At 70.8% G+C, this 48,065-nt stretch carries 52 protein-coding genes and 2 pseudogenes (1 of these 54 only partly in view); 19 read left to right on the top strand and 35 right to left on the bottom strand.

What is annotated here, in order from left to right:
* Positions 1–531: pseudogene (locus ABZU25_RS19800) on the top strand (hypothetical protein); the annotation flags it as partial.
* A gap of 62 nt (positions 532–593) precedes the next feature.
* On the opposite strand, the gene ABZU25_RS19795 reads toward ABZU25_RS19800, so the two are convergent.
* Entirely contained in the window at positions 594–1,568 is a 975-nt protein-coding gene (locus tag ABZU25_RS19795) for a DUF559 domain-containing protein (RefSeq protein WP_355030806.1), read from the bottom strand.
* A gap of 81 nt (positions 1,569–1,649) precedes the next feature.
* Positions 1,650–1,924, bottom strand: a pseudogene (locus tag ABZU25_RS19790) (hypothetical protein); the annotation flags it as partial.
* Here ABZU25_RS19790 and ABZU25_RS19785 point away from each other — a divergent pair.
* The 3 genes from ABZU25_RS19785 to ABZU25_RS19775 all read left to right on the top strand — a co-directional run bounded on the left by ABZU25_RS19785 (position 1,890) and on the right by ABZU25_RS19775 (position 3,550).
* Positions 1,890–2,162 carry a Scr1 family TA system antitoxin-like transcriptional regulator gene (locus tag ABZU25_RS19785; RefSeq protein WP_355030805.1) on the top strand — a complete coding sequence of 91 codons (273 nt, stop codon included), beginning with the start codon at positions 1,890–1,892 and terminating at the stop codon, positions 2,160–2,162. The pseudogene ABZU25_RS19790 and the gene ABZU25_RS19785 sit on opposite strands and share 35 nt — an antisense overlap.
* Entirely contained in the window at positions 2,153–2,341 is a 189-nt protein-coding gene (locus tag ABZU25_RS19780; RefSeq protein WP_355030804.1) for a DUF397 domain-containing protein, read from the top strand. Before ABZU25_RS19785 ends, ABZU25_RS19780 begins: the two co-directional genes overlap by 10 nt.
* A gap of 129 nt (positions 2,342–2,470) precedes the next feature.
* Positions 2,471–3,550, top strand: a complete 1,080-nt coding sequence (locus tag ABZU25_RS19775) for an AI-2E family transporter (RefSeq protein WP_355030816.1) — start codon at positions 2,471–2,473, stop codon at positions 3,548–3,550.
* A 4-nt stretch (positions 3,551–3,554) separates the two neighbouring features.
* On the opposite strand, the gene ABZU25_RS19770 is transcribed toward ABZU25_RS19775, so the two are convergent.
* The 7 genes from ABZU25_RS19770 to ABZU25_RS19740 form a co-directional block, all read right to left on the bottom strand.
* On the bottom strand, positions 3,555–4,352 hold the full coding sequence (locus tag ABZU25_RS19770; protein ID WP_355030803.1) for an alpha/beta hydrolase: 798 nt from the start codon (positions 4,350–4,352) through the stop codon (positions 3,555–3,557).
* 122 nt (positions 4,353–4,474) lie between these two features.
* Entirely contained in the window at positions 4,475–4,804 is a 330-nt protein-coding gene (locus tag ABZU25_RS19765) for a hypothetical protein (protein ID WP_238670517.1), read from the bottom strand.
* Positions 4,805–4,842: 38 nt separating this feature from the next.
* Positions 4,843–5,904: a hypothetical protein gene (locus ABZU25_RS19760; protein ID WP_355030802.1), complete on the bottom strand. Its 1,062-nt coding sequence runs from the start codon at positions 5,902–5,904 to the stop codon at positions 4,843–4,845.
* A complete protein-coding gene (locus tag ABZU25_RS19755; RefSeq protein WP_355030801.1) occupies positions 5,901–6,395 on the bottom strand; it encodes a SigE family RNA polymerase sigma factor in 495 nt (164 codons plus the stop codon). The genes ABZU25_RS19760 and ABZU25_RS19755 overlap by 4 nt, the downstream gene beginning before the upstream one ends.
* 40 nt (positions 6,396–6,435) lie before the next feature.
* Entirely contained in the window at positions 6,436–8,226 is a 1,791-nt protein-coding gene (locus ABZU25_RS19750) for a 3-hydroxybutyryl-CoA dehydrogenase (RefSeq protein WP_355030800.1), read from the bottom strand.
* 126 nt (positions 8,227–8,352) lie between these two features.
* Positions 8,353–9,417, bottom strand: a complete 1,065-nt coding sequence (locus ABZU25_RS19745; RefSeq protein ID WP_355030799.1) for an alpha/beta hydrolase — start codon at positions 9,415–9,417, stop codon at positions 8,353–8,355.
* A 100-nt stretch (positions 9,418–9,517) separates the two neighbouring features.
* The gene (locus ABZU25_RS19740) at positions 9,518–9,934 is read right to left on the bottom strand and encodes an FHA domain-containing protein (protein ID WP_355030798.1); all 417 of its coding nucleotides are present in this window, start codon (positions 9,932–9,934) and stop codon (positions 9,518–9,520) included.
* Positions 9,935–10,189: 255 nt separating this feature from the next.
* Between ABZU25_RS19740 and ABZU25_RS19735 the strand changes: the two genes are divergently transcribed.
* Positions 10,190–11,686, top strand: a complete 1,497-nt coding sequence (locus ABZU25_RS19735; RefSeq protein ID WP_355030797.1) for an aldehyde dehydrogenase family protein — start codon at positions 10,190–10,192, stop codon at positions 11,684–11,686.
* Between the two features lie 80 nt (positions 11,687–11,766).
* Positions 11,767–12,426 carry a class I SAM-dependent methyltransferase gene (locus ABZU25_RS19730; protein WP_355030796.1) on the top strand — a complete coding sequence of 220 codons (660 nt, stop codon included), beginning with the start codon at positions 11,767–11,769 and terminating at the stop codon, positions 12,424–12,426.
* Between the two features lie 5 nt (positions 12,427–12,431).
* On the opposite strand, the gene nucS is transcribed toward ABZU25_RS19730, so the two are convergent.
* Complete coding sequence (nucS, locus tag ABZU25_RS19725; RefSeq protein WP_355030795.1) at positions 12,432–13,091, bottom strand: endonuclease NucS; 660 nt, start codon at positions 13,089–13,091, stop codon at positions 12,432–12,434.
* 71 nt (positions 13,092–13,162) lie between these two features.
* Between nucS and ABZU25_RS19720 the strand changes: the two genes are divergently transcribed.
* On the top strand, positions 13,163–13,780 hold the full coding sequence (locus ABZU25_RS19720; RefSeq protein WP_355030794.1) for a DUF4126 domain-containing protein: 618 nt from the start codon (positions 13,163–13,165) through the stop codon (positions 13,778–13,780).
* A 68-nt stretch (positions 13,781–13,848) separates the two neighbouring features.
* On the opposite strand, the gene ABZU25_RS19715 is transcribed toward ABZU25_RS19720, so the two are convergent.
* Positions 13,849–14,307, bottom strand: coding sequence for a hypothetical protein (locus ABZU25_RS19715; RefSeq protein WP_355030793.1), 459 nt, complete (start codon positions 14,305–14,307; stop codon positions 13,849–13,851).
* A gap of 240 nt (positions 14,308–14,547) precedes the next feature.
* Here ABZU25_RS19715 and ABZU25_RS19710 point away from each other — a divergent pair, with 240 nt between their 5' ends.
* The 3 genes from ABZU25_RS19710 (at position 14,548) to ABZU25_RS19700 (ending at position 16,825) form a co-directional block, all read left to right on the top strand.
* The gene (locus ABZU25_RS19710; RefSeq protein ID WP_355030792.1) at positions 14,548–15,768 is read left to right on the top strand and encodes a sensor histidine kinase; all 1,221 of its coding nucleotides are present in this window, start codon (positions 14,548–14,550) and stop codon (positions 15,766–15,768) included.
* The gene (locus tag ABZU25_RS19705; RefSeq protein ID WP_355030791.1) at positions 15,765–16,448 is read left to right on the top strand and encodes a response regulator transcription factor; all 684 of its coding nucleotides are present in this window, start codon (positions 15,765–15,767) and stop codon (positions 16,446–16,448) included. Before ABZU25_RS19710 ends, ABZU25_RS19705 begins: the two co-directional genes overlap by 4 nt.
* An 80-nt stretch (positions 16,449–16,528) precedes the next feature.
* Entirely contained in the window at positions 16,529–16,825 is a 297-nt protein-coding gene (locus ABZU25_RS19700) for a DUF1540 domain-containing protein (protein WP_355030790.1), read from the top strand.
* Positions 16,826–16,841: 16 nt separating this feature from the next.
* Here ABZU25_RS19700 and ABZU25_RS19695 read toward each other — a convergent pair whose 3' ends face one another.
* Complete coding sequence (locus ABZU25_RS19695; protein WP_355030789.1) at positions 16,842–18,848, bottom strand: protein meaA; 2,007 nt, start codon at positions 18,846–18,848, stop codon at positions 16,842–16,844.
* 151 nt (positions 18,849–18,999) lie between these two features.
* On the opposite strand from ABZU25_RS19695, the gene ABZU25_RS19690 reads away from it, so the two are divergent.
* Positions 19,000–19,851 (top strand): ABC transporter ATP-binding protein, encoded by an 852-nt coding sequence (locus tag ABZU25_RS19690; RefSeq protein WP_355030788.1) that lies wholly within the window; start codon positions 19,000–19,002, stop codon positions 19,849–19,851.
* Positions 19,848–20,693 (top strand): ABC transporter permease, encoded by an 846-nt coding sequence (locus ABZU25_RS19685; protein ID WP_355030787.1) that lies wholly within the window; start codon positions 19,848–19,850, stop codon positions 20,691–20,693. Before ABZU25_RS19690 ends, ABZU25_RS19685 begins: the two co-directional genes overlap by 4 nt.
* A 40-nt stretch (positions 20,694–20,733) precedes the next feature.
* On the opposite strand, the gene ABZU25_RS19680 is transcribed toward ABZU25_RS19685, so the two are convergent.
* Complete coding sequence (locus tag ABZU25_RS19680) at positions 20,734–21,582, bottom strand: 3-hydroxyacyl-CoA dehydrogenase family protein (protein ID WP_355030786.1); 849 nt, start codon at positions 21,580–21,582, stop codon at positions 20,734–20,736.
* Between the two features lie 181 nt (positions 21,583–21,763).
* Positions 21,764–22,033 carry a hypothetical protein gene (locus tag ABZU25_RS19675; protein WP_355030785.1) on the bottom strand — a complete coding sequence of 90 codons (270 nt, stop codon included), beginning with the start codon at positions 22,031–22,033 and terminating at the stop codon, positions 21,764–21,766.
* A gap of 49 nt (positions 22,034–22,082) precedes the next feature.
* Between ABZU25_RS19675 and ABZU25_RS19670 the strand changes: the two genes are divergently transcribed.
* Both ABZU25_RS19670 and ABZU25_RS19665 read left to right on the top strand, forming a co-directional pair.
* Positions 22,083–22,457, top strand: coding sequence for a hypothetical protein (locus ABZU25_RS19670; RefSeq protein WP_355030784.1), 375 nt, complete (start codon positions 22,083–22,085; stop codon positions 22,455–22,457).
* A 120-nt stretch (positions 22,458–22,577) separates the two neighbouring features.
* Positions 22,578–23,204 (top strand): hypothetical protein, encoded by a 627-nt coding sequence (locus tag ABZU25_RS19665; protein ID WP_355030783.1) that lies wholly within the window; start codon positions 22,578–22,580, stop codon positions 23,202–23,204.
* Here the strand turns inward: ABZU25_RS19665 and ABZU25_RS19660 are convergent.
* Positions 23,195–24,628 carry a serine/threonine-protein kinase gene (locus ABZU25_RS19660; protein ID WP_355030782.1) on the bottom strand — a complete coding sequence of 478 codons (1,434 nt, stop codon included), beginning with the start codon at positions 24,626–24,628 and terminating at the stop codon, positions 23,195–23,197. The genes ABZU25_RS19665 and ABZU25_RS19660 overlap by 10 nt on opposite strands.
* A gap of 44 nt (positions 24,629–24,672) precedes the next feature.
* Between ABZU25_RS19660 and ABZU25_RS19655 the strand changes: the two genes are divergently transcribed.
* Positions 24,673–25,221 (top strand): RNA polymerase sigma factor, encoded by a 549-nt coding sequence (locus tag ABZU25_RS19655; protein ID WP_355030781.1) that lies wholly within the window; start codon positions 24,673–24,675, stop codon positions 25,219–25,221.
* A 98-nt stretch (positions 25,222–25,319) separates the two neighbouring features.
* On the opposite strand, the gene murA is transcribed toward ABZU25_RS19655, so the two are convergent.
* Entirely contained in the window at positions 25,320–26,759 is a 1,440-nt protein-coding gene (gene murA / locus ABZU25_RS19650) for a UDP-N-acetylglucosamine 1-carboxyvinyltransferase (protein WP_355030780.1), read from the bottom strand.
* Between murA and ABZU25_RS19645 the strand changes: the two genes are divergently transcribed.
* A complete protein-coding gene (locus ABZU25_RS19645) occupies positions 26,758–27,330 on the top strand; it encodes a cob(I)yrinic acid a,c-diamide adenosyltransferase (RefSeq protein ID WP_355030779.1) in 573 nt (190 codons plus the stop codon). The two genes, murA and ABZU25_RS19645, sit on opposite strands and share 2 nt — an antisense overlap.
* A 147-nt stretch (positions 27,331–27,477) precedes the next feature.
* On the opposite strand, the gene ABZU25_RS19640 is transcribed toward ABZU25_RS19645, so the two are convergent.
* From ABZU25_RS19640 to glyA, 13 genes are all read right to left on the bottom strand, one after another.
* Entirely contained in the window at positions 27,478–27,933 is a 456-nt protein-coding gene (locus tag ABZU25_RS19640; RefSeq protein ID WP_355030778.1) for a DUF2550 domain-containing protein, read from the bottom strand.
* A 12-nt stretch (positions 27,934–27,945) separates the two neighbouring features.
* Positions 27,946–28,227 (bottom strand): F0F1 ATP synthase subunit epsilon, encoded by a 282-nt coding sequence (locus ABZU25_RS19635; protein WP_355030777.1) that lies wholly within the window; start codon positions 28,225–28,227, stop codon positions 27,946–27,948.
* A gap of 88 nt (positions 28,228–28,315) precedes the next feature.
* Positions 28,316–29,461, bottom strand: coding sequence for an LCP family protein (locus ABZU25_RS19630; protein ID WP_355030815.1), 1,146 nt, complete (start codon positions 29,459–29,461; stop codon positions 28,316–28,318).
* 223 nt (positions 29,462–29,684) lie between these two features.
* A complete protein-coding gene (gene atpD / locus ABZU25_RS19625) occupies positions 29,685–31,121 on the bottom strand; it encodes a F0F1 ATP synthase subunit beta (protein WP_355030776.1) in 1,437 nt (478 codons plus the stop codon).
* On the bottom strand, positions 31,121–32,050 hold the full coding sequence (locus ABZU25_RS19620) for a F0F1 ATP synthase subunit gamma (protein WP_355030775.1): 930 nt from the start codon (positions 32,048–32,050) through the stop codon (positions 31,121–31,123). Before ABZU25_RS19620 ends, atpD begins: the two co-directional genes overlap by 1 nt.
* Before the next feature lie 4 nt (positions 32,051–32,054).
* Positions 32,055–33,707, bottom strand: a complete 1,653-nt coding sequence (gene atpA / locus ABZU25_RS19615; RefSeq protein ID WP_355030774.1) for a F0F1 ATP synthase subunit alpha — start codon at positions 33,705–33,707, stop codon at positions 32,055–32,057.
* A 141-nt stretch (positions 33,708–33,848) separates the two neighbouring features.
* Positions 33,849–34,670, bottom strand: coding sequence for a F0F1 ATP synthase subunit delta (locus ABZU25_RS19610; RefSeq protein WP_355030773.1), 822 nt, complete (start codon positions 34,668–34,670; stop codon positions 33,849–33,851).
* The gene (locus ABZU25_RS19605) at positions 34,670–35,206 is read right to left on the bottom strand and encodes a F0F1 ATP synthase subunit B (protein ID WP_355030772.1); all 537 of its coding nucleotides are present in this window, start codon (positions 35,204–35,206) and stop codon (positions 34,670–34,672) included. The genes ABZU25_RS19610 and ABZU25_RS19605 overlap by 1 nt, the downstream gene beginning before the upstream one ends.
* Before the next feature lie 30 nt (positions 35,207–35,236).
* A complete protein-coding gene (locus ABZU25_RS19600; RefSeq protein WP_355030771.1) occupies positions 35,237–35,482 on the bottom strand; it encodes an ATP synthase F0 subunit C in 246 nt (81 codons plus the stop codon).
* 65 nt (positions 35,483–35,547) lie between these two features.
* The gene (atpB, locus tag ABZU25_RS19595; protein ID WP_355030770.1) at positions 35,548–36,345 is read right to left on the bottom strand and encodes a F0F1 ATP synthase subunit A; all 798 of its coding nucleotides are present in this window, start codon (positions 36,343–36,345) and stop codon (positions 35,548–35,550) included.
* A gap of 11 nt (positions 36,346–36,356) precedes the next feature.
* Positions 36,357–36,593 (bottom strand): hypothetical protein, encoded by a 237-nt coding sequence (locus tag ABZU25_RS19590; protein WP_355030769.1) that lies wholly within the window; start codon positions 36,591–36,593, stop codon positions 36,357–36,359.
* A 189-nt stretch (positions 36,594–36,782) separates the two neighbouring features.
* A complete protein-coding gene (locus ABZU25_RS19585; RefSeq protein WP_355030768.1) occupies positions 36,783–37,208 on the bottom strand; it encodes a hypothetical protein in 426 nt (141 codons plus the stop codon).
* A complete protein-coding gene (gene glyA, locus ABZU25_RS19580) occupies positions 37,201–38,490 on the bottom strand; it encodes a serine hydroxymethyltransferase (RefSeq protein WP_355030767.1) in 1,290 nt (429 codons plus the stop codon). The genes ABZU25_RS19585 and glyA overlap by 8 nt, the downstream gene beginning before the upstream one ends.
* Before the next feature lie 35 nt (positions 38,491–38,525).
* Here glyA and ABZU25_RS19575 point away from each other — a divergent pair, with 35 nt between their 5' ends.
* On the top strand, positions 38,526–39,989 hold the full coding sequence (locus ABZU25_RS19575) for an SDR family oxidoreductase (RefSeq protein WP_355030766.1): 1,464 nt from the start codon (positions 38,526–38,528) through the stop codon (positions 39,987–39,989).
* Positions 39,990–40,001: 12 nt separating this feature from the next.
* Here the strand turns inward: ABZU25_RS19575 and ABZU25_RS19570 are convergent, their stop codons facing one another.
* The 4 genes from ABZU25_RS19570 to prmC form a co-directional block, all read right to left on the bottom strand.
* A complete protein-coding gene (locus ABZU25_RS19570; protein ID WP_355030765.1) occupies positions 40,002–42,116 on the bottom strand; it encodes a transglycosylase domain-containing protein in 2,115 nt (704 codons plus the stop codon).
* A 106-nt stretch (positions 42,117–42,222) separates the two neighbouring features.
* Complete coding sequence (locus ABZU25_RS19565) at positions 42,223–42,834, bottom strand: phosphotyrosine protein phosphatase (RefSeq protein WP_355030764.1); 612 nt, start codon at positions 42,832–42,834, stop codon at positions 42,223–42,225.
* Complete coding sequence (locus tag ABZU25_RS19560; protein WP_272619657.1) at positions 42,835–43,482, bottom strand: L-threonylcarbamoyladenylate synthase; 648 nt, start codon at positions 43,480–43,482, stop codon at positions 42,835–42,837.
* Positions 43,482–44,429, bottom strand: a complete 948-nt coding sequence (gene prmC, locus ABZU25_RS19555; RefSeq protein WP_355030763.1) for a peptide chain release factor N(5)-glutamine methyltransferase — start codon at positions 44,427–44,429, stop codon at positions 43,482–43,484. The genes ABZU25_RS19560 and prmC overlap by 1 nt, the downstream gene beginning before the upstream one ends.
* Positions 44,430–44,502: 73 nt before the next feature.
* Between prmC and ABZU25_RS19550 the strand changes: the two genes are divergently transcribed.
* Entirely contained in the window at positions 44,503–46,050 is a 1,548-nt protein-coding gene (locus tag ABZU25_RS19550; RefSeq protein WP_355030762.1) for a GGDEF domain-containing protein, read from the top strand.
* Positions 46,051–46,101: 51 nt separating this feature from the next.
* On the opposite strand, the gene prfA is transcribed toward ABZU25_RS19550, so the two are convergent.
* A complete protein-coding gene (gene prfA / locus ABZU25_RS19545; protein ID WP_355030761.1) occupies positions 46,102–47,190 on the bottom strand; it encodes a peptide chain release factor 1 in 1,089 nt (362 codons plus the stop codon).
* A gap of 132 nt (positions 47,191–47,322) precedes the next feature.
* Positions 47,323–47,547 (bottom strand): 50S ribosomal protein L31, encoded by a 225-nt coding sequence (gene rpmE, locus ABZU25_RS19540; RefSeq protein ID WP_030333150.1) that lies wholly within the window; start codon positions 47,545–47,547, stop codon positions 47,323–47,325.
* A 276-nt stretch (positions 47,548–47,823) separates the two neighbouring features.
* Here rpmE and ABZU25_RS19535 point away from each other — a divergent pair, with 276 nt between their 5' ends.
* Positions 47,824–48,065, top strand: the beginning of a protein-coding gene (locus ABZU25_RS19535; protein ID WP_355030760.1) for an AAA family ATPase. Its footprint extends 655 nt past the window's final position; 242 of the gene's 897 nt are visible here — the first part of the coding sequence; the start codon lies at positions 47,824–47,826; the stop codon falls past the right edge of the window.

Here is a 48,065-nt window from a genome sequence, read left to right as displayed (position 1 = left end):
ACGCCCACCGACGCCGGCACGACGACCGGGACCGGCACGACGACCACCGACGCCGGCACGACGACCGGGACCGGCACGACGACCACCGACGCCGGCACGACGACCGGGACCGGCACGACGACCACCGACGCCGGCACGGCGACCGGGTCCGGCACGACGACCACCGACGCGGGCACGACGACCGGGACCGGCACGACGACCACCGACGCGGGTACATCGACCGGGTCGGGTGCGGCCACCGGCCTGAAGGCCGAGCCCGCCGACACCCGGCAGCCGGTGAACGCCGGGGCCGAGGGTGCCGAGCAGTCCACCACCCGGCCAGTGGCCGAGCCGGTGACCACCGTCGACGGAGGCGCGGCCAGCGCCGGAGTGGACGGGGAGCCGACCGTGGCCGCCGTTCCGGGCGAGGGTGGCCGGGGCGCCAAGCCGACCAAGATCACCAGCACCGGTGAGAACGGCAAGCGACCCAGCAAGCCGACCACCGACGAGCGCAGCGCCAAGCCCAGCAAGGTCACCATCGAGAAGGATTGACGGGTACGAGCGTCGAGATCTTGGACAGTTTCCGTTATCGCGTAACGGAAACTGTCCAAGATCTATTTGTGCGTCGGGTGGCGCTGGGATTGAGTGGGGGTCCAGCCGGCGGCGACGAGGGCCTGCCGGACTGTGTCGGCGACCTCGTCGGGGCGGGCGCGGACCAGCCAGGCCGGAAAGCGCAGGATCCGGTCGCCGCTGGTCCACACGTCGTTCTGCCGGCGCATGTCGTCCGCCCATTGCCGGGCGTCCATGTGGTGCGCGCCGTCGATCTCGACCTGCACCCGCCACTGTCGCCAGTACGCGTCCAGCCAGCGGTTGCGGCCCGCCGCGTCGACCCGATGTTCCTGAAGGTCGGGGACGGGCAGCCGATGCCGGCGACAGAGGCGCAGGAAGTCGATCTCGGAGAGCGCCTGCGCGCCGCCGGCGATGTCACCGACGGTCTGGTGGATCAGGTGCCGGCGGGGCGCTCGGGGGCGAACGTCGAGCACCGTCTGCAACTCCTCGGGGAGCACCCGCCGCTGCTGACAACCGGCCGCCAGCACCCCCTGCGCCTCCTCCACACTGCCTGCCCATCCCGCCGCGTCGATGAGTGCTCTGGCCGTGGTGGTGCGCGGTGGACGGGCGAGTTGCCGGTGCGAGTCCGGTAGCACCGACGTGCGATGTACCAGCACCGCGGGCATGTCGATCGGGAGGCGCCGCAAAGAGGTCCGCGCGCCACGGCGGGCGGCCGGCACCAGCACGTGCAGTGGCTCGCGGCGCAGCCCTCGTACCCCGGCTTCGGTGGCGGCGGTTACCCCGGCCAGCATCGCACCCGGTCCGGCTGCCAGCACCGCGACCCAGAGCTGTTGGTCGCGGCTCAGGCGACCGTTGCCGGTCAGCAGGATCCCGCGGCAGATCGACCGCCACCGGCCGGAGCGGATTCGTCCACGCACCGTCCCCTCGCTGAGCAGGCTGGAGACCTGCGCGGTCGTCAGCACGCCCGCCTGCTCGAAGGCGAGCCAGTCCAGTGCGTCGGCGTCGTCGGCGGGCAGCATCCGAACAGCTTTCACCGCCGCGAAGCCACCACACCACCAGATCTTGGACAGTTTCCGTCAAGCCCGCGTGACGGAAAGTGTTCAAGATCTGCGCGTCGTCCGGGTCCAGGGCTCGTCCGGGTCGATGTTCGGACGGTGGAACGGGCCCCACGCCACGAAGCGCTCGAACAGCCGGCCCGTCGTGGGGATTGAGCTGGTCCGCTTCGTGGTAGAGCCCGGCGAGGTGGACGGTCAGCGCGCCGGTCCGTGTCGAACCCCGCCTTGAGCAGCAGCCGGGCGTCCGCACAGGACCAGGGCAGACCGTCGGCCCGGCAGCACCACGTGGGTCGCAGCGGGGTGTGCGGCGTTCGCGCGCCGCAGGGTGTCCCCGCCGAGGCCGGGTTGCACGTCGGGCTGTCGGGTCCGTTCCACCTCGCCGGAGGCGCGGACGTCGGCTGCGTCGGGCACGTGGAACACCAGATTGACGGCCTTGTGGTCGACAGCGACCAGGAAGTGGCTACGCTGCTGGCGCACTGGGAGATGATCAGAAACAGTGCGCTGCCCCGCCAGCAGTCGATCGAGCTGATGAAGGAAGTTGTGACGTCATGGACCTGACCGGTGCACGCTGGCGCACGTTCACCCGTAGCGGTAACAGTGAGTGTGTCGAGGTGGCGGACAATCTGCCCGGACTGGTGAGGGTGCGGGACAGCAAGGACCGGCCCGGCCCGGTGCTGGTCTTCGCGCCGGCCGCGTCGCGGGCGTTCGTGGCCGCCGCCCGTCGTCCCACCGCCTGAGCCGGGAGGTCCCTGGTGCCACAGCACGACCCGTCCGGCGACGACACCGAGGTGACCCCCGGTCCCCTGCCCGCAGAGACGCCACCGCCAGCAGAGACGCCACCGCCGGTGCCGGTTCCCGCTCCGGGAATCGACCCGGACGAGCCGCCGGCGGTCCCGTCCGGAAAGTTCGGCACCCCGGGGCGTCCGCTGCGCCGCAGCAGTTTCCTGATCGGGTTCACCGGGGCGCTGGGCGTGCTGCTGGCGTACACCCTCTATCTGGGGATTCGCAATGCCGGCGGCATCCTTGTGCTTGTGGTGATCGCGCTCTTCCTGGCGGTCGGCCTCAACCCGGCGGTGGTCCGGCTACGCCGCTGGGGCGTGCCGCACGGCCTGGCGGTGGCGGCTGTCGCGTTGACAGTGGTGCTGCTGCTCTGCGGCGGCGTGGTCGCGCTGGTCCCGCCGATCGTGACGCAGTCGGGGCAGTTCATCGACCAGATCCCGAACCTGCTCGACGAGCTGCGCCGCAATCCGACGGTCAATGACCTGGTGGAGCGGTACGACGTGGTGGAGCGCGTGCAGGGCGCGGCCAACGCGGAGACCGTCGGCCGGGCGCTCGGCGGGGTGCTGGGCGGCGCGCAACTGATCTTCGGCACGGTGTTCCGGACGTTGACCGTGCTGGTGCTGACCATCTACTTCCTGGCCTACTTCAACAAGCTGCGCGCTCTGGGCTACTCGTTGGTGCCCCGGTCGCGGCGGGAGCGGGTGCAGCTGATCGGCGACGAGATCCTGGCCAAGGTCGGGGCCTACATGGTCGGCGCGCTGAGCATCGCGGTGCTGGCCGGCGCGACCACGTTCGTCTTCGCGCTGATCGTCGGGCTGCCGTACCCGTTCGCGCTGGCAGTGGTGGTGGCGGTGACCGACCTGATCCCGCAGATCGGCGCCACCCTGGGGGCGGTGATCGTGAGCCTGGTCGGCTTCGCCACCGACCTGCCCACCGGCATCGCCTGTGCGGTCTTCTTCCTCGTCTACCAGCAGGTGGAGAACTACCTGATCTACCCGAAGGTGATGCGGCGCTCGGTGGAGGTCAACGAGGTGGCCGCCCTGCTGGCCGCGCTGCTCGGCGTGGCCCTGCTGGGCGTGGTGGGCGCGCTGATCGCGATCCCCACGGTGGCAGCGCTGCAACTGATCCTGCGCGAGGTGGTGCTGCCCCGCCAGGAGAGAGGGTGACCGGTCAGTCGCCCGGCTGCGGCACGGGCGTGTCCGCGAACGAGGCCACCGTCCGGTCGGCGTACGCGCTGACGTCGCCGGCCTCCACCGGGCCGTCCCAGGTCGTCGGCAGCGGCACCTCGACGGCCGGGTTGACCCGCCGGACGATCTCGTCGAGCACCGTCTCCGCGTCGCCCACCCAGAGGTGCTTGGCGCCCGGCACCCCGACCACCTCGGCCTGCGGCACGGCGGCGAACCGCTCCCGCGCCTCGGCCGGCCGCAGGTAGTCGTCGAACTCGGGCACCAGCGCCGTCAGCGGCCGACCCGAGGCGGCCCAGGTGGCCAGGTCCGCAGGTGTCGAGAAGCGCAGCGGCGGGGAGAGCAGGATCGCCCCGGCGACCGCCGGGTCACAGCCGTACTTCAGGGTCAGGTCGGTGCCGAACGACCAGCCGACGAGCCAGATGTTGGGCAACTCCGCGAACTCCGCGTACTCGATGGCGGCGGCCACGTCGTACCGCTCCCCCACCGCGCCGTCGAACGCTCCCTCGCTGGTGCCGCGCAGGCTGCTGGTGCCCCGGGTGTTGAACCGCAGCACGGCCAGGTCGGCCAGGGCCGGCAACCGCCAGGCCGCCTTACGGAAGACGTGGCTGTCCATCATTCCGCCGTGGGTGGGCAGCGGGTGCAGGCAGACCAGGGTGGCCACCGGCGGCCGGTCGGCCGGCAGGGCCAGCTCGCCGACCAGCCGCAGACCGTCGGCGGTGTGCAGCTCGATGTCCTCCCGGCGGCCGGGCAGGATCGACGACGCGCGGATCGCTGTGCTCACCGCCCAAGTGTGTCGTGAAGTCACCGCCGCCGCCCGCCCAGGCACGAACGGCGTGATCCAGGTCGCTGAGCCGCGGCGCGCGGGCCGCCCAGCCGTGGCGAGCGGCACCCCGGCCGGGCCGGTCAGTAGCGCGGGCTGCCCCGGCCGCGTTGCACCGCCGGGCCGCGCCGGTCCCGGGCTCGCCAGCAGCCGCTGTGCCAGTGCCGCCGGTCGGTCAGGTCACCCAGGCCGTCGGCCGGCCAGGCCACCAGGTGCGCCACCCCGGGTCGGATCTCCTGGTTACAGCCTGGGCAACGGTACGTCTTGACGGACGCCCCAGCGCCGATCCCGCGTACCTGCCAGGCGCCGTCGGTCCACTGCTGCACCGAGGCGACACCCTGCCGGACGCGGTCGGCGTCCAGGTTGGCGTTTTCGTCCCGGCGAGGGCGATTGCGACGGGGGCTCACAGTCACCAAGCGTACGGTCCGTCTGGTGGCGCGGCCCCGCTCGGTCACCAGGTCGCGGGCTGGTCCAGCGACTCGGCGACCTGCGCGCCGCCCAGCACCGTTGCCGCGTCCTCCTCGTCGTGTCCCCGCCCCGGCTGGGCAGAGCCCGCGGTCAGGTGGGCCTTGGGAAAGCCGAGCAGCTCCAGGGCTCCACTCTGGCGATCGAAGTATGCGGGTCTGCCACCGATCGTCCGATTTCCCTCGGTGCGGATGCCGGCGATGCTGGCCGCGTACTGCAACTGGACCTGAATGGCGTCCGGGGTGCTTCCGGAGACCGTCATCACCACGCCGAACGCCGCCGGGAACGGTGCCACAGTCATCTCGCACCTGATGAGCTGCGTGCCTACCGGCAGCGCGGTGAGTCGCAGCGGGCCACCGCATCGGTGCGCCTGGTCGAGGCGCAACGCGGCGGCCACGTCGAACAGTGCCCGCTCGTCCGGGCCGCTGCCGCTGGCGCGCGCGTACACCCCGGGGGCGGGCTGCCAGTGCCGCAGCCAGGCCAGGACGCCGTAGGGACCCTCGGCGTGCGACACCGACCCGTCGAAGACGCCGTCCCTGATCAGCTCGGGCACCAGCGCCGGCAGGCCCTGCGCGCGCATGGGCAGGGCGTCCGCGGACGCGGCCAGCTCCACGGTGACGGTGCGCCCGCCGACGTCGAGCCGCGCCATCTCGACGCCGCCCTGCACCGACCAGGAGAGGTATCGGGGTCCGTCCGGCGCGAACCCGAAGTGCAGCACGTTCGGGTCCGCGCCGACCAGATCGGGTCGGGCGGCCGCGCCCGGTACGCCGTCGAGCCGGGGCGGTGTCGCGGCCCCCACGGCGCCACCCGGCCGGCCCAGCCCGGGAATGACGACGTCCGGTCCGGAGCCGGAGAGCTGCACCGGACCGATGGCCACGCCCGCGCCGAACACGGCCACCACCCCCAGCACCGTGCCGGCGGTGGTACGTCGGCGGCGGATCCGCGCCCGGCCCCGGGACACCGCGACGGCAAGCAGCCGGTCGGTGTCCACGCTGCCCTCGGCGCGCTCGCGCAGCGTCTGATCGATCCGCTGGTCGAGGTCTGTCACGGTCGGCTCCCGTTCGTGGCCGGGGCGCCGCAGCGCTCCCGGAGGTTGGCGAGCGCCCGCATCGCGTGGGTACGGACGGTGACCGGCGAACAGTCCAGGATCTGGGCGATCGTCGTGTCGTCGAGGTCCTCGTAGTAGCGCAGCACCAGCACCGCCCGCTGGCGGTCGGGCAGGCCGAGGATCAGTCGCCACATCTCGTCCCGGTCGGCCGCTTCGCCGCCGAGGTCGCCGCGCTGCGCCCGCTCGGCGAAGGAGTCGACGACCAGCTCCCGGCTGGACCGGCGTCGCCACCAGGAGTGGTTGGCGTTGACGAGCATCCGGCGCACGTACACGTCGGGCCGATCGACGCGGGCGATCCTGCGCCAGTGCACGTACGCCTGGGACAGCACCTCCTGGGTGAGGTCCTCGGCCCGGTGTTCGTCACCGGTCAGCAGCCGGGCGAGCCGGACCAACGCCGGTCCCCGGCTGCTGACGTACTCCTCGAAGGTCACACCCTGCAGACGCAGCCGGCACCCCGCGGCGTTGACCCGGTCAGCGGTGCGAGTGGTCGCGGAAGCCGCGACGGGCCTTGCGGCCCAGGTAGCCGGCGGTGACCAGGTGCTCCAGCAGCGGCGCGGGCGCGAAGCCCGGCTCGCGCAGCTCCAGGTACAGCTCGCGCTGGATTGCCAGCGCGACGTCCAGCCCGACCACGTCGAGCAGCTCGAAGGGGCCCATCGGGTAGCCGCAGCCCAGCTTCATGGCGTGGTCGATGTCGTCGGCCGTCGAGTAGCTGGCCTCCAGCATCTTCACCGCGTCGTTCAGGTAGGGGAAGAGCAACGCGTTGACGATGAACCCGGACCGGTCACCGCAGACGACACCGGTCTTGCCGAGCGCGGCGCAGACGGCGCGGGCGGTGGCGGTGGCCTCCGGGGAGGTGCGGATCGTGCGGACCACCTCGACCAGCGGCATGACCGGCGCCGGGTTGAAGAAGTGCAGCCCCACCACGTCGGCCGGTCGGTGGGTGGCCATCGCCACGTCGATCACCGGTAGCGAGGAGGTCGTGGTGGCCAGCACCACGCCCGGCTTGCAGATCTCGTCGAGGCTCGCGAAGAGCGCCTTCTTCACGCTCAACTCCTCGACCACGGCCTCCACCACGAGGTCGACGTCGGCGAGGTGGTCGAGCGTGGCCGACCAGCTGATCCGGCCGAGCGCGGCGTCCCGGTCGGCCTCGGCGAGCCTGCCGCGCACCACGCCCTTGTTCAGCGAGGTCTTCACCGCCTCGCAGACCGTCGCGGACTTCTCCGCGCCGCGGGTCACCGACACGACCTCGTAGCCGGCCTTCGCGAAGACCTCGATGATCCCGGTGGCCATCGTCCCGGACCCCACCACGCCAACTTTGGCGATCGCTCGCGCGCCGTCGGCGAGCCCGGCCTCCGTCGTCAGCGGCGTCGCCTCATCCGGTACGACCACCGGAGAGCCGGGCCGTTCGTAGGTGTAGAAGCCCCGGCCGGACTTCCGACCGAGCAGCCCCGCGGTCACCATCTGCTTGAGCAGCGGCACCGGGGCGTGCCGGCGGTCCCGCCCGCCGCGCCGGTACATGGTGTCCAGAATCTCGTACGCGGTGTCCAGGCCGATCAGGTCCATCAGCGCCAGCGGGCCCATCGGCAGGCCGCAGCCGAGCTTCATCGCGGCGTCGATGTCCTCCCGGGCGGCGTAGTGCGACTCGAACATGGCGACCGCGTGGTTGAGGTAGCCGAAGAGCAGCGCGTTGGCGATGAAGCCGGCCCGGTCGTTGATGGTGACGTCGACCTTGCCGAGCCGGGCGCAGAGCGCCTCGACATCGGCGACCACCTCGGGCGAGGTGACAACGGTGCGGACCACCTCGACCAGCTTCATCACCGGCGCCGGGTTGAAGAAGTGGATGCCGATCACCTGGTTGGGCCGGGTGGTGGCCACCGAGATCTCGGTGACGCTCAGCGACGAGGTGTTGGTGGCGAGGATGGCTTCCGGCCGGCAGACCCGGTCCAGTTCCGCGAAGATCCGCTGCTTGAGGTCGAGGTGCTCGGGCACCGCCTCGATGACCAGGTCGACGGAGTGCAGCGCGGGCAGTCCGACCGCGAAGTGCACCCGCTCGTGCAGGGCGTCGCGGTCCGCCGCGGCGAGTTTGCCCTTGGCGACCGCCCGGTCGGTGGAGGCGGTGAGGGTGGCCCGGCCGCGTTCCAGCGCCGGTTCGGAGATCTCGACAGCGACCACGTCGATGCCGTTGCGGGCGAAGACCTCGACGATGCCGGCACCCATGGTGCCCAGCCCCACCACACCCACGGTGCTGAACTCGCGCGCCACGACCGGCCTCCCCAGACACTCCGCACGGCCCCTGAACGGCCGCTAAGGCTATGCGCGCGAGTCTGCCACGTGACGCTTGGTTGTCGAGACGCCGTGGCATATTTCACCGCCGACGACGCGCTGTCGCTAGGCGGCGGGCCCGGTGGTCAGCGCCAGCAGTTCCGCGACGAACTCCGCCGGCCGCTCCAGGTGTGGGCTGTGCCCGCAGCCGGGCAGCACCACCTCGTGGTACGCGCCGCCGGCCGCCGCGTACCGCTCCAGCACCGACCGGGTCTGGCCGACCATCGGCTGCGGCGGACAGACCTCCTCGCCGGGCCAGCCCGGCACGAGACCCAGCGAGCCCAGGTACGCCAGGTCGAACAGCGAGGTGTCCGAGACGATGACGTCGGCGTCGCCGCGTACCCAGGTGACCGGGGGCTTGTCGGCGACGGCCACCAACTCGTCGGCGAGCCGGAACCAGGTCGGGGCGAGCGCGTTGAGCACACCACGCTCCCCCGGCGCGGTGCCCGGCCAGTTCGTCGAGGGCACCGCCGTGCCCGGGTAGTTGTCGTCCCCGGTGGCGGTGGAGAGCACGGTGTCCAGGAGCAGGTCCTCGTCCGCGCCGAGTGCCGCCGGGTCGGCCACGTAGGTGGCTCGCAGCACAGCACGTGGGCTGGCCGGGGTGTCCGCGCTCCGATCGCCGGCGGCGAGCCGGGCCACGAAGTCCGGGTTCGCCGTGCCCGCGCCGGTGCCGGCGAAGTCGGGAGTGGTCGGTGTGCCGGTCAGGTCGCGGGTGCCACCGAAGCCGTACGGGGAGACCGGTGCCGCGAGCAGCAACGCGCCCACCCGGTGTGGGTGGTCGACGAGCAGTCGCATCGCCACTCCGCCGCCGAGGGAGTGTCCGACCACCACCGGGCGGGTGTCGCTGGCGCTGAAGAGCGTCGGGTCGTCCAGCAGGGCGGCCACGTCGTCGGCGAAGTCCCGCAGGCCTCGGGTGGCGTCCACCGGTGCCGTCGCGGAGTCGCCGTACCCGCGCAGGTCGGGGGCGACCACCCGCAGCGTCGGCGGCAGCCGCCGGACCAGCGGCTCCCAGAACAGCGCGGACGAGCAGTTGCCGTGGATCAGCAGCACCGGGGTGCCGTCCGGCGGGCCGGCCACCCGGACCGCCTGGGTGATGCCGTTCGCCGTCACGCTCCGCTGCTCGGTTTCCATCCGCGGGATGGTGCCAGGCCCGCCGACGCCGGTCCAGGTGTCGGACAGCCACCCCGGGCGCGCCCCAGGTGTGGGCCACGCCCGGGTCGGCGTGCGCCGGTCAGCGGCGGACGCTGGGCGGCGCGGCCAACGGCAGCGGCAGTGTCGGTCGGACGTCCCGCCGGGACGGGCCGAAGCTGAGCCCCACCGGATCGGTGTGCGCCACTCCCGGGTCGAAGAGGCGCAGTTCGGTACGGCCGAGTCGGATCACGTCGCCGTCGGAGAGACGTTCGACCTCGGTGATCCGACGGTCGTTGAGCCAGGTGCCGTTTGTCGAGCCGAGGTCCCGCAGCGACGGGCCCTCCGGGGCCAGCCACACCTCAGCGTGGCGGCGGCTCAGGTGCGGGTCGCTGATGACGACGTGACCGGTCGGCGCCCGACCGACCACCTGCGGTTCGACCCGAAGTCGAAAACTCGCTCCGCGCATCGGCCCACCCGCCACCGTCAACAGTGGCATCAGTTCCGGATGTTCCTCCATGGACAGTCAGCCCTCCACCCCACACCGTTACTCCGCGCGTCAGCCTGCCATCAGACGGTAATCATCGATACCGACCGGCCGGTCAGCTCCTCGCCACCTCCCGGCTACCCGCCGTTCGACGATTCGGGCGGGCCTCGTTCACCACCAACACCCTGAGCTGCACTGATGAACGACCAGGCGCAGCGGTACGACGCCGGTCCGGCCGGCCACAATCCGGACCTACCGGTGAGTAATCCTCGGGTCTAGACTTCCGCCATGACGGCTGTGCATGTCCCGGGCCTTCCGGCGATCGAGGCGGGTCGGCTGGTCTCCACCAGCCCGGCCACCGGCGCTGAGGCCGGCCGCTTCCCGGTCGCGACCGACGCCGACGTGCGGCGGGCCGTCGAGGACGCCCGCGCCGCCGGCGGGTGGTGGGCCGGGCTCGGCTTCACCGACCGCCGCGAACGGATGCTGCGGTGGCGTGCCCTGCTCGCCAAACGCATCGAGGAGCTGGCCGAGCTGGTGCACGTCGAGGGTGGCAAGCCGATCGCCGACGCCATCGTCGAGATCGTCACGGCGATCGAGCACATCGACTGGGCCGCCCGCAACGCCGGCCGCGTGCTCGGCCCGCGCCGGGTGCGGTCCCGGCTCATCCTCGCCGAGTTCTCCGGTCACCTCGAATACCAGCCGCACGGCGTGGTCGGTGTGATCGGGCCGTGGAACTATCCGGTCTTCACGCCGATCGGTTCCGCCGCGTACGCGTTGGCCGCCGGTAACGCCGTGGTGCTCAAGCCGAGCGAATACACCCCGGCCGCCGGCCAGTGGCTGGTGGACAGCTTCGCCGAGGTGGTGCCCGAGCACCAGGTGTTCACCGCCGTGCACGGGCTGGGCGACGTGGGTGCCGCGCTGTGCCGCTCCGGGGTCGACAAGGTGGCCTTCACCGGCTCGACCGCCACCGCCCGGAGGGTGATGGCCGCCTGCGCCGAGACACTGACCCCGGTGCTGATCGAGGGCGGCGGCAAGGACGCCATGATCGTCGACAGCGACGCCGATCTGGACGCCGCGGCTGAGGCGTGCGTCTGGGGCGGCATGACCAACGCGGGCCAGACCTGCATCGGCATCGAGCGGGTGTACGCGGTCGACTCGGTCTTCGACGCCTTCGTCGACAAGGTGGTGGCCCGAGCCGGTCAGTTGACCGTCGGGCCGGAGGGCACCGATATCGGGCCGATCACCATGCCCGGACAGCTCGACGTGATCCGTCGGCACATCGACGCCGCGATCGCCTCCGGCGGGCGTGCCGTGCTCGGCGGTCCGAGCGCCGTGCAGCCGCCGTACGTGCACCCCACAGTGTTCGTGGACGTCCCGGAGGAGTCGGCCGCCGTCCGCGAGGAAACCTTCGGCCCCACGCTGACCATCAGCCGGGTCCGCGACGCCGACGAGGCCGTCACCCGCGCCAACGCCCTGCCGTACGGCCTGGGTGGTTCGGTCTTCGGCCGGCGGCGGGCGGTGTCCATCGCGCGGCGACTGCGCTCCGGAATGGCCTCGATCAACTCTTCACTGACCTTCGCCGGCATGTCCACCCTGCCGTTCGGCGGGGTCGGCGACTCCGGCTTCGGGCGGGTCCACGGGGAGGACGGGCTGCGCGAGTTCGGCCGGGCCAAGGCCGTTACCCGCCGTCGGGCCCGCTCGCTGCTGCCGTCGATGACCTTCGAACGGACCCCGACCGACGTGGCCCGACTCGTCAAGGCCATCAAGATCATGTACGGAAGGTGAGTGTCGGATAACCGATCTCCGGCAAAGATCAGCGTATCCACATGTTTATACGCGGTGTCGGCGGCGGTACATTGCGTTAAATGGGCCCCAATCGATTGCGCTACCGCCTTGTCGACAGCGAGCAGTCGTGGAGTGCGCGGCGGCGCCGGCATCGCTCGGACTGGCTGGCGCGCACCTTTCCGGGCATCGGCGACATGCACGTGGTCGATCTCGGCGGCCGGCTCGGCACCTGGCACCGCGCGACCGTCCGGCCGGCCCGGGTGACAGTCATCAACCTGGAGCAGCCGCCCGCCGCCGTGCCGGACTGGGCCCACGTCGAACAGGCCGACGCCTGTGACCTGCCCCCGCGCCTTGCCAGGAGCGACTACGACCTGGTCTTCTCCAACTCCGTCCTGGAGCATGTGGGCGGGCACGAACGCCGGCTGCGCTTCGCCGCCACCGCCCGCGGACTGGCCGAGCGGCACTGGGTGCAGACGCCCTACCGCTACTTCCCCATCGAGCCACACTGGATCGCGCCCGGGATGCAGTTCCTGCCGGTGCGACTGCGCACCGCGCTCGCCCGCCGCTGGCCGCTGGGCCACAAGCCGACCCGCAGCCACGACGCGGCGATCCACCAGGTGCTCTGGACCGAGCTGCTGGACCGCTCGCAGATGCGCCACTACTTCCCCGACTCGACAATGCTTGTCGAGCGGGCGTTCGGCCTGCCCAAGTCGCTGATCGCGGTGCGTACCGGCGGGTGAGCCGCTCAGAAGAGCGTCAGTTCGTCCTTCTCGATGCCCCGCAGCCGGTCGTAGTTCACGACCACGCACCGGATGCCCCGGTCGGCGGCGAGCACCCGGGCCTGCGGCTTGATCTCCTGAGCCGCGAAGACCCCGACCACCGGGCTGAGCAGCGGGTCACGATTCATCAACTCGAGGTAGCGAGTCAACTGCTCCACACCGTCGATGTCGCCGCGCCGCTTGACCTCGACGGCGACCGCACCGGAGTTGGCGTCCCGACACAGCAGGTCGACCGGGCCGATCGCCGTCATGTACTCGCGGCGAACCAGCGTGAACCCCGCACCCAACGCACCGGGGTTGGCGGCCAACAACTCCTGCAGGTGCGCCTCCACCCCGTCCTTTCGCAGGCCCGGGTCCACCCCCAGCTCGTACGAGGTGTCCTGGAAGATCTCCTCCAGGGTGATCCGCAGCTCCTCGCCGGCCTTGTTGACCACCCGCCACACGCCGGGGGCCTCCTCCAGCCGGCACGGCGGGCTCATCCAGTTCAACGGCTTGTACGCCCGGTCGTCGGCATGGATCGACACCGACCCGTCCGCCTTCACCATCAGCAACCGAGTGGCCGGCGGCAGGTGAGCCGAGAGCCGTCCGACATAGTCCACCGAGCACTTCGCAATGACCAACCGCACCCGACGAGGGTAGCCGAGGACCCACCGGTCGCCACCGAGCGGCACTGGCGCGTCGGTGCGATGCTGAGACCGTGTTCGAAGTCCTCACCGGCACCGGCCTCGCCGCCTCAGCGGGTCTGAACGCCTACATACCCCTGCTCATCCTCGGTCTCCTCGGCCGTTACACCGACCTCATCGACCTACCCAGCGGCTGGACCTGGCTCGGCAACGGCTGGGTCATCGTCATCCTGGCCGTGCTGCTCGCCGTGGAGACGGTGGCGGACAAGGTCCCCGTGGTCGACCACCTCAACGACGTGGTGCAGACCGTGGTCCGACCCACCGCCGGTGGCCTGGCCTTCGGCGCCGGATCCTCGTCGGAGACGGTGACGGTCAGCGACCCGGGGAGTTTCTTCTCGTCGCACCAGTGGGTGCCGGTCGTCACCGGCGTGCTGCTGGCGTTGGGCGTGCACCTGCTGAAGTCCGCGGCACGGCCGGTCATCAACGCGACCACGGCCGGGTTCGGCGCCCCGGTGGCCAGCACCGCCGAGGACGCCACCAGCGTGGTGGTCTCCCTGGTGGCGATCATCCTGCCGGTGCTGGTGCTGGCTTTCCTGCTCGGTCTGGTGGTCTTCGTCTACTGGTTCCTCCGGCGGCGCTCGGAACGCCGCCGGGAACGCGAGGCGGCCCGCGCCGCCGGCTTCCGCGTCTGACGGTTCGCCCGGGTACGGCGGGACGGGCCTCCCCCTCTGGACCGTCCCGCCGTACGATCCGGTCGCGCTCAGCGCCAGGTGCCGTCGCAGGCGACCTTCGTCGAACCGCTGTAGGTACAGGCTCGCGCGTGGAGGTCCTTGGTCGGGTACCGCGCCTTTGACCAGGAGGACGCCGAGGTCCCGCCGTTCGCGGAATTGGTGTCGCTGAGATAGTTCCGGTAGTGGTACGCCGCGTCTCCATCGACGTGGTACCGGATCTGGAGCACCGCCTTATACCCGTCCGGCTGGTTGTCCGCGATGTAACCACGGACCCAGACCTCGGTGCCGCGCCAACAGATCTCGGCGTCGCCGTACGCCCCGTAGATGAGGCTCTGGGCGAGCCGACACGTGCCGCTCTTGGCACCCACCTCGTACCACTCGTCGGCGGCCTGGGCCGCCGTTGTCGTCGCGGCGAGGCTCATCCCCGCGATCGCGGCGATGGCAGCCACTCGGCCGGTCCAGCGCCCCATCCTGGTCCCTGTCGCCATCGTGCACCTCCTCCTGATCGGGCCGGCGGTGTCGCCAACCACAGTGAGGACGCTACGGACGCGACGGCCTCCGATCGTCCCGCCAGGGATTGACGTTCGTGGAAACCTTTGCGGTACCGGCGCGGTCGCGACCGGCGTCGGAGCGTGGGAGTGCCGCCGTCCGTCGTACAACCACTGTGGTACTGCGGAAGCCCGTCACGGGTTGACGACAGGCGCCCGGGGCTGGGTTACCGTGCGCGGATGGTCGCTCAAGCGGCAACGTGGCCGGGCCGCCTGCGGCGTCTCGTCGGTCACCGCCCGCTCCTCGTGGACGGGCTACTGGCCACCGCGACGGTCGCCGTCGGCCTGGCGCTGGCCAGCCAACAGCCACCGGCGGGGATCCGCCCGATGGACCTGCCGGGTTACGCCCTGACCTGCCTGCTCGGTGCCCTGCTGGTGGCGCGGCAACGGGCACCGATGGCCGTTCTGGTGGTGTACTGCGCCGCCTGGGCCGGCTACATCGGCCTCGGCTACTGGCCGGTGGTGAACAGTCCGGGCATGCTGCTGGCGCTCTACACGGTCGCCGCGAGACGCCCGGTCCGCACGGCACTCACCGCCGCGGTGATCGCGGCCACGGTCTGGGTGTACGCCGGCCACGAGTCCCTGCTGATCGCCGTCGTGCAGGGCGTGGCGTGGACCGGCGTGGTGGCGTGGATCGGGCACGGCGCGGGGCAGTTGGCCGCGAGCAACAAGCGGCTCGCCCGCGTGGCCCGCCAACTGGAGTACGAGCAGGAGCAGCGCGCCCGTCGTGCTGTCGTCGAGGAGCGGGTTCGCATAGCTCGGGAGCTGCACGACGTCGTCGCCCACCACATGTCGGTCATCTCGGTCCAGGCGGGGCTCGCCCGGTACGTCCTCGCCTCCGACCCGCAGACCGCTGGGAACGCACTGGGCACCGTGCTGGAAACCAGCGGCGAGGCGTTGGACGAGCTACGTCGACTGCTGTCCCTGTTGAGACTGAACGTGGACGACGCTGGCGAGGAGAGCGGCTCGTACGCTCCCGCTCCCGGGCTGGATCAGCTCGACGAGTTGGTCCAGCGGGTCCGGGCCGCGGGCGTACGGGTCGAGCTGACCACGAGTGGCGTCGCACGGGCGTTGCCGCCCGGCACCGATCTGTGCGCCTACCGGGTGATTCAGGAGGGTCTGACCAATGTGCTGAAACACGCGCCGACGGCGGCGGCGACCGTGGCACTCCAGTACGCCCGGGACCGGCTGACCGCTCGGGTCCGCGACGACGGCGCGCCAGGTCCGAGCGGGGTTACCGAGGGTCATGGCCTGGTTGGCATGCGGGAACGAGCCCACCTCTACGGAGGCACGCTCACCGCCGGGCCACACCCGGAGGGCGGCTTCGAGGTCGTCCTCACCCTGCCGATACCTGCGATCGTGGACGATGACCGCGTCGCCCCGGGAAGGGATCTCTCGTGATCACAGTGCTCGTGGTGGACGACCAGGTGCTCATCCGTGCCGGCCTCTCGGCACTGATCAGCGCCGCCCCTGGCCTGGAGGTGGTGGGTCAGGCGGCAAACGGTCACGAGGCGGTGGCCCTGGCGGGGTCGACCCATCCGGACGTCATCCTCATGGACATCCGGATGCCCGGGCTCGACGGTGTCCGGGCCACCGAGCGGATCCTCGCGGCGGCCGGGGACACGCCACCCCGGATCCTCATTCTCACCACCTTCGACCTGGACGAGTACGTCTACGCCGCGCTCCGCGGCGGCGCGAGTGGCTTCCTGCTGAAGGAGACTCCGCCACAACGGTTGCTCGCCGCCATCCAGACCGTTGCCGAGGGTGAGCTGCTGTTCGCGCCGACGGTGACCCGGCGGCTGATCGAGGCGTACACCCACCGCGACCGGGACCCGGCCGGGCCGCCACCCGACCTGGGCCCGTTGACCGCCCGAGAGTTGGAGGTGCTGCGGCTGGTCGCCAAGGGGATGACGAACGGCGAGATCGCCGACAACCTGATACTCAGTGAGGCGACGGTCAAGACCCACATCAACCGGACCATGACCAAACTGAACCTGTGCAGCCGTGCCCAAGCGGTGGTGGCCGCGTACGAGGCGGGCCTGGTAATTCCCCACGGGTCGGCCCGCCGCCAACCGAGCTGACCCTCGGCGGGGCGGCCATATCGGGGTTGGCCGGGTCGGCAGAAGCCTAGGATCAGGGCAAAGACCTAGAGGAGGTTGGCATGACCGCAGCGTTGGAGATGCCCCGAGTCCAGGAATGTGTCGTTGCCGCGTGCGCGTACAACCAGTCAGGTGACTGCCACGCCTTCGCGATCACCATTGGCAGCATGGATCACGCCCACTGCCACACCTTCGTCGAGTCGCCCATCCGGGGTGGCGTGGACGGCCTGACCGCCCAGGTCGGCGCCTGCCAGCGTTCGGACTGTCGGCACAACGAGCAGTTGGAGTGTCACGCGTCGTCGATCAAGGTCGGCCCGGACAACGACATGGCCGACTGCATGACGTACGCCAACCGCTGACCCATCGACAGCGGGATCAGGGCAGGTCGTTTGCCTGCCGGATGACCGTCACCAGGTCGTCGATGATGCCGGTGAGGGCGAAGTCCTTCGGGGTGAAGACCCGGGCCACCCCGGCTGCCCGCAACGTGTCGGCGTCACGGGCGGGGATGATGCCGCCCACGACCACCGGTAGGTCCGCCCGTCCGGCGGCCCGCAGCCCGTCGAGCACCGCGGGCACGGCGGCCAGATGGGAACCGGAGAGCACGGACAGCCCGACCAGGTCGACGTCCTCCTCGACGGCGGCGGCGACGATCTGCCCCGCGGTCAACCGGATGCCCTGGTAGACGACCTCGAAGCCGGCGTCGCGGGCCCGTACCGCGATCTGCTCCGCGCCGTTGGAGTGCCCGTCCAGGCCGGGTTTGCCAACCAGCAGCCGCAGCCGGCCGCTGCCCAACTCCCGGGCGGTGGCGATGACCCGCTCGCGGACGGCGGCGAGGCCCGGGTCCCCGCCGCTGCCGGCGGCACCGGCCAGGCCGGTCGGCGCCCGGTACTCGCCGAAGACCTGCCGCAGCGCTCCGGCCCACTCGCCGGTGGTCACCCCGACCCGCACGCACTCCACTGTGGCGGGCATCAGATTGGTGGTGGTGGCGGCGTCCGCGCGAAGCCGGGAGAGGGCCGCGTCGACGGCGTCCGCGTCCCGATCGGCCCGCCACCGCCGTACGCCGTCCACGGCGGTGGCCTCGACCGCCGGGTCGACCTGCTCGACGGCTTCCGCCCCGGCGGCGGTCAGCGGGGAGGGTTCGGTCTCGGTGTACCGGTTGACCCCGACCACCACGTCGGCACCGGACTCGATCCGCCGGCGGCGTTCGGCCAGCGAGGCGACCAGCGCGCTCTTGAGGTAGCCGGTCTCCACGGCGGCGACCACACCGCCCAGCTCCAGCACCTTGTCCAGCTCGACCCGCGCCCCGGTGACGACCTCGTCGACAAGCGCCGTCATCACGTGCGAACCGGCGAAGAGATCGGGATATTCGAGCAGATCCGACTCGTACGCCAGGACCTGCTGCATCCGCAGCGACCACTGCTGGTCCCACGGGCGGGGCAGGCCGAGCGCCTCGTTCCAGGCGGGTAGCTGCACCGCGCGGGCCCGGGCGTCACGGGACATCGTCACACCGAGCATCTCCAGCACGATGCGCTGGATGTTGTTCTCCGGCTGCGCCTCGGTGAGGCCCAGCGAGTTGACCTGCACGCCGTAGCGGAAGCGCCGCTGCCGGGCCTCGGTGACCCCGTACCGGTCCCGGGTGATCTCGTCCCAGAGCACGCCGAACGCGCGCATCTTGGCGATCTCCTCGACGAAACGCACCCCGGCGTTGACGAAGAACGAGATCCGCTGCACCACGTCGCCCATCCGCTCGGGCGGCACCTGACCGGAGTCACGGACGGCGTCGAGCACGGCGACCGCGGTGGCCAGCGCGAAGCCGACCTCCTGCACGGGCGTGGCCCCGGCCTCCTGGAGGTGGTACGAGCAGATGTTTACCGGGTTCCACCGGGGCATCGTCGTCAGCGTGTGGGCGATGACGTCGGCGGTGAGCCGCAGCGACGCGGCCGGCGGAAAGATGTACGTCCCCCGGGACAGGTACTCCTTGATGATGTCGTTCTGGGTGGTCCCGGAGAGCACGTCGGGGGTGTAGCCCTGCTCCGCGGCGACCATGCCGTAGAGGGAGAGCAACCACATCGCCGGGGCGTTGATCGTCATCGAGGTGTTCGTCTCGGCGAGCGGTATGCCGTCGAAGAGCGCCCGCATGTCGCCGAGGTGGGCCACCGGCACGCCGACCCGACCGACCTCGCCGGCGGCCAGCTCGTGGTCCGGGTCGTACCCGGTCTGGGTGGGCAGGTCGAAGGCGACCGAGAGGCCGGTCTGTCCCTTCGCCAGGTTGCGGCGGAAGAGGGCGTTGGTCGCTGTCGCCGACGAGTGGCCGGCGTAGGTGCGCATCACCCACTGGCGGTCCCGCTCGGGCAGCCGCCCCGGGAATGCCGTCTCATCCATGGCTGGAGCTTAAGTTACCGTTCAGTAAAACGGGCTGTGGAAAACCACACAGGTCCATGTCGGGGACGTCCGGGCGCGAAGTGCGCGCTGTGGTGCGCACCGCCATACCCCGGGCACCCTGCCCGCCGGGTCAGGACGCACACTGGACGGCATGGATGACGAGCTGGCCATCTCCGTCCGCGGGCTACGCAAGGCCTACGGCGACAACGTCGCGGTGGCGGGCGTGGACCTCGACGTGCGCCGGGGCGAGGTGTTCGCGTTGCTCGGCCCGAACGGCGCCGGCAAGACCACCACCGTGGAGATCCTGGAGGGTTACCGACGCCGGGATGCCGGCGAGGTCTCCGTGCTCGGCACGGACCCGGCGCATCCGGACGCCGACTGGCGCTCCCGCGTCGGCATCGTGCTCCAGGGCACCGGCGAGTTCGACGAGCTGACAGTGGCCGAGGTGATCCGGCACTTCTCCGGCTTCTATCCCGACGCGGACGACCCGGACAAGGTGATCGAGCGGGTCGGGCTGGCCGACAAGGCGAAGGCGCGTACGCACACCCTCTCCGGCGGGCAGAGGCGCCGCCTGGACGTGGCGCTGGGCATCATCGGTCGCCCTGAGCTGCTCTTCCTCGACGAGCCGACCACCGGCTTCGACCCGGAGGCCCGCCGCGAGTTCTGGGAGCTGATCCGCGACCTCGCCGCGGCCGGCACCACAATCGTGCTGACCACCCACTACCTGGACGAGGCGGAGACGCTCGCCGACCGGGTCGGGGTGATCGCCGGGGGCCGGCTGGTCGAGGTGGCCGCCCCGAACCAGCTGGGCAACCGGCAGGAGGCCCTGGCCATTGTCTCCTGGCGTACCCCGGACGGGACGCCGGAGAGCGCGCAGAGCGCGACGCCGACGGCCCTCGTGGCCGAGCTGGCCGCGCGCTACGGCGGCGAGGTGCCGGGGCTCACCGTGACCCGGCCGACCCTGGAGGACGTCTACCTCACCATGATCGGACACGCGCGATGACCACCACGACAAGGCCGGCGACGCCGGTCACCGCGACCCGCGGTCGTCGGCCCAGTGCCGGCGCGCTCGCCCTGCGCCAGGGCCGGCTGGAGATCACCCAGTTCCTGCGCAGCCGGGAGTCCGTGGTCTTCACGATGGGCTTCCCCATCATCATGATCCTGATCTTCGCCTCGATCTTCGGTGGCACGATCGGCGGCGGGGTCAAGTTCACCCAATACTTCATCACCGGCATGATCGCGACCGGCCTGATGACGGTGAGTTTCCAGAACCTCGGCATCTGGATCCCGATCGAGCGGGACCGGGGCGTGCTCAAGCGCTACCGGGGCACGCCGATGCCGAAGTGGGTCTGGTTCGCCGGCAAGGTGATCATGGTGGTGGCGATCGGCATCGCCGAGACCGCGTTGCTGCTGGCCGTCGCGGTGGCGTTGTTCGACCTCGACCTGCCGGGCACCGCCGGAAAGTGGGTCACCTTCGGCTGGGTCGCCGTGCTCGGGGTGTCCGCGTGCACCCTGTGCGGCATCGCCATCTCGTCGCTGGCCCGCACGGCCCGCAGCGGCTCGGCCGTGGTCACCCCGGTCGCCCTGGTGCTCCAGTTCATCTCCGGAGTGTTCTTCGTCTTCACCGACCTGCCCACCTGGATGCAGCAGGTGGCGGCGCTGTTCCCGCTCAAGTGGATGTGTCAGGGACTGCGGTCGGTCTTCCTGCCGGAGAGCTTCGGCGCGCAGGAGCCGGGCGGCTCGTTCGAGCTGGGCCGGGTCGCGCTGGTGCTGACCCTGTGGTGCGTGATCGGCGTGGTGCTCTGCCTGACCACCTTCCGCTGGACCACCAAGCGCGACGGCTGAGCGGCCGGCCGGGGCGGTCCCCCGCCCCGGCCGCCACAACTCAGTACGTGTAGAAGCCCTTGCCGGTCTTGCGGCCCAGGTCGCCGGCGGTGACCATCCGCTGGAGCAGCTCCGGCGGAAAGAACTTCTCGTCGGCCGTGTCGGTGTAGATGTTCTTCGAGGCGTGCAGCAGCACGTCCACGCCGGTCAGGTCGGTGGTCGCCAGCGGGCCCATCGCGTGCCCGAAGCCCAGCCGGCAGGCCGTGTCCAGGTCCTCGGCGGACACCACGCCGGACTCCACCAGCTTGACCGCCTCCATCACCAGTACGGAGATCAACCGGGTCGTGACGAAGCCGGCGATGTCCCGGTTGACCACCACCACGGTCTTGCCGATCTCCTCGGCGAAGGCTCGCGCGGTGTCCAGCGTCGCGTCGCTGGTCTGGTAACCGCGCACCAGCTCGCAGAGCTGCATCATCGGCACCGGGGAGAAGAAGTGGGTGCCGACGACCGCCTCGGGCCGCTCGGTCACCGCGGCGATCTGGGTGACCGGGATGGCCGAGGTGTTGGTGGCGAGCACCGCGTCCGACTTGCAGATCTTGTCCAGGGCGCGGAACACCTCGTGCTTGATCTCCAGCCGCTCGAAGACCGCCTCGACCACGATGTCCGCGTCGGCCGCCGCCTCCAGCTCGGTGGTCGGGGTGATCCGGGCCAGCGTCGCCTCGACCTCGGACGCCTCGATCTTGCCCTTCTCGGCGAACTTCTCCAGGGACTTCCGGATGCCGCCGAGCCCCCGGGTGGTGGCCGCGTCGTCCAGGTCGCGCAGCGTCACCTGCCAGCCCGCCTGCGCCGCCACCTGGGCGATGCCGGAACCCATCAACCCAGCCCCGACGACCGCGAGTCGACCCGCCATCTACTTCTCCCTCGCTGCGATTGAGTGCCTTCGAACACCCTAGTCGGCGAGCCTGAACGATGGCTAAGCGCTCCACACGTGAGGATGTTGGACGCTTCCGGTGAGCTTGGGCGGGGTAGGGACCGGCGACGGATTCATGACTCCGCTCGGCGAACAAACTCCCTCGCGGGTGCATCGAACCCTACGACAACAACCCAGCGGCTATCAGCCAGGAGTTCATCATGCGTGCCACGCCCTTGGTCGGAACCCTCACCAGCCTTCTGCTCGTCGCCGCGTGCGCGTCACCGGCGCACCAGAGCGGCAACGCCGCGCCGGCCGGCTCACCGGACCCCGCGACCAGCACGGCCACCACCGGAACGCCCGCGTCGTCCTCGCCATCCGCGCCATCCGCGCCGTCCTCGCCGTCCGCGTCGTCTTCGCCGTCGGCGCGGCCGTCGAGCAGTGCCGCCACCGATCAGCTCGTCCTGGGCCCGAACGGGCTCGGCTCGCTGAAGCTCGGCATGTCCCGTCAGCAGGCCACCGCGACCGGCATGCTGCGGAACCCCTTCGACACCACCAGCCGCTGCGGTACGTCATTCCTGCGCGCCGCCCCGACCGAGGAGGGGACCGTCACCCTCTCGCCGACGGTGGGAATCGCCGCCATCAGCGGGTGGCCCGGCATCAGGACGCCAGAGGGTCTGCGCATCGGCATGTCCAGCGCCGAGATGCTTCGGATGTACCCGGGTTACAAGGCCGCCGAGAGCGCGGAACCGACCAACGCTCGCGGCTACGTCAAGGCCCCGGGCAACGTCAAGGCCCTCTACCGCATCGCAACGAGGAACGGCAAGGTCACCGGGCTGAGCCTGCAGCACGTGGACCAGGACTGCTACGAGTGAACCGACCCGATGATGCCGCGCTGGGATGACGCATTCACGACTCCGCTGGGCGAACAAACTCCGGTGCGGGCGCATCGAACCCTACGACAACAACCCAGTGGAATGAGCCAGGAGTTCATCATGCGTGCCACGCCCTTGGTCGGAACCCTCACCAGCCTTCTGCTCGTCGCCGCGTGCGCGTCACCGGCGCACCAGAGCGGCAACGCCGCGCCGGCCGGCTCACCGGACCCCGCGACCAGCGCGGCCACCACCGGGACGCCCGCGTCGTCCACGCCGTCCGCGTCGCCTTCGCCGTCTGCGCGGCCGTCCAGCAGCGCCACCACCACCGCCCTCGTCCTGGGCCCGAACGGGCTCGGCTCGCTGAAGCTCGGCATGTCCCGTGAGCAGGCCACCGCGACCGGCATGCTGCGCCCGTTCGCCGACTACCGGGACGAGTGCGCGCTGGCACAACTGCGGCCCGCCCCGGCCGACAAGGGGAATGTCAATCACTCCCGAACTCTGGGGATCGCCACCATCGACGCGTACGGCAGCATCAAGACGCCCGAGGGAGCGCGAATCGGCATGTCCAGCGCCGACATGCTCCGCATCTACCCGGGGTGGACGGCGGTTAACGACGGGGACGCGACCAACGGTCGCGGCTTCGCGAAGACCCCCGGCAACAACAAGGCCGTCTACCGCATCGCGACGAGAAATGGCACGGTCACCCAGCTGACTCTGCAGTACGCGAACCAGAACTGCTACGAGTAGACGGACCCGACCCGGCCGGCCTGCGGCGCCAGCGAGTTGGACAGCCGCAGGCCGGCCAGGATCTCGTCGGTCAGGTCGGCGCCGCCGACCTGCTTGATCTGCAGGTAGACGCCGTAGCCTCGCTGCGGCACGGTGAGCACCACCTCGCTGAAGGAGATCGAGGCGTCACAGGAGGTCCAACGCCGTACCCGTGCCTGGTTACCGCCCACGTCCAGGGTCCGGTCGGGCTGCTTGACGCAGGCGGTGTGGCTGGGGAACGAGGGTGCCGCGCCGCCGGCGAGCAGAGCCTTGCTCGCACCGACGAACACGCCGGGTGTCCGGCTCGCGGGATCGGACCAGACGTCGAGATCCGGGGCGACCACGAGACCCGGCGCCTGGCCGGCGGGAAGTCGCAGCACGGAAGGATCCCAGCCGGCGTCCCTCACCTGACCAGCCCAGCTCGACGGCACCGCGACCGACAGGGCACCGGAGACATCGGCCACGCGTACCCAGCCCGACCGTGCCGGCAGCGTGGAGCTGGAACCCGCCGTCGCCAGCAGCGCGGTCAGTGCGACCCCGACGCCGACGACCCGTGCCGACAGGCGCACGAACCGGCCACGGCCCGTGTTCCGTTCCATCGAAGCGATGACCCGGTGCAGCTCTTCGACCATCACCGCGGCGGACGCCCAGCGTTGCCGAGGGTCGTGATGCAGCGCGCGTCGCACCAGATCGTCCACCGTGGACGGAACACCGGGCCGCACCTGGGACGGCCTGGGCAACGCCCGCCCACCCCTGCCCGCGCGGCCGGCCTGCTCGGGAGGGTTTCCGGTCAGCATGTGGTACATCGTCGCGCCGATCGCGTAGACGTCGGCGCGGATGTCCAGACCCCCGCCCGGGGTGGCCTGCTCGGGCGGCATGTAGCCGGGTGTGCCGGCGGCGATGGTGAAGCCAGACGCGTTCGCGAGCGCCTTGGCCAGGCCGAGGTCGGCGACGAGTACCCGATCCCGATCCGCGGCCGGCTCGAACAACACATTTGACGGCTTGAGGTCGCGGTGCAGCACACCGGCCTCGTGCAACACCGTGACGGCACTGGCGATATCGGCCGCGACGAGCAGGGCCTCCCGTACCGGCATCGGCCCCGAGACGAGCCGATCCGCGAGGGTGCCACCGGCCGCGTACGGCATCACCAGATACGGCCGGCCGTCCGGCAGCTCACCGACGTCGAGGACACGCACGAGCAGGCTGGAATCCGTGCGCCGCATGATCCGCGCCTCCTGCTCGAAGCGCTCCCGCAGATCGGCGTGGTACGACCAGTTGTCCGCCAGCACCTTGATCGCCACCGACGCGTCCAGGGCATCGTCCGCGCCGAGCCAGACGGTGGCGAACGCTCCGGAACCGATACGCCGCAGAACGCGATATCGGCCGATCTTGTCGGGTACTGACACGCCCGTATTATGACCCCCAGGACGGGGAGGAACGGGGCCTGCGCATGTCAGACGATCTTGAAATCGAGGAGCTCGCCGGCCGCGCCGCCACGGGCGACGCCGCCGCTCTCGACGCGCTGTTGAGCACGATCGGCCCGCGGGTCCTGCGGCAGTGTCTGCGCCTCCTCCCGTGCCGGCAGGACGCCGAAGAGGCGTGCCAGGATGCCCTTCTGCAGGTCGCACGCAAGATAGACAGCTTTGCGGGGCGGTCGAAGTTCTCCACCTGGCTGTACGTCGTCACGGCCAACTGCGCCCGGCAGACGTACCGAAGCCTCAAGCGCCGGGCCGGCGAGCAGTCCACGCCACTGCTTCCGCTCGATGCCGCCGACCCGCGCACGACGAGCGTGATCGCGGGCTCCCGGCTCGACCTGCTGGACGCGCTGGAACGGCTGGAGGCGCACCGACCCGAGTTGGTCGCCCCTCTGGTGATGCGCGATCTGTGCCAGTTGACCTACGACGAGATCGCCGACCACCTCGCCATTCCGGTCGGCACCGTGAAGTCACGCATCCATGACGCGCGACGGCACGTACGCGCCTCACTACAGGCCGCCTGACGTCGCGAGAGCCGCGACATGCCCGGGTGAACGGTCGGGCGTGTGGACGCCCGCGGTGCGGCCCACGCACGGCGTGAAGGTGGACCGGAGAGCTGGCCTCAGATCTCCAGCGACGGTTCCTCCGGGGTGGTGCCCCGCTCGACCGCCACCCCGAGAGCGCGGAGATCGGCAACGAAATCCGGGTACCCCCGGTCGACGTGATGCACGTGGGCAACCTCGGTGACCCCCTGCGCGCACAGCCCGGCGATGATCAGCCCGGCGCCGGCGCGGATGTCGGTCGCCTGCACCGGTGCGCCGGAGAGCCGATCCCGCCCGCGGACCACCGCGTGGTGCCCATCGGTCTTGATGTCCGCGCCGAGCCGCATCATCTCGTTGGCGAACATGAACCGGCCGTCGAAGATGTTCTCGGTGATCAGCGAGGCGCCATCACTGACCGCCGCCAGTCCGATCGCCATCGGCAGCAGGTCGGTGGCGAAGCCGGGGAACGGCAACGTCACCACGTCCACCGCCCGGGGCCGGTCGTCCATCCGTACGCGAAAACCGTCCTCCCGGGTCTCCACCAGGCCACCGGCCGCCACCACCTTGTCCAGCGCGACCTCCAGGTACGCCGGGTCCAGCCCGGTCACCGTCACGTCCCCCCGGGTCATCGCCGCCCCGAACGCCCAGGTGCCAGCGACGATCCGGTCCCCCACCGTGGCATGCCGCACCGGGTGCAGACCCGGCACCCCGGTGATCCGCAACGTGGACGTGCCCGCACCGGAGATCCGCGCCCCCATCTGGTTGAGCATCGTGCAGATGTCGACGATCTCCGGCTCCCGGGCGGCGTTGTCGATCATCGTGACGCCCTGGGCCAGCACCGCCGCCATCACCAGGTTCTCGGTCGCGCCGACACTGGGGAAGTCCAACACGATGTCCGCGCCGCGCAGCCCGTGCGGGGCGGAGGCGATGACGAAGCCGTGCTCACCGGAGATCTCCGCGCCCATCCGGGTCAGCCCGGAAATGTGCATGTCCAGCCCCCGAGACCCGATGGCGTCGCCGCCGGGATGGGCCACCCGCACGTACCCCCGGCGGGCCAGCAGCGGGCCGAGCACACAGATCGACGCGCGCAACCGTCGGACCAGGTCGTAATCGGCGTCCGCGCCCGGCTGCTCCGGCACGTCGATGGTCACCGAACGGGACCGGGCCACCCCGCCCCGAGCCACCATCGGGTCGACCGGGTCGTCCGCGTCGAACCGGACGTCGCAACCCAGCCGGCGCAGCACCTCGCCCATGATCGCGATGTCGGTGATCCGCGGGACGTTCGTGATCACGCTGCGGCCCGGGGCGAGCAGCGCGGCGGCCATCAGCTTCAACGCCGAGTTCTTGGCCCCCACCACGTGCACGGTGCCGGCGAGCCGGGCGTCACCGTGCACCCGGATGACGTCGACATCGTTCACCGCCGGGTCGCCCGCGTCGCCGGGGCCCACCACCGGCCAACTGGTCGCGCTGTCCGGCCGCGCCGGGATCGTCAGGTCGGGAATCCGTAGGCTGTGCGTCATGGCCGTCCACCTCACGCGCATCTACACCAAGGCCGGCGATGCCGGCATGACCAGGCTGAGCAACAACGAGCAGGTGCCGAAGACCGATCCACGGATCGCCGCGTACGCGGACGTCGACGAGTGCAACGCCGCGATCGGCGTCGCGCTCGCCCTGGGTGGGCTCGACGAGGAACTGCGGGGCGTGCTGGGGTCGGTGCAGAACGATCTGTTCGACGTCGGCGCGGACCTGTCCACCCCGGTCGAGCCGGAGCCGAAGTACCCGCCGCTGCGGGTGACCGAGGAGTACGTCGAGCGCCTCGAGGGTTGGTGCGACGAGTACAACGCACGCCTGAGCAAGCTCGACTCCTTCATCCTCCCCGGCGGCACCCCCGGCGCGGCGCTGCTCCACGTGGCGCGGACCACCGCCCGGCGTGCCGAGCGCGCGGCGTGGGCGCTGGTCAGCCACGACCCGGAACGGACCAGCACCCTCCCGGCAAAGTATCTCAACCGGCTCTCCGATCTGCTCTTTATCCTGTCAAGAACGGCAAATCCGGCGGGAGATGTGCTGTGGGTGCCGGGCGGCAAGCGCTGACCGTCGGCGCACCGCACCGCACCACGTCGAGGTCTGGGTTCCCACTCTGACCGCCGCCACGCGTAGCCGGGGCTTGATCCACTCGGGCTCATGAAAACAGGGGCATCCCGACCAGCAGGACACCCCAACATCAAGAAACCGAGTGGATCAGGCAGCCGGCCAGTCCTGGGAGGCCATACGCGGCGAGACCGCCCCCGGAGGGGCGGCCTCGAGCCAGGAGAGGAAACCGGTAGCGGTCGACCGAGCCATGGCGATCTCCACCGGTGCGTGGTGACTGGTACAGCGGAGGATCACCCAGTCGGCCGGCATGGAGAGCCGTTCCTGACCCTCCGGCAGCCGACGGCGTTCGACCGCCAGCCCCTTGCGGGAGAGCACCCGCTTGGGTCGGATCGCGAAGCTGAACATTCGGTACCACCGCAGCTCGTCACCTGCGAACCGGCCGAAGCCGGGCGACCAGCCACGGCCGTCGAGCATGGTGGTGACTCGGACGCTGAGCCGGATGATGCCACCGCTGCGGGTGACCAGGGCTCGCCGGACGAAGAGGGTGAGAAGCGCGCCGAGGATGACGACAACGCCGATCCCGATTCCTTCGACGATGTCCATCCCCGGTGTGGCTCAGCGGCTCTGTGCGGAGACCGGGGTTGCGCTCTCGGCCAGCACGATGACGCCGTTGGCGCTCACCGAGAGGAAGCCGCCGGCCACCTCGTAGGAGACCTGCTCACCGCCGGCGAGCTTGATGCGGACCTGACCGGGCTCTGCGAGCTGGCCGAGGAGCGGCGCGTGCCCCGGCAGGACGCCAAGCTCGCCTTCGGTCGTCCGGGCGACGACCATCTCGGCGTCACCGGACCAGACCTTCTCCTCGACGGCGACGAGCTCGACGTGAAGCTGCTTTGCCACGCTGTCTCCTTGCTGCGGCGACGGATTGCCGAAAGTCTAGCCTGACGCGCACGCGCTCCCAACGCGGGTGGGAGAACCCGCGGCACTACTACTTGGTCTTGTTCACGAAGTCCGGATGCTCCAGCAGGAAGGGGTCGAGCTGCTCGTTGTGCAGGGCGGTGAAGAAGTCCGGGACATCGGCCTGGAACTGCTCACCGAGGTAGACACCCCTGCTGTTCTTGAGCTCCCCGCCGGCGAGCTTGATCATTTGAATGGTGTTGGGGCGGATGTCCTTCAGGGCGAGCCCGAAGTCGACAACGCTGCTGCCCCGACCGTTGAAGATCAGCGACTGGCCGGCGGCGCGAAGCACCTTGTCCAACTTGAGCGGGTTGGCCACCACGTCGGCGCTGAACGCCTGGCCGACCATGGCCTTGACGAACTGCTGCTGGTGGCGCTGCCGGCCGTAGTCGGAGTCCGGAACACCGTTCTTCGGGTAGCGCTGCCGGACGTAGTCCAGCGCCTGCCACCCGCTGAGGTGTTGGTTGCCCTTCTTGTAGACCGCCTGCGGGCCGACGTAACCCTCGCCGTACGTCTTGCCCGGCCGCGGCTTACCGTCCGGCTGTTTGTGCTCGGACTTGACCTCCCGCTCGACGTACATGTCGACGCCGCCCATCGCGTCGACGATCTTCTGGAAGCCGGTGAAGTTGATGATGGCGCCGGCATCGAACCGCTTGATGCCTGTCACGTTCTGCACGGTGGTGGCAAGCAGTTCGAAGCCCCGCGCGGCGTCGGGGTTGGCCCCCGGCACCTTGCTGCCGAACGACATGGCGGCGTTGATCTTCGTCGTCTCGCCGTTGAAGTTGGCCCTCTTGAACGGCGGGATAGGCACGTAGAGGTCGCGCGGCAGGGAGAAGAGGTAGGCCCGGTCCATCGACGCCGGCACGTGCAACACCATGATCGAGTCGGCCAGCGGTACGGCGGTCGGCGTACGCGGGTCGATGCCGACGAGCAGGATGTTGAGTGGACCCTTGATGTCGCTCTTCTTCGGCTGGGCGCCCGCCGCCTGGTCACCGAACAGGTCCGCCTTGCCGACCGCACCCTCGTAGCGGGCCATCAGGGCCTCCGTGCCGACCAGCACCGCTCCGCTGAGCACGACCAGCACGGTGCCGAACACCGTGCAGATCCTGGCCCAGCGCGGCACGCCGCGCCAGACGGATGACTTGCGGCCACGCTTGCCGGCCTTACCCACGAGCAGCTCCGTTCGTTACGCCCACGCGAAGGAAGACGGGCGCACGTCGTCGAAAGGTTGCAGAGATCAACGCTCGTTCGGGTGAGCGTGCGGATAGAACGTATCTCGGGTTGTTCGAAACGGACGACCCCGAGTAACGGACCGCGACGATGGTAAGACGCGAAGATGAACAAAAGACTGCCCCGGCGTTGCCGGGGCAGTCTTTCTGTTGCCTGTCGAATCGGGCCGGTCAGGCCTTCATCAGCTCCTCAGCCTTGCGCTCCAGGTCCTCGAGACCGCCGCACATGAAGAACGCCTGCTCGGGGAAGTGATCGTACTCACCCTCGCTGATCTTGCGGAACGCCTCGATGGTCTCCTTGATCGGGACCGTCGAGCCCGCCACACCGGTGAACTGCTCCGCCGCGTAGGTGTTCTGCGAGAGGAAGCGCTCGATCCGCCGGGCCCGGGCCACGGTGATCTTGTCTTCCTCGGAGAGCTCCTCGATGCCGAGGATGGCGATGATGTCCTGCAGGTCGCGGTAGCGCTGCAGGATCCGCTTCACCTCGGTGGCGACCTGGAAGTGCTCCGGGCCGACGAACTCGGGGGCGAGGATCCGGGACGAGGACGCCAGCGGGTCCACGGCCGGGTAGATGCCCTTGTCGGAGATCGACCGCTCCAGGTTGGTGGTCGCGTCCAGGTGGGCGAACGTGGTGGCCGGAGCGGGGTCGGTGTAGTCGTCCGCCGGCACGTAGATCGCCTGCATGGAGGTGATGGCCTGACCCCGGACGGAGGTGATCCGCTCCTGGAGCTCGCCCATCTCGTCGGCCAGGGTCGGCTGGTAACCCACGGCGCTCGGCATGCGGCCGAGCAGCGTGGACACCTCGGAACCGGCCTGCGTGAAGCGGAAGATGTTGTCGATGAAGAGCAGCACCTCCTGCTTCTTCACGTCCCGGAAGTACTCCGCCATGGTCAGCGCGGAGAGCGCCACCCGCAGCCGGGTGCCCGGCGGCTCGTCCATCTGGCCGTAGACCAGCGCGGTCTTGTCGATGACGCCGGACTCGGTCATCTCGGCGATGAGGTCGTTGCCCTCACGGGTGCGCTCACCCACGCCGGCGAACACCGAGGTACCACCGAAGTTGCGGGCGACACGGGTGATCATCTCCTGGATGAGCACCGTCTTGCCCACACCCGCGCCGCCGAACAGGCCGATCTTGCCGCCCTTGACGTACGGGGCGAGCAGGTCGATGACCTTGATGCCGGTCTCCAGCATCTCGGTCTTCGGCTCCAGGTCCGCGAAGGCCGGAGCCTTGCGGTGGATGCCCCACCGGTCGTCCGCCTGGAACGTCTCGCCCTCTTTGAGGTTGAGCACCTCGCCGATCGCGTTGAACACGTGGCCCTTGACCGCGTCGCCCACCGGCACACTGATCGGCTCGCCGAGGTCACGCACCTCCGCGCCGCGAACCAGGCCGTCCGTCGGCTGCATCGAGATGGCACGGACCAGGTTGTCACCCAGGTGCTGGGCGACCTCCAGGGTCAGCGTCTTCTCACCGCCGGACAGGTTCACCTTGACGTTGAGAGCGTTGAACAGGGCCGGCATGGCGTCGCGCGGGAACTCGGCGTCGACGACCGGGCCGATGACCCGGACCACGCGACCCGTGGCCGTCTTGGTCTCCACTGGTGCAGTCATCACACTTCACTTCCCGACGCGGCCAGCGCGTTGGCGCCGCCGACGATCTCGCTGATCTCCTGGGTGATCCCGGCCTGGCGAGCCGAGTTCATCTCGCGCGTGTACTTCTCGATCATGTCTTCGGCGTTGTCGGTGGCGCTCTTCATCGCCCGCCGACGTGCCGCCGACTCACTCGCCGCCGACTCGATCAACGCCGCGTAGATCCGCGTGTTGATGTACCTCGGCAGGAGCGCGTCGAGCAGCGCCTCCGCCTCCGGTTCGAACTCGTACGCCGGCAGCAACCCCTCGGAGCGCGGCCGGTCCTCCACCTGCATCGGACCGATGACCTTGGTCACCGGGCTCTGCGTCATCAGCGAGTGGAACTCGGTGTAGACGATGTGCAACTCGTCGACGCCGAGCACCCCGTCCGCTCCGACACCGCCGTCGACGTCGTCCGCGCCGGCAGTGAACGCCTTGATCAGCGTCTCACCGACGGTACGGGCGTCCTCGAACGACGGCTGCTCGCTGAAGCCGGTCCAGTTCGCCTCGATCGGCCGGTTGCGGAACCGGTAGAACCCGACGCCCTTACGCCCGATGACGTAGAGCACCGGCTCCTTGCCGTCCGCCTTGAGCCGCGCGATAAGCGACTCGGCCATCTTGATCGCGTTGGAGCTGTAACCGCCGGCCAGGCCACGGTCGCTGGTGACCAACAGGACGCCGGCCCGCCGCACCCGCTCGCGCGGGGTGAGCAGCGGGTGGTCGATCCGCGCGTTGGACGCCAGCGCCGTGAGCACACCGGTGATGGCCTGGGCGTACGGCAGGGACGCCTGCACCCGGGCCTGAGCCTTGGCGATCCGGCTCGTCGCCACGAGCTCCATCGCCTTGGTGATCTTCTTCATCGACTTCGCCGAGCGGATCCGTTGACGAAGAACGCGTACCTGGGCCGCCACGGGATCAGCTCTCGGCCGGGCGGTCGGTCGCGCTGTCGCGGAAGCGGGTCACCGTCTCGCGGTTCTCGTCGCCCTCAAGCGGTGCGGCCGGCGCGTCGTTGACCTTGCGCTCGTCGTCCTTGTTGAGGAAGACCTGCTTGAACTCGGTGATCGCCGCGTCCAGCGAACCGACGATGTCGTCGCCCCACTGGTTGTCGGCGATCCCGGCCAGCACACCCTCGTGCTTGTGCCGCAGGTACTGGAGGAACTCCGCCTCGAAGCGACGAACCTCGCCCACCGGGATGTCGTCGAGCTTGCCCTCGACGCCGGCCCAGACCGAGACGACCTCCTCCTGCACCGGGTACGGCGAGTAGTTCGGCTGCTTGAGCAGCTCCACCAGACGGGAACCGCGGTTCAGCTGGTTCTGCGAGGCCCGGTCCAGGTCGGAGGCGAAGGCGGCGAACGCCTCCAGCTCGCGGTACTGGGCGAGGTTGAGCCGCAGCGAACCGGCGACCTTGCGCATCGGCTTCACCTGGGCGGCGCCGCCGACCCGGGAGACCGAGGTGCCGACGTTGATCGCCGGGCGGACGCCCTGGTTGAACAGGTCCGTCTCCAGGAAGATCTGGCCGTCGGTGATCGAGATGACGTTTGTCGGAATGAAGGCCGAGATGTCGTTGGCCTTCGTCTCGATGATCGGCAGACCGGTCATCGAGCCGCCACCCAGCTCGTCGGAGAGCTTCGCGCAGCGCTCCAGCAGGCGGGAGTGCAGGTAGAAGACGTCACCCGGGTACGCCTCACGGCCCGGCGGGCGACGCAGCAGCAGCGACACGGCCCGGTACGCCTCGGCCTGCTTGCTCAGGTCGTCGAAGACGATCAGGACGTGCTTGCCGCCGTACATCCAGTGCTGCCCGATGGACGAGCCGGTGTACGGGGCCAGGTACTTGAAGCCGGCCGGGTCGGACGCCGGGGAGGCCACGATGGTCGTGTACTCCATCGCGCCGGCCTCTTCCAGCTGCCCCTTGATCGACGCGATCGTGGAGGCCTTCTGGCCGATGGCGACGTAGATGCAGCGGACCTGCTTCTTCGGGTCGCCGCTGCGCCAGTTGTCCCGCTGGTTGAGGATCGCGTCCAGGGCGACAGTGGTCTTACCGGTCTTACGGTCACCGATGATCAGCTGCCGCTGGCCCCGACCGATCGGCGTCATCGCGTCGATCGCCTTGATGCCGGTCTGCAGCGGCTCGAACACCGACTGGCGGGACATCACGTTCGGAGCCTGCAGCTCCAGCTCGCGGTAGCCCTCGTTGGCGATGTCACCGAGCCCGTCGATCGGCTGGCCGAGCGCGTCGACAACGCGGCCGAGGAAGGCATCGCCGACCGGAACGGAGAGAACCCGCTCGGTGCGCTTGACGCGCTGCCCCTCCTCCAGCTTGGCGGAGTCACCGAGAACGACGACACCGATCTCCCGGACGTCGAGGTTCAACGCCACGCCGAGCGTGCCGTCCTCGAACTCCAGGAGCTCGTTGGTCATGGTCGAGGGCAGGCCCTCGACGTGAGCGATGCCGTCACCGGTGTCGGCGACGGTGCCGACCTCCTCGCGGGAGACGTCGGACGAGTAGGAAGAGACGTAGCGCTCCAGGGCGCCGCGGATCTCCTCCGTCGAGATGGTCAGCTCGGCCATCCTCTGCTTCCTTAAAATTCAGGGGCCCGGGATACCTAGTACCAACCGGTCCGAATGGCGTCTGTCATTCCGGGCGCTGCGCGGCGGAGCCGCCCCGACGCTGGGCGGCGGAGCCGCTCAGCCGCTGGGCGGCGAAGCCGTTCAGCGCTTCGCGAGCGCGTTGCGGGTCTCGTTGAGGCGGCGCAGGATGGTGCCGTCGTACAGATCGGAGTCGACCCGGACGCTCACGCCACCCAGGACCGCGGGGTCGACCGTCTGCTTGACGGAGACCTCTCGACCGTATATCGCGGCGAGGCTCGCACCGAGCCGGCGCTCCTCCTCGTCACTCAACGGGGCCGCCACGGTGACGTACGCCACCTGCCGGTCCCGCCGTTCGGCGGCGAGTTCCACGAGCCGGGTGATCGAACCGCTGAAGGAGCGCCCCCCGAAGCCGGACAGCGCCACCTCGATGAGGCGGACGGTGGCCAGGTGGGCCTTGCCGGAGAGCAGCTCGCCGACCAGGACCCCACGCTGGTCCACCGGGGTCGCGGGGTTGGACAGCACCGCCGAGAGCTCGGGCTCGTTGGCGACGACCTGCCCGAAGCGGAACAGCTCGTCCTCGACCTCGCCCAGGTCACCGGCGGCCTCGGTGCTGGCCAGTGCCGCCTCGACACCGAGCCGCTCGGTGCCGTCGAGCAACTCCGACGGCGCCGACCAGCGGCCGGATACCAGTGCGGCGAGCAGGTCGAGCGCGCCGTCGCCGATCTTGCCGCGCAGCATCCCGCTGGCCAGTTCGGCGCGGTCCGCGCCGGACCGGGCCGGGTCGGAGAGCGCCCGGCGCAGCCGAGGCTCCCGTCGCAGCAGCCCGGCCACGGCGAGTAGGTCGTTCGCGGTGTGAGCCACGGCGACCGCGTCGGTGCCGCGGACGTACGCGTCGAGGCGCTCGGCCGCGACCTTGTACGACTCCCGGCTGGCGGCCTGCATCAGCGGGCCCCCGTGCTCTCGAGGCCGCTCAGGAACCGGTCGACGGTGCCCTTGCGTCGCGCCTCGTCGGCCAGCGACTCGCCAACGATCTTGCTGGCCAGGTCCACCGCGATGGTGCCGACCTCGGCACGCAGTTCCCGCACGATGGTGGCCCGCTCGGCGGCGAGGGCGTCCTTGCCGGCCTGGATGACCCGGTCGGACTCTTCCCGTGCCTTGGCGAGGATGTCCTGCCGGATGCCCTCGGCGTCGGCCCGCGCGTCGTCCCGGATCTTGGCGGCGTCGGTGCGGGCCTCAGCGAGCTGGGCACGGTACTGCTCGAGCAGCTGGTTCGCCTCGGCCTGGGCGGCCTCGGCGCGCTTGATGCCGCCCTCGATCGCGTCGACCCGAGCCTGGAACGTCTGCTCCATGCGGGGGAAGACGAACTTCATCAGCACGAAGCAGAGGACGATGAAGGCGACGCCACCGACCACGACCTCCTGCCAGAGCGGGATGATCGGGTTGTGGGACTCACCACCCTCAGCGGCGAGGAAGTACATGGCTGACCTCCCGGTCTAAGGGGGGCGAAACTACTGAGTGAGCTGACCCTGCCAGATGAAGCCGAAGGCGATGCCCAGCAGCGCCAGCGCCTCGATGACGGCGAAGCCGATCCAGACGTACGGCAGGGTCATCCGCGACGACTCCGGCTGGCGGGCGGTCGACTGGATGTACGCGGCGAAGACCAGGCCGACGCCGATGCCCGGGCCGATGGCGGCGAGGCCGTAGCCGATGGCGGCGGTGCTGCCAACTACACCTTGCGCGGCGAGAACGTCCATTGCTTGGTTCCTCCTGGTTATCACGCGTGTCTCTCACGCGGGACGACAACGGTTGGTGCGGTGGATCAGTGCTCTTCGGCGAGCGCGCCCTGCACGTAGCTGGCGGTCAGGACGGTGAAGACGTAGGCCTGCAGGACGATCACCAGGAACTCCAGGAAGGTGAGCGCGATGGTCATCACCCAGGAGAGCACCGAGACCGGCGCCAGCCAGGCGTTGGCGCTCAGCATCGCGAAGCCGCCGAGCGTGAAGACCAGCAGGAGCATGTGGCCGGCGAACATGTTCGCGAAGAGACGAACCGCGAGCGAGAACGGCCGGACGATGAAGGTCGAGAAGAGCTCGATCGGGATCAGCAGCGGCAGAATGAACCAGGGTGCCGGCGGAACCAGAGAGTTCTTGAAGTACTTGACGAAGCCGTGCTTCTTGATGCCGATGTAGTTGAACAGCACGTAGCTGATGATCGCCAGGAACGCCGGGAAGGCGATGTGCGAGTTCGGCGAGATCTGGAAGAACGGGATGATCGCGAACGCGTTCGTCAGCAGCACGAAGCAGAACAGCGTCGTGAAGTACGGAGCGAACCGCACACCCGCGTGCCCGATCATGTCGACAGCGATGTTGTTCCGCACGAAGCCGTAGATCGACTCGGCGAACCACTGCTTCTTGGTCGGCACCAGCTGCGGGTTCCGATAGCTCGCCAGGAAGAAGATGATCAGGACGCCGACCGCGATCCAGACCATCGCCGTGATCTTGGTGAACCAGTACGAGTCGTGCGCACCCCAGGGCAGGATGCTGGGCAGGTAGAAGTCCTCCACACTGGGTGGGAATGCCGCCTGGCCCGCTGCCAGAACGTTCGCCTGTCCGAACACCGCGTCCCTTCCTAAGTAGGCGTGCCGAGTCGGCGGACGACCAGGATGATCCCCCCGGCCATACCGAGCACGACGCCGATCCCGGTGGCGACGCCACCGGTGTCGAGCCTTTGGTCAACAAGCCAGCCGATGAAACCCCACACGAGCATGCCTCCGATGAGGTAGCTGAGCGCGGTCCAACCCTGACCGGCGCCAGACGGATAATCGTCCGGTTCACCGGCGGGACGGGGGGTTTGGTCATCAGCCATGACGGGGCGAACGATATCAGCCGGGAAGACGAGGCTGTGCCTCACCCCCCGCACAACCATCGTTGTGTGGGCATCTCGTGGGCGCCGTCGTCTGTGGGCACGCTACTCCCCTTCCGCCCGTCGGAAAATGACCGGAGGCCGACACGTTGCGGCGCGTCCGCTGGTTGGGACGACCGGCCGACGGCCAGGTCAGCCGCGCAACCGCCGCGCGTGCACCGTGGTCAGCCACCAGATGTGCACCGCCGTCCACACTGCCACCCCGGCGACGATGCCGAGGCAAAGCGGAATCAACCCGGACCAGCCGGTCGAGGCCACCGCCACCAGCACGACACCCAACAGGGTGAACTTCAGCGCGTACAGGCCCAGACCCAGCGGCAGCAGCAACTGCGGGTTGATCTGATCGGCCCGGGCCAGCACCACTGTGGTGAGGGTGTAGCTGAGCACCGTGACGCCCACACCGGCCGTCGCGCCGAGCGCGGCCGTCGCACCGCCGGTCACCCCGCCCACCACGGCCGCGACCACGGCCAGAGCCGCCGACGCGGCCAGCAGCACCGGCAGGTGCCGCAGCCGCCACCGTCCGTCGGCGGCGGGCTCGACCACCCCGGGCTCAGCCACGGGGGTACGCCGGAAACGCCGCGACCAGCTCGGCCACCTCGGCACCGAGCCTGGTCAGCTCGTCGGTGCCGCCCGGCGCCCCGGGATCGGTGCGCACCGCGCGGGCGATCAGGGTGGCCACCTGCCGCAGCTCCCCCTCCCGCATGCCCTGGGTGGTGACGCTCGGGGTGCCCACCCGCAGACCGGAGGCGACCATCGGCGGCTGCGGGTCGTACGGGATCGCGTTCTTGTTCAGGGTGATCGACGCGGCGTCGCAGCGTCGCTCGGCCTCCGCGCCGGTCACCCCCACCTCCCGCAGGTCGATCAGGGCGAGGTGGGTGTCGGTGCCACCGGACACCGGGCGCATCCCCTCGTCGGCCAGCCCGGCCGCGAGCGCCTGGGCGTTGCTGACCACCTGCCGGGCGTACGTCTGGAACTCCGGCTGGGCGGCCTCGCGCAGGGCCACCGCCTTGGCCGCGACCGCGTGCATCAGCGGACCGCCCTGGGTGAACGGGAAGACCGCCTTGTCGATCCGCTGCGCCAGCGACTCGCGGCAGAGGATCATTCCGCCGCGCGGGCCGCGCAGCACCTTGTGGGTGGTGGCGCAGACGACGTCCGCGTACGGCACCGGGGACGGGATCGCCCGACCGGCGACCAGGCCGATGAAGTGCGCCGCATCCACCATCAGGTACGCCCCGACCTCGTCGGCGATCTCCCGGAACCGGGCGAAGTCGATCAGACGGGGGTACGCGGTGGCGCCACAGATGATCAGCTTGGGTCGGTGCGTCCGCGCCAGATCCCGTACCTCGTCGTAGTCGATCAGCTCGGTGTCCGGGCGGACCGGATAACCGACCGGGTGAAACCACTTGCCGGAGAAGTTCACCCGGCTGCCGTGGGTGAGGTGCCCACCGTGCGGCAGGTCCATCGCCAGCACCGTGTCCCCCGGCTGCACCAGCGCCGCGTACGCGGCCAGGTTGGCGCTCGCCCCGGAGTGTGGCTGAAGGTTGGCGTGCTCGGCCCCGAAGAGCTCCTTGGCCCGGGCGATGCCGATCTCCTCGGCCCGGTCCACCTCGGCGCAGCCGCCGTAGTAGCGCCGGCCCGGGTAGCCCTCGGCGTACTTGTTTGTCAGCGTCGAACCGAGCGCGGCCAGCACCGCCGGCGACGTCAGATTTTCGCTGGCGATGAGCTGCAGGCCACCCCGCAACCGGTCCAGCTCACCGAGGACCACCCCGGCGATCTCCGGGTCGGTCGCCCTGAGCTGCGCGAAATCCGGCCCCCAGAAGGTGCTCGTCTCGGTCTCCACAGCGAACGAGTCTAGGGGGCCGCAGACTGGACCTCGTGAGATGCCTCGTCACCGGAGCCACGGGATACATCGGCGGGCGGCTGACACCGCTGCTGCTCGCCGAGGGTCACACAGTGCGTTGCCTGGCCCGCAAGGCGGTCCGGCTGCGCGATGTGCCCTGGGCCTCGGCGGCCGAGATCGTCGAGGGGGACCTGAGCCGGCCGGACACGTTGCCCGCCGCCTTCGCCGACGTGGACGTCGCCTACTTCCTGGTGCACTCACTCGGCCGGCCCGACTTCGAGGCGGCCGACCGGGCGGCGGCGACGAACTTCGCGGCGGCGGCCCGCGCGGCCGGCGTACGCCGGATCGTCTACCTGGGCGGGCCGGAGCCGGCGTCCGACCAGGAGGTCCCCTCCCCGCACCTGCGGTCCCGCGCCGAGGTGGGTCGGATCCTGCTGGGCAGTGGGGTGCCCACGGCGGTGCTGCGGGCCGCGGTGATCATCGGGTCCGGCTCGGCGTCGTTCGAGATGCTGCGTTACCTGACCGAGCGGCTGCCCGCCATGGTCACCCCACGCTGGGTCCGCAACCGGATCCAACCCATCGCGGTCCGCGACGTGCTGCGCTACCTGGCCGGCTGCGTCGCGCTGCCGCCGGACGTCAACCGGGGCTTCGACATCGGCGGACCGGACGTGCTCACCTTCCTCGAGATGATGCAGCGCTACGCCCGGGTGGCCGGGCTGCGCCGGCGGATCATCGTGCCGGTCCGCCCGCTCACCCCGTCGCTCTCCTCGCACTGGGTCGGCCTGATCACCCCGGTGCCGAACGCGATCGCCCGCCCCCTGGTGGAGAGTCTGATTCACGAGGCGGTCGCGCACGAACGCGACATCGCCCGTTATCTACCCGACCCGCCCGGCGGGCTGACCGGCTTCGACGACGCGGTGGCGCTCGCGCTCGCCAAGGTCCGGGACGCCCAGGTGGAGACCCGGTGGTCGACCGCGAGCGGCCCGGACGCGCCCGCCGAGCCGCTGCCCAGCGACCCGGAGTGGTCCGGCGGCAGCGTCTACACCGATGTCCGCGAACGGGCGGTGGACGCCCCACCGGCGGCGCTCTGGCGGGTCATCGAGGGAGTCGGCGGCGAACACGGCTGGTACTCGTTCCCGCTCGCCTGGTCGATCCGCGGCTGGCTGGACCGCCTGGTCGGCGGGGTCGGGCTCCGTCGGGGCCGACGCGACCCGCACCGCCTCCAGGTCGGTGAGGCGCTGGACTTCTGGCGGGTCGAGGAGATCGTCCCCGGCGAGCTGTTGCGACTGCGCGCCGAGATGCGGCTGCCCGGCCGGGCCTGGCTGGAGATGCGGGTGCTGCCCACCGACGGCGGCCGCAGCCGCTACCAGCAACGCGCGGTCTTCCTGCCCCGGGGGCTGAGCGGGCACGCCTACTGGGGGTCGGTCGCCCCCTTCCACGCGCTGGTCTTCGGCGGCATGGCCCGCAACATCGCCCGCAACGCCGAACAAGCCCCCTGATCCACCCCGGCCTCAGTTGCCGGTGCGGGCCCCGGTGACCTGGAAGGCGGTTCGTTCGCTCGGCGGGACGAAGTCGCGTACCGGTTGACCGCGCAGGGCGGTGGAGAGCACCTCTCCGACCGCGTCCACCATCCGGGCCTGCACGGCCTGACCGACCGCGTCCCGGGGATCGTCCGGGTTCGCGGCCATCGAGGCGACCGCGAGCTGCGGCGTGAACGCGACGACCGTCTCCGTCTCGTACCGTTCCGAGCTGCCGGTCTTGCCCGCCACCGGTCGGCCGAGCCGCGCCCGCAGGCCGGGTGCGGTGGCGCCGTCGCAGCGCCCGTACATCGACTGGTCGCCGACCGGGCAGCGCGCCGCGTCGGTGGCCGCCCGAGCGACGTCGACGTCGAGCACCTGTCGGCAGTCCGGCTTGGCGGCGTCGACCGGCCGACCACCCGAGTCGGTGATCGACACCACCGGCAGCGGAGCGCACCAGGTCCCCTCGGCCGCCACCGTGGCGTACGCGGTGGCCAGGTCCAGCGGAGTGGTCGCGGCGACGCCCAACGTGAACGGACCCCAATCCTTCGCGCCGTACCGGGCCAGTCGGGCGTCGGCGTCGGCCCGCAGCACGATGCCGAGTCGCTCGGCCATCTCCACCACCCGGTCGGCGCCGACCTTCTCGGTCAGCCAGGCGAAGTACGTGTTCACCGACCGGCCGAACGCGCTCCACATGGTCCGGGGGCCATCCATCGAGGATGGGCTGGCGTTCGACGGGCACCAGCGGCCGTCACAGCTCGCCTCCCCGGTCACCGGGAAGCGGGTGAGCAACTGGGTAGGAGCCACGAAGTCGGTCGACAGCGGCAGGCCCGCCTCGAGCGCGGCCAGCATCGTGAAGAGCTTGAACGTCGAACCGCCCTGGTACCCCTCGATCGCGCCACCGCCGCCGACCAACTGGTTGACAGTGTTCGGGCGGTTCTTCTGCCCGACCGGATTGTCCCGCACGCTGTAGGCGCGGTTCACCGACATCGCCAGCACCCGCCCGGTGCCCGGTTGCACCACAGCGGTCGGCACCGCCTCGGCAGCCGACGGCTGATAGATCTTCAGCACCTGCTCGGTGGTGGCCCGCTGCACCCCCGGGTCCAGCGACGACACGATCGAGAACCCACCCCGGCGCAGCGCGCGCTGCCGCTCGTCGGCGGTCGCCCCGAACGCGGACTGGCTGCTCCACCAGCGGGTGAACCAGTCGCAGAAGAAGCCCCAGTCGTTGTGCGTGTCGGGCACCCCGGTGCAGTCGTTCGGGGTCTCGCTCGGCCGTAGCTGCAGTGGTTCGGCCCGCGCCGCCGCCGCCGCGTCCGCCGGCACCTGCCCCGACTCCACCAGCCGCTCCAACACGTACGACCGACGCGTCAGCGCGCTGTCGGCGTCGCCGTTGATCGGATCGTCGCTGTCCGGCGACCGCACCAGACCGGCAAGCAGCGCCGCCTGGGCCAGGGTCAGCTCGGCCGGCGACCGGGAGAAGTAGCGCTTGCTGGCCGCCGCGATGCCGTACGCCCCGGCGCCGAAGTAGGCGATGTTGAGGTAGCGGGTGAGGATCTGCTCCTTGTCGAGTTCCCGTTCCAGCGCGAGCGCGTACCGCATCTCCTGGAGCTTGCGGGCGGTGGTGACCTCGGTGGCGGCCGCCCGCTGCGCCTCGGTCAGCCGGGGGTCGCTGCTGAGCACGTTGCGGACGTACTGCATGGTCAGCGTGGAGGCGCCCTGCTGGGTCCGCCCGTCCCGCCTGTTCACTGTGAACGCGCGCACCACGCCCCGCAGGTCCACCCCGCTGTGCTGGTAGAACCGGACGTCCTCGGCGGCCACGATCGCCTGGCGCATCACCGGGGCCACCTCGCGCAGCGGCACGTCCACCCGGTCCTCCTGGTAGAAGGAGGTGATCAGGGTGGTGCCGTCGTTGGCGTAGAGGTTGGAGCGCTGCGCGGTGGGCGGCGTGCGGAGCGTGTTCGGCAGCTCCGAGTACGGCGTGGACAGGGCGCTGAAGCCGATCCCGAACACCAGGGCCACCGGCAGGGCGGCCGCGGCCAGCACCAACCCGGCCAGCACTCCGGCGATCACCACGGTCAGCAGTTTGTCGAGATGGGCCCGGATCATCAGCTCTCCCCGCAGGAGCCGGTCACGCTAGGACCCGTTCAGAATGACCCGGAACGCCGCTTTCGCCCCGGGTTTTCCCCAAACCCGGAGGAAACTCGCACCGCGCTCAGGGCAGCAGTGCGCCGGCCAGCGGGTGGACCGTCTCCTCGATCTCGTCGGCGACCCGGCTGAAGCACTGGTCACCACGACCCCACGGGTCGTCCAGATCATCCGTCGCCAGCGCCGACGCGCCCAACCGAGCGTCGTGGGCCGCTGCCACCAGGGCCACCCCCCGGGCGTACACGGCCTCCGGGGTCGCGTCACCCGGCGGCAACGCGGCGGCGTCCACCGCGGCCAGCAGCCGACCGAACTCGCCGAGCACGAACGTGCGGGCCGCCGCGTCCGGCCGCAACGCCACCACGTACTCCTGCTGGTCGGCGGTGGCGGTCAGGACCAGGTCGGCGGCGTCGATGTGGTCCGAACGCAGCTTGCGCGCGGCGAACCCCTCGACGTCCCCACCACGGCCGGTGACCTGCCGGGCCGCCGGCGGATTCATCTCCTCGCCCGCGTGCCAACCACCCGTGCCGGCGCTGTGGCTGTGCACCAGCCCGTCGGCCTGGGCCGGGTCCTGCGCGCGCCGCGTCAACCGCTCCCGCACCGCGAGAGCGAGCAGCCGCTCCGCCATCGGAGAGCGGCAGATGTTGCCCATGCAGACGTGCAGGACCGTGAACGGGGGCACTCAGACCCCCCGACCGTCGATGAGGTCCGGCACGACGTCGCGCAGCTTCTCCAGCGGGATCGCCCCGGCCCGCAGCAGCTGCGGCACCTCACCGGTCAGATCCACTATCGTGCTGGGCACCGGGTCCGGGCACGGCCCGGCCTCCAGGTAGGCCCGCACCGAGTAGCTGAGCTGGTCCCGCGCCTCCTCGGCGGTCACCGCGGCGGGCTGGCCGGTCTTGTTGGCCGACGAGACCGCCATCGGGCCGGTCTCCCGCAGCACCTCCAACGCCACCGGGTGCAGCGGCATCCGCACCGCCACCGTGCCCGTCTTGTCGCCCAGGTCCCACTGGAGGCTCGGCGAGTGCTCGACCACGATCGTCAGCGCACCCGGCCAGAACGCCTCCACCAGGTCCCGGGCGGCCGTGGGCAGCGAGAAGACCAACCCGTCCAGGGTGTGCCGCGAGCCGATCAGCACCGGCGGCGGCATCTGCCGACCCCGGCCCTTGGCATCCAGCAGTGCCTTGACCGCGTACGGGGTGAACGCGTCAGCGCCGATCCCGTAGACGGTGTCAGTGGGAAGGACGACAAGCTCGCCGTTCTTGACCGCCTCGATCGCCGCAGCGATGCCGCGGTCCCGATCGGCGGGCGACCGGCAGTCGTAGAGCATCACGAGGAGTCAGTCTGCCACGCCGCCCCGATCGGGGCGTGCTGGCCGTCCGCCCGTCGGGACGCGGTGGCGTAACGGGGACGTCCGGTGAGGTCCAGATGCGCCGTGACGGCGGTGAACCCGCCGTCCTCGGCCAGCAGCCCGGGGACCGCCGCGCCGTGGGTGTCGTCGTGCTCGACCCCGAGAACGCCGCCCGCGCGCAGCAGCACCGCCGCCCGGCTGACGACGGGACGGATCACCGCCAGACCGTCCGCGCCGCCGAAGACCGCCTCCGCGGGATCGTGCCCGGCCACCTCCGGCGGGACCACCACGTCGTCCGGCACGTACGGCGGGTTGCAGAGCAGCACGTCCACCGAGCCCACCAGGGCCGCCAGCAGGTCCGGTGCTGTCACGTCGGCCTCGACCACCTCGATCGGCCGGTCCCCCGCCCCGGCCCGCTCCGCCGCGTTGCGCCGCAACCAGGCCAGCGCCTCCGGGGACCGCTCCACCGCGATCACCCGGGCCCCGGGCAGCTCCTGAGCGACCGCCAGCGCGATCGCACCCGAGCCGCTGCAGAGGTCGACCACCACCGGGTCGGTCCGACCCCGGGCCTGCTCGACACCCCAGCCGGCCAGCAACTCGGTCTCCGGCCGAGGCACGAAGACCCCCGGGCCGACCGACAGTTCGAGGTGTCGGAACCCGGCCCGGCCGGTCAGGTGCTGCAACGGCTCCCGCGCGGCACGCCGACGCGTCAGGCCGTCGAGCCGCGCCAACTGCTCACCGCTGAGGTCGTCGGCGAGCGCCAGCCGACCACGGGGCACCCCCAGCACGTACGCGGCCAGCAACTCGGCCTCCACCCGGGCCGAGCCGACCCCGGCGGCGGCGAGCGCGCGGGCCGCCCGAGCCACCGCGGCGGACGGGCGGATGGGGCCTGTCCCTTCGGGGGGGTGTTGCGGCAGAGTGGTCACGCGATAATCATGATGCGTCGCGGGCGGCGCGACCAACGGGTGCGCAACGGCGCACACGACAGGAGGTTGGCGGGTGGGCTGGCTCGACCGGGTCGATGACCAGGTTGACGCCCTCACGCGCGCCCGGGCGTTGCAGGAGGCCAGCCGCTCCGCCGAGTCGTACGTCCTGCTGGAACGTGTGATCCGCACCACCACCGACCCGGCGGCGCGGGCCGACGCGATGGTGCAGCGCCTCTCCGCGCTGATCAATCTCGGTCGGACGGCGGAGTTCACCCGGGCCATCGAGGAGGCGTCGGCGGCCGTCCGCGATCTCGCCGAGCCGTACCTGCACGGGCACCTCAACGCGCTGGCCGCCCTCGCCGCACACCACCAGGGCGCACTGGACCGCTGCGTCACGCACCTCGTCCGAGCCGCCCGCGCGCTGGGCGCCGTCGAGGACCCGGACCGGGACACCGCCTGGGGCTGGCACGACCTCGCCATGGCGTACAGCTACCTCAGCTTCCACGGGTACGCCCTGGGGGCCATCGAACGAGCCCGGCAACTCGGGCTCACCGCCGGGATCCCCGAGGAGACGTTCGCCGCGCCGGGCATCCGGCTGCGCAACGCCGTGGCGCTGGACCACAACGGCGACAGTGACGGCTGCCTGCGGGTGCTCCGGGACGTGGCCGCCGACCTGGCTCGTTTCGTACGTTCCGGGCGGGCCGGCCGGCTGCGCCCGAGCAGCCTCGCCGCGTACGGCTACGCGGCGGCCCGCCAAGCCGCGCTCGGCGACCAGGTGGAGACCGACGGTAAAGCCGAGCCGGCTCGCCTGATCACCCACGGTGGGGACAGCTCCCGTGCCCGCGACATGCGTCAACTCGGGCAGGTGTGCCTCGCCGTCGCCGACGGGCGGCCGATCGAGGCGGTCACCCGGTTGGACACCATCCACGTGTCGAACGAGACACTCGGGGCGGCCGAGCCGGCTCGGCTACGCAGCATCGCGCTGGCGCGTGCCGGCGACCACGCGGCGGCGCACCGGGCCGACCGACTGGCGTTCCGGCTCGCCGCCCAGCGCAACGATCGGCTGCGCGACGTCTACATCGACGGCATCGCCGCCCGGATCGACCACGAGGAGATGCGCCGCGAAGCGGCACGGTTCGAGGGCGAGGCGTTGACCGACCCGCTCACCGGGCTGCCCAACCGACGCCGGCTGGAGCGGTACATCACCGCCGTGGTCACCCGAGGCGACCGGGTGGTGATCGGTGTCTGCGACCTGGACGGCTTCAAGGCGGTCAACACCCACCACGGGCACCACTCCGGTGACCTGGTGCTCCAACGCATCGCCGGGGTGATCAACCGGGTGATGCGCCGGGGTGACTTCGTGGCCCGCTACGGCGGTGACGAGTTCGTGGTGGTGCTGCCGGACACCGGCATGTCCGAGGCCACCGAGGTGGCCCGCCGGATCGAGGCCGCCGTCCGACTCGAAGACTGGGAGTCGCTGGTGCCGGGGACCCCGGTCGGGGTGAGCATCGGCTTCGCGGAGGTCTCCGGTGGCGGTGGGCTGCGGGACGCGCTCAGCGTCGCGTTCGAGCAGGCCGACCGGGAGATGCTCCGCGCCAAGTCCCGTCCCCGCGCCAGCTGATCGTCCGCGCGCCGGTGGCGTCACGTCCCGCCGGACGGGCGCCCGACGCCGTCAGCGGCGGGTGAGTTCGGTGTCGCCGGCGAGCCGGGCGGCGCGGTCGGCCTCGGCGAGCGCGTCCAGCACCCCGTCCAGCTCGCCAGCGAGCGCCAGGTCCAGGTTGTACGCCGTGTAGCCGATCCGGTGGTCGCTGATCCGGTTCTGCGGGAAGTTGTAGGTGCGGATCCGCTCCGAGCGGTCCACCGTGCGCACCTGCGCCTTCCGGGCGTCCGAGGCGGCGGCGTCGGCCTGCTCCTGCGCGGCGGCGAGCAGCCGGGCCCGCAGGATCCGCATGGCCTGCTCCCGGTTCTGCAACTGGGACTTCTCGTTCTGGCAGGAGACGACGATGCCGGTCGGCAGGTGCGTGATCCGCACCGCCGAGTCGGTGGTGTTGACCGACTGACCACCCGGGCCGGACGAACGGAACACGTCGATGCGCAGATCGTTCTGGTCGATGGTGACGTCGACGTCCTCGGCCTCCGGCAGCACCAGCACCCCGGCGGCGCTGGTGTGGATGCGGCCCTGCGACTCGGTGACCGGGACCCGCTGCACCCGGTGCACGCCGCCCTCCCACTTGAGTCGGGACCAGACGCCGTTGCCGCCCTCCGGCACACCCTTGGTCTTGATCGACAGCGAGACGTCCTTGACCCCGCCGAGGTCGGAATCCTGTGCGTCGATCACCTCGGTGATCCAGCCGTGCCGCTCGGCGTAGCGGGTGTACATCCGCAGCAGGTCACCGGCGAAGAGCGCCGACTCCTCGCCACCCTCACCGGCCTTGATCTCGACGATCACGTCCTTGGCGTCGTGCGGGTCGCGCGGGATGAGCAGCTCGGCGAGGCGCTCCTCCAGCGCCGGCACCGACCCGGCGATGGACTCCGCCTCGCCCGCGAAGGACGGGTCCTCGGCAGCCAACTCACGAGCCGCGGCCAGGTCGGCGCGGGCCTGCTCCAGCTCGGCGGCGGCCTTGTTCAGCGGCACCAGCTCCGCGTAGCGGCGACCCACCCTGCGCGCGGTGGCCTGGTCGGCGTGGATGGCCGGATCGGCCAACCGCTTCTCCAGCTGCGCGTACTCGTCGAGGAGGGCGGCCAGACGCTCGCTGCTCATGCTGCGGATGCTCCTTCGACGGCGCGACGCCGGCCGGGCCGGGCCGAAGGCCGACCGCCGGGCGGTAACAGGGCACAACGCGCACGACGCCCGCGCCCGGGGAAAAACCGGACGCGGGCGCCGAACGAGGAGTTACTTGGCCTTCTTGGCCTGAACCTTGGCGTACTTCTGCTGGAACTTCGCAACCCGGCCGGCGGTGTCGAGAACGCGCTGCTTACCGGTGTAGAACGGGTGGCAGGCGCTGCAGGTCTCGGCGTGGATCGCCCCGCCCTTGGCGGTGCTGCGGGTCGTGAACGTGTTGCCACAGGAGCAGCTGACCTCGGTGGTCACGTACTCCGGGTGGATGTTTGCCTTCATCGCCTCGGTCCTCTCGTTGGTGGTCGCCGGGTCGCCGTCATCACTCGTCGCGCCGTACACGACGGGCTCGGGCGTGAACCGGAACCGGTGGCCGATTGACCAGTGTGCCATGGGCCTGAGCCGACCCGGTAATCGGGCCGCACACCTCGTCCGGCATCGTCAACACGTGCTCCCCCATCCGCATTCCCGCCGCCCGGCCGGGCATTCGCCCACCCGGCGGGCCGCCGCCGCCGCGTGCCCCGCCCGGGGTACGTCCAACGAGCCGCAGGGGTGCCGATGACCCGCCTGATCGCCACCCGGGGACTGCCCGCCTCGGGCAAGACGACCTTCGCCCGGACGCTCCAGCCGTCCGTTCTCCGGGTCAACCGGGACGACCTGCGCCGGATGCTGCACGGCGAGCGGCTCTTCACCCAGTGGGCCGAGGCCCAGGTGACAGTCGTCCAGCGGGCCCAGGTCGAGGCGTTGCTGCGGGCCAGGGCGGACGTCTGCGTGGACGACACCAACCTGCGCTCGCGGAC

Origin of the sequence: Micromonospora sp. NPDC005215, from assembly GCF_040607915.1 — a bacterium.
Lineage (GTDB): Bacteria > Actinomycetota > Actinomycetes > Mycobacteriales > Micromonosporaceae > Micromonospora.
Note: the sequence above shows the minus strand (reverse complement) of the source record. Positions and strands in the feature narration are given on the sequence as shown.

Bases quoted from the DNA above. Each gene is read 5' to 3' on its own strand.
- ABZU25_RS19795 (WP_355030806.1), bottom strand. From the start codon at position 1,568: ATGCTGCCCGCCGACGACGCCGACGCACTGGACTGGCTCGCCTTCGAG.
- ABZU25_RS19780 (WP_355030804.1), top strand. From the start codon at position 2,153: ATGGACCTGACCGGTGCACGCTGGCGCACGTTCACCCGTAGCGGTAAC.
- ABZU25_RS19745 (WP_355030799.1), bottom strand. From the start codon at position 9,417: ATGGAAACCGAGCAGCGGAGCGTGACGGCGAACGGCATCACCCAGGCG.
- ABZU25_RS19740 (WP_355030798.1), bottom strand. From the start codon at position 9,934: ATGGAGGAACATCCGGAACTGATGCCACTGTTGACGGTGGCGGGTGGG.
- ABZU25_RS19735 (WP_355030797.1), top strand. From the start codon at position 10,190: ATGACGGCTGTGCATGTCCCGGGCCTTCCGGCGATCGAGGCGGGTCGG.
- ABZU25_RS19730 (WP_355030796.1), top strand. From the start codon at position 11,767: ATGGGCCCCAATCGATTGCGCTACCGCCTTGTCGACAGCGAGCAGTCG.
- ABZU25_RS19715 (WP_355030793.1), bottom strand. From the start codon at position 14,307: ATGGCGACAGGGACCAGGATGGGGCGCTGGACCGGCCGAGTGGCTGCC.
- ABZU25_RS19710 (WP_355030792.1), top strand. From the start codon at position 14,548: ATGGTCGCTCAAGCGGCAACGTGGCCGGGCCGCCTGCGGCGTCTCGTC.
- ABZU25_RS19700 (WP_355030790.1), top strand. From the start codon at position 16,529: ATGACCGCAGCGTTGGAGATGCCCCGAGTCCAGGAATGTGTCGTTGCC.
- ABZU25_RS19695 (WP_355030789.1), bottom strand. From the start codon at position 18,848: ATGGATGAGACGGCATTCCCGGGGCGGCTGCCCGAGCGGGACCGCCAG.
- ABZU25_RS19690 (WP_355030788.1), top strand. From the start codon at position 19,000: ATGGATGACGAGCTGGCCATCTCCGTCCGCGGGCTACGCAAGGCCTAC.
- ABZU25_RS19685 (WP_355030787.1), top strand. From the start codon at position 19,848: ATGACCACCACGACAAGGCCGGCGACGCCGGTCACCGCGACCCGCGGT.
- ABZU25_RS19680 (WP_355030786.1), bottom strand. From the start codon at position 21,582: ATGGCGGGTCGACTCGCGGTCGTCGGGGCTGGGTTGATGGGTTCCGGC.
- ABZU25_RS19670 (WP_355030784.1), top strand. From the start codon at position 22,083: ATGTCCCGTCAGCAGGCCACCGCGACCGGCATGCTGCGGAACCCCTTC.
- ABZU25_RS19665 (WP_355030783.1), top strand. From the start codon at position 22,578: ATGCGTGCCACGCCCTTGGTCGGAACCCTCACCAGCCTTCTGCTCGTC.
- ABZU25_RS19655 (WP_355030781.1), top strand. From the start codon at position 24,673: ATGTCAGACGATCTTGAAATCGAGGAGCTCGCCGGCCGCGCCGCCACG.
- ABZU25_RS19645 (WP_355030779.1), top strand. From the start codon at position 26,758: ATGGCCGTCCACCTCACGCGCATCTACACCAAGGCCGGCGATGCCGGC.
- murA (WP_355030780.1), bottom strand. From the start codon at position 26,759: ATGACGCACAGCCTACGGATTCCCGACCTGACGATCCCGGCGCGGCCG.
- ABZU25_RS19640 (WP_355030778.1), bottom strand. From the start codon at position 27,933: ATGGACATCGTCGAAGGAATCGGGATCGGCGTTGTCGTCATCCTCGGC.
- atpD (WP_355030776.1), bottom strand. From the start codon at position 31,121: ATGACTGCACCAGTGGAGACCAAGACGGCCACGGGTCGCGTGGTCCGG.
- atpA (WP_355030774.1), bottom strand. From the start codon at position 33,707: ATGGCCGAGCTGACCATCTCGACGGAGGAGATCCGCGGCGCCCTGGAG.
- ABZU25_RS19610 (WP_355030773.1), bottom strand. From the start codon at position 34,670: ATGCAGGCCGCCAGCCGGGAGTCGTACAAGGTCGCGGCCGAGCGCCTC.
- ABZU25_RS19605 (WP_355030772.1), bottom strand. From the start codon at position 35,206: ATGTACTTCCTCGCCGCTGAGGGTGGTGAGTCCCACAACCCGATCATC.
- ABZU25_RS19600 (WP_355030771.1), bottom strand. From the start codon at position 35,482: ATGGACGTTCTCGCCGCGCAAGGTGTAGTTGGCAGCACCGCCGCCATC.
- ABZU25_RS19590 (WP_355030769.1), bottom strand. From the start codon at position 36,593: ATGGCTGATGACCAAACCCCCCGTCCCGCCGGTGAACCGGACGATTAT.
- ABZU25_RS19570 (WP_355030765.1), bottom strand. From the start codon at position 42,116: ATGATCCGGGCCCATCTCGACAAACTGCTGACCGTGGTGATCGCCGGA.
- ABZU25_RS19560 (WP_272619657.1), bottom strand. From the start codon at position 43,482: ATGCTCTACGACTGCCGGTCGCCCGCCGATCGGGACCGCGGCATCGCT.
- prfA (WP_355030761.1), bottom strand. From the start codon at position 47,190: ATGAGCAGCGAGCGTCTGGCCGCCCTCCTCGACGAGTACGCGCAGCTG.
- rpmE (WP_030333150.1), bottom strand. From the start codon at position 47,547: ATGAAGGCAAACATCCACCCGGAGTACGTGACCACCGAGGTCAGCTGC.